Origin of the sequence: Rhabdaerophilum sp. SD176 (assembly GCF_030143245.1) — a bacterium.
Lineage (GTDB): Bacteria > Pseudomonadota > Alphaproteobacteria > Rhizobiales > Beijerinckiaceae > Rhabdaerophilum.
Genome location: NZ_JARJNS010000003.1, coordinates 396,320 through 451,104, shown reverse-complemented (window position 1 = coordinate 451,104; position 54,785 = coordinate 396,320). Strand labels below are relative to the sequence as shown.

Here is a 54,785-nt window from a genome sequence, read left to right as displayed (position 1 = left end):
ATCGATGTTGTGCATCCGGATACAGCCCAGCGAGACCGGCATGCCGATCATTTCCGGCTCGTTCGTGCCATGGATGCGGTATTCCGTGTCGCGGCCGCGCTCGTCATGCAGGTAGATGCCGCGGGCGCCGAGCGGATTGTTCGGGCCACCCGACACCGTGGCCGGCAGCGAGGGCACCATCTGGCGGGCGGTATTGCCCGGTGTCCAGGACGGCCATTCGACCTTGCGGCCGACATAGGCCACGCCCGACCATTGATGGGCTTCCATCCCCGGCGAGATCTCGTAGCGGAGGGCCGTGCCACCTTCCTCGATATAATAGAGGAAGCGCGCATCCGAATCGACAACGACCGTACCGGGAACCTTCTCGTTCGTCGGGTTCGGCATGCGGAAGCGGGCCCGCCTGGGATCAAGATCCCGATTGAGGGATTGCGGCGCCAGCGCGAGCAATTGCACATCCCGTGCCGACAGGGTCGGGTCCGGGAAGGACGAATACTGCGTGCAGGCCGCAGCCATCAGGCAAAGGCCGAGGGCGACGATGGGGCGGAGGAATCGATAAAAATCCGTGTGCATGGCCGAACTAAAGCAAGGGAAGGTTGCGGTTTGCTTAATGGCATGTGAATCAGCGGCATAGTGCTGCAAAGACACACTGCTTCCAAGCCTTGATTTTTCTTGACCCGGACGTGCGCTATCGCACAGCCTGAACCCTCCTTCGCCAGAACCGAGCTGCTCCTTGTCCACGCTGCTGATCTCAGACCCCGTCTTTCTCGGTCATGCCATGCCGGCTGGCCATCCCGAGCGCCCTGACCGGCTGCGCGCCGTCGAGGAGGCGCTGGCGGAGCCGCGATTCGCGGATCTGGTGCGCGAAGGCGCGGCGACCGGCCGGATCGGACTTGCAGAGCTGGTTCACCCTGCTGGCTATGTCGAGGATATTGCAGGCTTTTCTCCGCAGGCAGGCTTCGCCTATCTCGACGGCGACACCTCGATGTCACCGGGATCGTTGCCGGCGGTGCTCGCCGCGATGGGTTCCGCCGAGCGCGCGGTCACGGCGGTGATGGGCGGCGAGGTGAACAACGCCTTCGTCGCGGCGCGGCCGCCCGGCCACCATGCCGAACGCGAGACGGCGATGGGGTTCTGCCTGTTCAACACAATCGCCGTGGCGGCGCGGATCGCCCAGAAACAGGGCGCGGAACGGGTGGTCATCGTCGACTGGGATGTGCATCACGGCAATGGCACGCAGGATATCTTCTGGGCCGACCGCGACGTGATGTTCATCTCGAGCCACGAGATGCCGCTCTACCCGGGCACGGGCGCGGCAAGCGAACGCGGCGAGAATGACATGATCGTCAATGTGCCGTTGCGGGCCGGCGATGACGGCGCGGTCTTTCGCGAGGCCTACCGCAATGCCGTCTTCCCACGGATCCGGGCGCATCGGCCGGACCTGATCCTGATCTCGGCCGGGTTCGACGCGCATCGGCGCGACCCACTCGCCAATCTCCGGCTGGAGGCAACCGATTTCGCCTGGGCCACGGCCGAGCTGATGGCTCTCGCCGGGAGCCTCTGCGGTGGCCGCATCGTCAGCCTGCTGGAAGGCGGCTATGATCTCGAAGGGCTTTCCACCTCTGTCGCTGCCCATGTCGAGACCCTGATGGGCGCCTGAAAGCGCCCGGTCAGAGCGGCTCGGTCTTCTCGATCTCGATGCCGAAGGCCGCAAGGCCGACAAAGGCGCGGCTGCCGCTGGTCGAGAGGTTGCGGATCGACGACACGCCGAGATCCCGCAGGATCTGCGCGCCGAGCCCGACCTCACGCCACGCCTTCTGGCGCAGCGCATCGGAACTGGCGGGCGCCTCGAATCCGGCCGATGGCACCCCGGCGGTGCCGTCCCGCAGATAGACCAGCACGCCGCGCCCCTCGGCCTTGAAGGTCTGGAGGGCCTTCTCGATCGTCTTTCCGCCGCCGAACACATCCGTCAGCGCATTGGCGCGGTGCAGGCGCGTCAGCACATTGCGGCCATCGCCGATCTGGCCATGGACCAGCGCGAGATGCTGCACCTCGTCGAAGGGCGTCGAGAACGCATAGCCGGTGAGACGCCCGATCGAGGTTTCCACCGGGAAGGTGGCGACCCGGTCGATCAGTTTCTCGCGGGCCTGCCGGTAGGCGATCAGATCGGCGATGGTGAGAATCCGCAGGCCATGCTTTTCGGCGAAATCGGTCACCTGCTTTCCTTTGGTGACCGTGCCGTCATCGTTGACAAGTTCGGAAATCACACCGACCGGCGGCAGGCCGGCCAGCCGGCAGAGATCGACCGCGGCCTCGGTATGGCCGGAGCGCATCAGCACGCCACCATCCCGGGCGATCAGCGGGAAGATATGGCCGGGACGGACGAAATCATTCGCCTGGACATTGCCATTGGTCAGTGCGCGCACGGTGGCGGTGCGCTCGTCGGCGGAAATGCCAGTGGTCAGCCCCTCCCGGTAATCGATCGAGACGGTGAAGGCTGTCGTATGCGCGCTGTCATTCACCGCGACCATCGGGTCCAGCCGGAGGCGGCGTGCCTCGGCCACGGTAATCGGCGCGCAGACGATGCCGGAGGTGTGGCGGACGATGAAGGCCATCTTCTCCGCCGTGCAGAGCGAGGCGGCGACGATGAGATCGCCCTCGCCTTCGCGGTCATCATCATCCGTGACGACGACGATTTCGCCGCGGGCATAGGCCGCGATGGCCTCCTCGATCCGCTGGGTCGTGTCCTGCATGGGAAATCCTCTCGAATTGGGCGCGAGGCCGAGAAAATCATTGGGCGTTACCGTACCGCCGGTCTCGCGGGCGATGGCCTCGGCCGTCTCGCGGGAAATCCAGGGCGCATTCTCGCGGCAGAGCTGGGTAATGGTTGCCGGCGACACGCCGATGCGCGCGGCGAAGTCGATGCGCTTTGTCCCGGTCCGTTTCAGCCATTCCGCAAGTTTCATGGCCGTGATGTGGCCCTTCAAAGCGAAGGCGTCAATGAAATTGATCACGAAATCGCAGGAATTTTATTTCAGATAAAATTCCTGCGCCTCAAGATCCCGGCAACAAGGGAGGCAGGATCGCTTCGCCCAGCAAAGCCGGTCGCCAGCCAGGAGCGCTCAGCCCACCTGGCCGCGATGGCGGAGATAATGATCGGCCAGCACGATGGCCATCATCGCCTCACCGACCGGTACCGCGCGGATGCCCACACAGGGATCATGCCGCCCCTTGGTCAGGATCTCCGTCTCGTTGCCGAAGCGATCCACCGTCTCGCGCGGGGTGAGAATGGAGGAGGTCGGCTTCACCGCGAAGCGGACAACGATGGGCTGGCCGGTGGAGATGCCGCCGAGAATGCCGCCGGCATGATTGGCCATGAAAACCGGCCTGCCATCATTGCCGATCCGCATCGTGTCGGCATTCTCCTCGCCGGTCAGTTCTGCCGCGCCGAAGCCAGCGCCGATCTCGACGCCCTTGACGGCGTTGATCGAAATCATGGCCGAGGCGAGATCGGCGTCGAGCTTGCCGTAGATCGGCGCGCCGAGACCCGCCGGCACGCCCTCGGCCACGATTTCCAGCACTGCACCGACGGAGGAGCCACTCTTCCGGATACCATCGAGATAGCTGGCGTAGAAGGCAGCCATTTCGGCATCCGGGCAGAAGAACGGGTTGTTTCCGACCTCATCCCAGTTCCAGCGGCCGCGGTCGATGGCGTGCGGCCCCATCTGGACAAGGGCACCGCGCACGCGCATGCCCGGCACGATCTTGCGGGCAATGGCTCCCGCCGCCACGCGCATCGCCGTCTCGCGCGCGGAGGAACGCCCGCCGCCGCGCGGATCGCGGATGCCATATTTCGCGTCATAGGTGAAATCGGCATGGCCCGGGCGATAGGCCGAGGCAATGGCTGAATAATCCTTCGATCGCTGGTCGACATTCTGGATGAGCAGGCCGATCGAGGTGCCGGTCGTGCGCTGGATGCCGTCCGACTCGGTATAGACGCCGGAAAGGATCTTCACCTCGTCCGGCTCCTGCCGCTGGGTCGTGTAGCGGCTCTGGCCCGGGCGGCGGCGATCGAGATCGGCCTGGATATCGGCCTCAACGAGCGGGATCATGGGCGGGCAGCCATCGACCACACAGCCGATGGCCGGGCCGTGGCTCTCGCCGAAGGTTGTGAAGCGGAAGAGATGACCGAAGGAATTATGCGACATGCGCGCGATCTAGCGCGAATGGCCATAGTTGCGCAATCGCCTCACGATCGCCGGCCTCCACCTTGCTGCAAGGATCAATGCGTGCTGGCCACCGGAACTGCAGGCGCGCCGCCCCATACCGTGCTGGCGGGGATCTGCTCGCCCTTCATCACCAGCGTCAGCGGGTTGAGGCGGGCATAATCGCCGACACGGGTATCGTAGAGCACCGTGGCGAAGGAGCCGATTGTCACGCCGTCGCCAATCTCGACCCGGCCGACCTTCATCACGCGGTCCTCGTAGAGATGCGTCTGGAGGCAGGAGAGATCGTTCATGGCTACATGGTTGCCGACCTTGACGCAGTCGAATTCGGTGATGTCGGTCGTGTCCATATACACGCCCTCGCCGATCTTCGCGCCGAAGAGACGGAGGAACATCGGCAGGAAGGGCGTTCCACGGAGGTGCTCGAGCAGGACCTTGCCGCCAAGGCCCCAATAGAGCACGGCGACAGCCTCGGTCTTCATGGCCCACCAGGACCACATCGGCTTGGCCACCGGCTTGTAGACGCCCATCAGCAGCCATTTGATGGCGCAGACACAGAGGACCATGATGATCGGCATGACAAGGCTGGCCACCACGAACCAGCCGAGCGCCGCCGCATAGGCCACGCGCTCATAGGCGGGGTCGATGAAGAAATAGACCGCAATCGAGCCGAGCGTCAGGAACAGCATCGTCGGGAAGGTGGTGTGCATGGCCTCGAAAACCGCCCGCCAGAGCTTCATGCGCAAGGGCGGCTCGTAGGTCCAGTTGGCGGCGATATCGCCGAATTTCTGGCGGACCGGAAACTTGATCGGCGGGGAGCCGAACCAGGTCTCTTCCTTTTCCGCCAGGCCGGATTCCGGCGCCCGGGATTTCACGCCGATCAGCGCGCCTTCCTTCAGATGCGAACCATGGGCAATCACGGCATTGTTGCCGACAAAGACACGGTCCTCAATCACCGTCTTGCGGAAGGTGACCCAGCCGCGATGGTTGTCCTCGTCGCCAAGCACGCATTCATCGGCCATGAAAGACCCCTCACCGATCGAGATCAGATCGTAGCGGGCACCGATATTGGTCGAGATTTCCGCGCCCTTGCCGATCCGCGCACCCATCAGGCGATACCAGTTGCGCATATAGATCGTCGCGTAGAGCGAAGAGAGCGTGTCGAGCGAGACCTCGGTGGCGAGGTTCACCATCCATTGCCGGAGATAGAAGAAGGAATGGATCGAATGCGTGCCCTCCTGCAGCCGGCGCGGCAGCAGGATCCAGCGGATGGCGATGACGAAGGCCAGTGTGAAGAGGACGAGCGCCGCGCCCATCAGCCAGGCAACGAAGGGCAGCACATGATACCATTCGACACCGGGGAGCGAGTCCACCAGCAGGGTTTCAACCGTATCGAAGACGAAAAAGGCCGGGAAGAGCGGGATCAGGCCGATTGCCGAGAAGGCCAGGATCAGCGTGCCATAGACCCAGTACTGGACATGCGCCCAGAGCCGGCCCGGCAAGGATTTCGGCGGCAATGCCGCCAGATCCACCATGCCGATTTTCCGCGCGGGTGATCCGTCCCAGATCTCGGCATTGCCGATCCGGGCGTTTTCCGCAAGCGCCGTCATGTCCTCGATCCGGGCATCCGCGCCGATGACGCAGCCGGCGGGAATGATCGACTGGTTGCCGATATAGGCATCACGGCCGATCTCGACCCGGCCGATGATCAGTTCGCCCGCAACGATCTCGGCATTGGCGACATTGGCCTTGTGCCCGATCGAGGCGCCGGCGCCGATCGTCACGAGGTCGGCGGCACCGAATTCGGCATGCGCGATCAGCACGCCGGAACCGATCTTCGCACCCATCAGCCGCAGATAGAGCCGCATGATCGGCGAATTGGCGAGATAGCTCGGATGGACCAGCGCATTGAGGCGCTGCACGAACCACCAGCGGTAGAAATATGCGCCCCAGAGCGGGTAGCGGCCGGGGCGCGTCCGGCCGAGGACCAGCCATTTCAGCGCAACAACCAGCGCCAGCGTACCGAACTTGATGCACATATAGGCCGAGCAGAGCACGGCCACCGTCATCCCGAAGGAAAGGTCGCGCTCGCTGATGAACATGAAGGTGATGAACACCCCGAGCCATTGCAGCGTCGAGACCGAGAGGATGACCGGCATGGCCAGGGCCTGGGCGACACCGCAGGCGAAGCGCTTCATCCGGCTCGGCGGCACGAAGGACAGGTCGGGCGGCGGCGCAGAGAGCATGGCGCCGAAGCGCTCGTCCAGCATCGCGGCGATCTTGCGCAGGGTGCGCAGCTGGTAGATGTCCTGCAGCGTGATGCCGGCAAAGGCCGGCGTCTCGCGCACAATCGAGATAAACTGCGCGGCGATCAACGAGTGGCCGCCGAGATCAAGGAAGAAATCCGCCTCGAAGGTGATGGCGCGGCCCGGCAGCACCTTGCGGGCTGCCGTCAGCAGCAGGGCCTCGGTCTCGGTGCGCGGCGGCTCCTCGTCATTCGCGGCCACGATCTGCTCCGAAAGCGTCATCGCCTTCAGCGCCTTGCGGTCAGTCTTGCCGGAAATCAGGCGCGGCAGGCTTTCCACCGGCTCGAACCGTTCCGGGATCATGTAGGCCGGCAGGCGGCGGCGGAGTTCCTCGCGCAATGTGGTCGGGACGACGATGCTCTCGGCCTCGGGCACGACAAAGGCGACGAGGCGGTCCATGCCGCTATCGCTGCGCACCACGACGGCAGCCTGGGCGATATCATCGCAATCGACCAGCGCGTTCTCGATCTCGCCAAGTTCGACGCGGAAGCCGCGGATCTTCACCTGGTCGTCGATGCGGCCATGGAAGACGATGTTCCCCTCGGCGTTGAGGCTGACGGCATCACCGGAGCGGTAGAGGATCGGGTCCGGCCCGTCGGCATCGAACGGGTTGGCGATGAATTTCTCGGCTGTCAGTTCCGGCCGGGCGAGATAGCCCTGCGCCACGCCCGGCCCGCCGATCAGCAGCTCGCCCTCGCGGCCCGGCGGACAGAGGGCCAGCGTCTCGTCGACGATGTAGCAGGTGTAATTGGGGATCGGCTTCCCGATCGTGACCGGGCGGCCGGGCATCACCTCGTCCACCGTGGCGACAACGGTGGCCTCGGTCGGACCGTAGGTATTGAGGATCCGGCGGCCCGGGCGGGACCAGCGTTCGACCAGGGCCGGCGGCAGCGCCTCGCCGCCGAGCAGGATAAGGCGGAGGCCGGGAATGTCCTTCGGAATGACGGAGAGCAGGGTCGGCACCGTATCGATGACGGTCACGCCTTCCTGGTCGAGCAGCTGCGGCAGCCTCTCGATATCGGCCATGGTCTCCGGCGTGGCGACGACAAGGGTCGCGCCGGCAAGATATGGCACCCAGATCTCTTCCATGGAGAGATCGAAAGCGACGGAGGCGCTCTGGAAGACGATGTCATCGCGCGTGATGCCGTAGACGGCATTCGCCGAGCGCAGGAAATGGCAGATATTCTGCTGGCTGATCACGATGCCCTTGGGCACGCCTGTCGAGCCGGAGGTGTAGATCAGATAGGCCGGGTCGGCCGGCGAGGCGGCAGCAACCGGCGCGTCCGGCAGGTCGCCTTCCGAAAGCAGCGCCGCAGCCGAAAGCAGCGGCTGCGTAATCTCACGGGCTTTCGTCAGTCCGACTTCGTCGGTAATCAAGGCAATGCCGGATGCATCGGCAAGGCAGGTGGCGATCCGGTCAACCGGAGCATCCGCATCAAAAGGCAGGAAGGCGGCGCCGCTCTTGGCAATCGCGACCTGCGCGAGAAGCAAGTCGATGCCGCGCGGCATCCAGAGGCCGATTACCGCGCCGGGAACGGCACCGGATGCGGCAAGGCGCGAGGCGGCACGGTCGGTCAGGGCTTCTGCCTCAGCCCAGGAGACCGTGCGGTCGCCGGAACGGTAGAGAATGCGCGCGCCCTCTCGGGCTGCGCTGGCCCGGAACAGATCCGCCAGTGTTTCGGGACGGAGAAGGCTGGCATCGCGCATGCCGTGCAGCACCGCATGGTGCTCGGCTTCCGCAAGCCGCGAAGCTTCCGCGATCATCGTCCATCCCCCGCTGGCCCTTCCGGGCATTTTCTTCAGGCGGCAGAAACACAGCCGGATCGACAGCATTAGTCAATCCGGATGCACTCCGGCGCGACTGCCCTGCCTCTGCCGGGCACCGACATGTCCTACCAATCGGCCCTGCGTATCTTCCCCTGCAACTGAATTGGGGCTGAACGAGGATTCAGGCGTGGCCCGTATGCGGAAGCCAGGCCATCCGCCCTGCGGCGAAACGAAGCACGCGCCCCTGCCAGATATCGGCATGGAGCACCTGCTCGGCCGGCAGATCGGCGAGGAGATACATCATGACCCGGGCGATCCCGCCATGCGAGACAATGCAGCAGGGCCGCTCCGATTCCGCGAGAAACCCGCCGACGCGCTCCGCGACGCCGGCATAGCTCTCACCGCCCGGCGGGGCGAAACGCCAGCGATCCTTGTTGCGGTCGCGGTGATTGATCGGATCTCTCACGCGGATTTCTGGCCAGGTCTTGCCTTCCCAATGGCCAAAGCCGATCTCAGCCAGACGGGGATCAAGCCCGTAGGCGAGATCCGGCCTGGCGAGCGCTTCCAGCAGGAGATCGGCAGTCTGCCGCGTCCGCTTCAGCGGACTGGCGTAAACCGGCAGATCCTTCAGGGCGCCGGCGCCGAAATCTGCCTCGACCGCGAGGCGAAGGGTTTCCGCCACAGCCCTCGCCTGCGAACGCCCGCGGGAATTGAGATCGGTATCGGTCCTGCCCTGCAGCCGCCCCTCGCGATTCCAGTCGGTCTCGCCATGGCGCACGAAATAGATCGTTGTCATCGCCCTACTCGACGATCACCTTCGCGGAAATCTCGCGAATATCACCATCGGGATAGACGATTCTGAACTGGAAGGTCTCCTCGCCCTTGAACCGCCGTTCCGGGCGATAGAACACGCCCAGTCCGTAAGGCGAGGTGCCGATGCAGTTGGTGCGCGGCGCACCGGGCACGGCCCGCAGGTTGATCGCGTTCGGCCGGGTGTAGAGCTTGCCGTTCTTCGGCGCTTCCGTCGTGTCGAGGCGCGGGTTCGGGCCGACCTTGCATTCACGCGATAACGTCAGGTAGGTGCTGATGAAGACCTCGCGGCCGATGCGGCCTTTCCGCTCGACTTCCGTCTTCACGATTTTTGGCTCGGGCTTCGGCTGGTTGGCCGGGGCGGTCTGCGAGAGCGGCTGGAGGCCGGGCACCTGGGGGCTGACGGCCTGGGCCGAGGCCGTTGCCGGCGCGAACAGGAGGCCGGCTGCGACAACCCCGGCAAGGTACCGTGCGGAAACAAGGCGCTTGTCGATGGTGGCCGGCATGATGGCTTCCCTCAATCCTTGTCGAGCGAGAGATCCGGAGCATCCGGGTTTTTCATGCCAACAATGTGATAGCCTGCATCCACGTGGCTGACCTCGCCGGTCACCCCGCGCGACATGTCCGACAGGAAATAGACCGCGCTCTGGCCGACTTCCTCGGCCGTCACGGTCCGGCGCAGCGGCGCGTTGTATTCATTCCATTTCAGGATGTAGCGGAAATCGCCGATCCCGGAAGCCGCGAGCGTCTTGATCGGGCCGGCGGAGATGGCGTTGACGCGGATCGCCTTGGGGCCGAGATCGGCCGCGAGATAGCGCACCGAGGCTTCGAGTGCGGCCTTGGCCACGCCCATCACGTTGTAATGCGGCATCCATTTTTCGGCGCCGTAATAGGTCAGCGTGAGGATGGAGCCGCCATCCGTCATCAGCTTTTCCGCCCGCTGGGCCACTGCCGTCAGCGAGTAGCAGGAGATCAGCATCGTGCGAGAGAAATTGGCTTCAGACGTCTCGACATAGCGGCCGGTCAACTCGTCCTTGTCGGAGAAAGCGATGGCGTGGACCACGAAATCCAGCTTGCCCCAGGCCTTCTCGACCTCGGCGAAGACCGTATCGATGGTGGCGCTGTCGGTGACATCACAATGGCCGACGACGAGGGCACCAAGTTCGGCGGCCAGCGGCTCGACGCGCTTCTTCAGCGCATCGCCCTGATAGGTGAAGGCCAGTTCCGCGCCGGCGGCATGTGCCGCCTTGGCAATGCCCCAGGCGATCGACATCTTGTTGGCAACGCCCATGATGAGGCCGCGCTTGCCGCGCATCACACCGCTGATCGGGTTTGCATCCTGCGTCGTGGTCATCCGTCCTCGATCCTCGGTCTCATACGAAAGATGCCGCGCAACGCGAAGCAGCCCGGCTTTCTGCCTTCCATACCCGGTTCCGGCGAAGGTTCAAGCCTTGGCAGCCGGCCCTGCACCGGCTTTCAGGCCCGCCGGCGGCGGAAAAACCCTTCCATCTCGGGATCGGGCGGGCCGAGATCGATATCGAGCGAGACCAAGAGATCCCCGGCACTGTCCTTGCCAGGCAGGCCCTTGCCGCGCAGGCGCAGGGTCTTTCCGCCGCTCGTCCAGGCCGGGACGGTAACCTCGACCTCGCCCTGCAATGTGGGCACGCGGATGGTCCCGCCGAGCACGGCCTCCCGGATCGGGACCGCCACCGAGAGGCGGAGATCCTGCCCGTCCACCATGAAGCGGGGATGGCGCTGATAGCGCAAGGTGACGCGCACATCGCCATTCGGCCCGCCGAACGGCGAGGGATAGCCCTGCCCGCGCAGCCGCAACGTGGCGCCGTTGGCCGCGCCCCGGGGAATGTTCACCTCGACCGCGCGGCCATCCGGAAGGGTGATCCTGCGCGAACCGCCGGCGACCACATCCTCCAGCGCGATGGCAGCCTCGAGTTCGATATCCTCGCCCGCCGGGATGGGCGATGCGCGGCTCGCGCGCGGTTCATCGCGGCCCGGCGTCTCGAACTGGCGGAAGAGATCGGAAAACATGTCGCGCGGGTCGGCACGGCCACCCCCCGAACCGAAATCGAACCGGAAGCCACCCGGCCCCCCTGCACCGCCGGCGGGGTCGAAGCCCATGCCGGCACCGGCCCTCGGGCGACCCTCGGCATCGATCTCGCCGCGGTCAAAGGCACGTTTCTTGACGGCATCGCCCAGGATCTCGTAGGCGGCATTGACCTCGGCGAAACGCTCCTTGGCTTTCGGATCGTCCTTGTTGTGATCGGGATGATGGGTCTTGGCGAGACGGCGGAAGGCGCGCTTGATGTCCTCGGCGCCAGCGTCCCGCTTCACTCCCAGAACGGTATACGGATCGCGCATCATGTCCTCAGCTCTGCCAGGGCCCGGCGGGTCGGTCATCGGGCCGGGGGAACAGCCCATACGCCATGGAGATGGGCATGGCGCAGCATTTTTGCAACAGTCACGTTTTTCGCCTCAGGGCCGCCGGACGGTGCCGCCCGCCTCCTCCAGCATGGAGGTGGAAGGGGCCGGGAAGGGCTGGTTGCGCTCGGCCGCAGCCGCAGCGGCGGCGGGGGCGCCGATTCGGGACGAGGCGGTGGTCTCGGCGCCGGCCGGCTGGACCTGCCGCAACGCCCATTCGCCCGGCCCGATCCGGCAGGCCTGGCCCTGGTGGCGGATCTCGCGGGACGTGATGCCCGCCTGCTGGATCGTGGCCGTGAAGGGCCGGCAGATCGTGTTGTCGACCAGCACGAGGTTGCCGGATGCCACGAATGTGCCCTTGCGCTTGCTGGCAGGGTTGTCCCAGTTGACCGGCTGGCCGGAACCCTGTGGATCGACCGCGAGCGACAGGGCGGCCTGGGCCCGGCGCCAATCCTCCTCGTCGAGCGAGGGGTCAAGCGGCGAGACAGGACGGGTGATGGAGGCGGTACTCTCGGGGTCCTCCTGCAGGGAGGCGAGATGCATCGTCAGGCTGCATCCACCCAGCGCGAATGGCAACCCGGAGGCGAGAACAAGCGCAAGGACGGCGGCACGTGCGTTGCAGAAAGCCGTGACCACCCTATATCCAAAGGCGGCAGGCCGGTTGCTTCCGGCGCGCAAGAGGCTAGGGATGATGCTCCTGCCTGTTTGGAATTTTGTGCAACGCAGCACGACGCGACCCCAGAGATACACAAACGCTATTAAAGAACGGAAGCGTTAATGACCGGTGAGTCCCCAGAAATGCCGGACCCGTTTCGGCTGTTCGAATCGTGGTTTGGCGAGGCCCGCGCCAGCGAGCCGAATGATCCGAACGCCATGGCTCTGGCCACGGCGGATGCGGATGGCCTGCCGAATGTCCGGATGGTCCTGATGAAGGGGATCGATCCGGCGGGCGTGGTCTTCTACACCAACACGCAGAGCCAGAAGGGCCAGGAAATCACCGCCAATGCCCAGGCAGCCGTGGTGTTCCACTGGAAGAGCCTGCGCCGGCAGGTGCGGTTCCGCGGTGCGCTCGAGCGCGTCAGCGAGGCCGAGGCCGATGCCTATTTCGCCTCGCGCCCCCGGGACAGCCGGATCGGCGCCTGGGCCTCGCAGCAATCGCGGCCGCTGGAAAGCCGCTTCGCCCTCGAGAAGGCCGTGGCGCGGGAAGCCGCGCGATTCGGCCTTGGCGATGTGCCGCGTCCGCCGCACTGGACAGGGTTCCGCCTGGTTCCCGCCTATATCGAGTTCTGGCAGGACAAGCCGTTCCGCCTGCATGACCGGCTGGTCTTCCGACGGGACGGGCCGGATGCGCCGTTCCGGACCGAGCATCTCTACCCGTGAATTCCGGACGGCGAAGACTTCTGCAATCCTCGTTCTCCGCCGTCTTTTCGTCTATCACCCTGTTTCTGACCGATTGGAAAATGCGCTAGGACTCGTGCCGGAATTCGGGGATCACTCCCCGCCGACTTGCCCCGTCCGCATTGCCCCTTCCGGCGTCAGTCCCACATCCCTGGAGTCGCGATCATGGAAAGCCAGCGCAGCAATTCTTCCGGCGAACGCCGGATACTCGTGCTTACCGGCGCCTCGCGCGGGATCGGTCATGCCACCGTGAAGCGATTCGGCTCGGCCGGCTGGCGCGTTATCGCCTGTTCCCGGCAGCCCTTTCCCGAGAATTGCCCGTGGGAAGGCGGCCAGGATGATCATGTCCAGGTCGATCTTGCCGATCCGCAGGATACCCTGCGCGCCATCGAGGAGATCAAGAGCCGCCTGCCGGAGGGCAAGCTGCATGCCCTTGTCAACAATGCCGGCATTTCACCCAAGGGCGATGGAGGCGCGCGCCTGTCTTCGATCGATACTGCCCTGACCGACTGGCAGAAGGTCTTTCAGGTGAATTTCTTCGCGCCGATCATGCTGGCGCGCGGCCTGAAGGAACAGCTGCATGCAACCAAGGGCGCGGTGGTCAATGTCACCTCGATCGCCGGGAGCCGGGTCCACCCGTTTGCCGGGGCAGCCTATGCCACGTCCAAGGCGGCGCTTGCCTCGCTGACGCGCGAGATGGCGGCGGATTTCGGCCCGATGGATGTGCGCGTCAACGCCATCTCGCCGGGCGAGATCGACACCTCGATCCTTTCCCCCGGCACGGACAAGATTGTCGAGACGCTGCCCATGCGCCGGCTCGGCACGCCGGAAGAGGTGGCCAAGGCCATCTATTTCCTGTGCACGGAAGCCTCGTCCTATGTGACGGGCGCCGAGTTGCATATCAATGGCGGCCAGCATGTGTGACGGCGCCGGATGAGTGCCGTCCAGCGTCCGGTCCTTGCTGCCTCGATCGCCGTTTTCCGCGCCGGCAAGGTGCTGCTGATCCAGCGCGCCAAGGCTCCGGCCCTCGGGCTCTATTCACTGCCCGGCGGGCGGATCGAGGCCGGCGAGACTTTGCGGGACGGCGTCTTGCGGGAATTGCAGGAAGAATTGGCGCTGGAGGCTGAACTGGTCGGTTTTGTCGACCATGTCGAGCATATCGAGGCGGATGAGACGGGCGGAATCCGCGCCCATGCCGTGATCGCTGCGTTCTGCGGGCATTGGCGCTCCGGCGAGCCGGTTCCCTCGGACGAAGTCAGCGACTGGCTCTGGGTTGACCCGCATGCGCCGGGTGACCTGCCGATGACGCGGCGCCTGCCGGAAATTCTCGCCCGGGCCGCCGCCATGGTGGCGCGATGATTGGCCGGAACCTGTCTGCCATCCTCGGTGCGATGCTGCTCCTTGCCCTGACGGGAAGCATCCGGTCCGTGGCGCAGGAAACGCCGCCCTCGCGCATCATCCTGACGCCTTCCGCTCCGGCTCAGACGGGGCCGGTTGCGCCGTTGCGGGCCCGCCCCTCGATCCGGCGGCCGGCAGGCGAGAACCCGGTCGCCAGCCGGCCGGCGCCGCCTGTCTCGACCGCGCAGGAAAAGCCGCTGGTCGACCTTTCGGAGGTTGTCGGTGCCCTCGCCTTTCTCAGCCAGCTTTGCCAGCCCGGCGCCCAGCCCAATCCGTGGCGGGCCCGGATGGAGGTGCTGCTTGAGGCCGAGGGCGAGCCCTCCGGCGCGCGGGAGAAGATGGCCGGCGCGTTCAATACCGGCTTTTCGGATTACGCCACCACTTACCGGCAATGCACGCCGGCGGCCGAAGCGGCCCGACTGGCGCTGACGCGTGAGGCCGCGCGGCTGGCCCGCGAGCTCGAGCGCCGCTTCGGCAGTTGATGCAAAGCAGCCACTTTCCACAAACTCGATTCGCCGCGTTAACGAAATCTCAACAGAAGGCTCGCGTTCCCGTGCCGGGCGGTCTAGGGTCCTTCTGCCCGCTCCGGTGGGACTGACGGCGGTGGGGACCGCTTCCGGAACCGGCATCAAGCCGGGACGAAAGACAGGCCACCTGGCAAAGCCGGGGGCGAGAAGACAGGAAGGCGACCGTGCAAACGAGTGACGAGCTTGGCCAATCCCGGGATTCGCTTTACGCCGACCAGCGTCGCGCGGCCTATACCTATGTGAGCGAAGCCTTCGCGGAAGGGCGGTATGACGGGATCGACGGCGATTGCCTCGCCCATGCCGCGCTTTTTGCCGCCTTTGTCGAGCTCGTGGCGAGCTATGGCGAGGATGCCGTGGCGAAATTCGCCGAAAAGCTGCCGGACCGGATCAAGGCCGGCGAATATTCGCTGACGACGAAGAACTGACGGGTCGGGCCTTGTTTGACGAATGCTCGAAGGGCCGGTTCTCCGGCCCTTTTCCATGTCGGCGCCTCATCACGCCAGCATCATCCGGGTCAGCGCGGCCGGGTTCTTCACTTCGATCTCGACAAAGGCGATCGGGTGGTCGGAGCCGTTCATCACATCATGGGTGATGCCGGCAGCGCGCATATAGGACTGGCCCTGTTTCAGCGGCACATCGGTGATCTCGCTGCCATTGTGGATGCGCAGGATGCCATCCGTCAGCATGATCACGAAATACGGCCAGCCATGCTGGTGCCAGCCGGTAACCGCGCCGGGCTCGAAATCATACCGCGTGATGCGGATTGCCTCGTCATCCTGCTGGAGCGTCGGCACGGCGGGAATATCGCACTGGAACATCGCTTCTTCCTCAGGCCGGGAGCGCATCGCCGAAGACAACCGGCTCGCCTTGCGACGGCCCGGTGAGCTCGCCCTGCCACATCACGCGGTGACCGCGCACGAACGTGCCGACCGGCCAGCCGGTGACAGTCTTGCCGTCATAGGGCGTCCAGCCGCATTTCGAGGCGATCCAGGCATGGGTGATCGTCTCGCGGCGCTTGAGATCGACGATCGTGAAATCGGCGTCGTAACCAACGACCAGCCGGCCCTTGCGGGCGATATTGAACAGCCGCGCCGGACCATGCGCCGAGAGATCGACGAAACGCTCGAGGCTGAGCCGGCCGGCATTCACATGGTCGAGCATGGTCGGCACCAGCGTCTGCACACCGGTCATGCCCGAATGCGAGGCCGGATAGGCATGGTGCTTCTCTTCATGCGTGTGCGGCGCATGGTCGGAGCCGAGGATATCGACCACGCCATTGGCAATGCCCCACCAGAGGACGTCCTGATGCGCCTTGTCGCGCACGGGCGGGTTCATCTGGGCGTAGGTGCCGAGGCGCTCGTAGCATTCCGGCGCGGCCAAGGTGAGGTGATGCGGCGTGACCTCGATCGAGGCGACATCCTTGTGGTCGACCAGCCAGCGGATCTCGTCGCCGGTCGAGACATGCAGCACATGGACGCGCTTTCCCAGGCGGCGGGCCAGCGTCACCAGCCGCTTCGTGGCAAGCAAAGCCGCCTCCACATCGCGCCAGACCGGGTGCGAGGCGGGGTTGCCGGGTTCACGCAGGCCCATCCGTGCGCGCAGCCGGGGCTCGTCCTCGCAATGGAACGAGGCGCGCCGGGTGATCTGCTTCAGAATGCGGGCGAGGTTTTCGTCATCCTCGACCAGCAGGTTGCCGGTGGAGGAACCGATGAAGACCTTGATCCCCGCCGCGCCGGGCAGCTTTTCCAGCGCCGGGATCTCTTCGATATTCTCCGCCGTGCCGCCAACGAAGAAGGCGTGGTCGCAATGCATGCGGTGATGCGCGGCCGAGAGCTTGGCGGCCAGCGTTTCGGCGCTCGTCGTGTTCGGGTTGGTGTTCGGCATCTCGAACACTGCCGTCACCCCGCCGAGCACGGCCGCGCGCGAACCGGTTTCCAGATCTTCCTTGTGGGTCAGGCCGGGCTCGCGGAAATGCACCTGCGTGTCGATCACGCCCGGCAGGATGGTGAGGCCGCGGCAATCGACATCCGTCGCCGCCTGGCCGGTGCCGATGGCGCCGATCGCGGTGATCACACCGCCGACGATGCCGATATCGGCATGCCCCCGCCCTGCCGGCGTGACCAGTTCGCCCCCGTGCAGCACCGTATCGAACCTTGCGGCCATGGCTTTTCCCTCCGGCGTGACGACAGGGCTTGCTCGCCCTGCCAACCGGACTTATCTGGCTCGCATGAGTGAAACAAGCCCCGTGCCGGAACCGGCCAGCCGCTTCGCCTGCCTGCTCTCCGACCGGGCCGTGCTGGCCGTGTCCGGTGCCGAGGCCGCGCATTTCCTGCACAACCTTCTGACCGCCGAGATCGAGGGACTCGCTATCGGCAAGGGCGTGCCCGCGGCCTTGCTGACGCCACAGGGCAAGATCATCGCCGACATGCTGGTCTTCAATGCGAGCGATGACGAGCCAATGTACCTGATCGATGTCGCGGCCGGGCTGGCAGATGATCTCGTCCGGCGGCTGACCCTCTACCGGCTGCGCAGCGCCGTGGCGATCGACCAGCTGGGCCCGGAAATCGGCGTTGCCGTCATCGTCGGCGTGCCTGCCCCGGAAGGCGAGCTGCATTACGGGTTCGATGACCCGCGCGATGGAAAGCTGGGCGCCCGCCTGATCGGCCCGCGCGAGGTGCTGGCAGCGCTGCTGCCGGCCGGGCTTGCCACCGGCGAGGAGGCCTATCACGCGGCGCGAATCAGCCTTGGACTGCCCGAATGCGGCAAGGATTACCTCGCGCTAGCGGCCTTCCCGCACGAGGTCAATCTCGACCAGCTGGGTGGCGTGGCCTTCCGCAAGGGTTGCTATATCGGCCAGGAGGTGGTGAGCCGGATGGAGCATCGCGGCACGGCGCGCACCCGCACGATGATCATCGAGATGCTCAACGGCTTCAACGTGATGGGCGGCGCGGAATGCCGGGCCGGCGATCGGGTGCTGGGAACCGGCGGCGAGTGTTTCGGTGCCCGTGGCCTTGTTCCGATGCGGATCGACCGGCTGGAGGAGGCGCTGAAGGCCGGCGAGGCGATCACACTGGGCGGCGTTCCCGTGCGCGTTATCCGGCCCGGCTATGCCCGTTTTTCGGTCGAAATGGGATAAATTTCCTCGACCCTTGAAGCCTTCTGAATTCGTGATATAACGCGCCTGTTTCAGGAGTTGTATTATGAATGTTTCATCATTGCTTGATTTCTTGACCCATCATGGCGAAGACGCCGAAGGGCTGCTGGCGATCCTCGCCAACCGCCGCCGCCTCGTGATCCTCTACAACCTTGTTCTCGAAGGCGAACTCGCCGTCGGCGAGCTTGTGCGCAGGCTGAACATCGCCCAATCGGCGCTGTCGCAGCATCTCGCGCTCATGCGGGCCGCCGGCATCGTCAGCACCCGTCGCGAGGGGACGACGATCTTCTACTCCCTCACCGACGAGCGGACGCGGGCCATGCTGTCGGCCATCCGTGATGTGCTGGGCCCCCGGGAAACCGGCCGGCCCTGCGACGACGTCCGGCTCGCCAGCTGAGCACGATCCCCTTGCCAGTTCGGAGGGAGCGCGGCACATCAGGAGCATGACAACTCCTTCTGCGCCGCGTCGTTCCCCCCGCGCTCCCGTCACCCCCCGGGCCTGGCAACGCATGTTGTCCGGCCGCCGGCTCGATCTGCTCGATCCCTCGCCGCTCGATATCGAGATCGAGGATATCGCGCATGGTCTGGCACGGGTGGCGCGCTGGAACGGGCAGACGCTCGGCCCGGAAATCTTCTCCGTGGCCCAGCATTCGCTGCTCGTCGACCATCTCGCAGGCCGGCTGGCCCCGCAGGCCGGGCGCCGCACGCGGCTCGCCGTGCTTCTGCATGACGCAGCCGAATATGTGATCGGCGACATGATCTCGCCCTTCAAAGCGGTGATCGGCGATGCCTATCGCGAGACGGAGCGCCTCGTGCTGGATGCGGTGATGCGGCGCTTCGGGTTGCCGGCGCCGATGACCAAGCTTGCGCAGGATCTTGCCAAGCGGGCTGACCGCGCCGCCGCCTATCACGAGGCGACGGGGCTGGCCGGTTTCGAGCCGGGCGAGGCCCAGCAGTTTTTCGGCGCGCCGATGCCGCTGGATGCGCAGGCCCGCGCCCTGCTCGAGCCCTGGCCGGTCGGGCGGGCCGAGGCGGCGTTTCTTGCACGATTCCGCATGCTGGACCTGCCCGGCCCCCTGCAGGATGAGGGGGCTGCCTGATGCCGGTGATCCATGTCTGCGCCTGGCGCCTGCTGAACCGGAAAGTGGCCGAGACCGATGCCACCGGCGTGGTGACGCTGATCAAGAATATCGGCCAGGTGGAACGGCCGCCCGGCATTGCGCCGGAGCGGCATCTCAGGCTCGATTTCGCCGACATTACCGAGCCGCGCGAGGGCGAGGTTATGCCCGGCACGGAGCATGTCGCGCAGTTGCTCGGCTATTTCCAGGCGTGGGACCGTAGGGCGCCGCTGGTCGTGCATTGCTATGCCGGGGTGAGCCGCTCGACCGCCGGCGCCTTCATCGCGGCCTGCCAGTTGCGGCCGGACCGGGACGAGGCGGAATGGGCCGGCGAGATCCGCCGCCTGTCACCCACGGCGACGCCGAATGCCCGGCTTGTGGCCCTCGCCGATGCCGCACTGGGCCGGAACGGGCGGATGATCCGCGCACTGGAGACGATCGGGCGCGGTGAGGATTGCTTCGACGGCGTGCCCTTCGCCCTCGACCTGTCACATCGCCAGCCATGATCGCGACAGGGGGCTCCGGCATCGAGATCAACCTGACGGCGGTTATCCTCGCCATGCGCGGGGACGACCCGGTTGTCTATGCCTCGAGCCTTGGGGCGACGATGCCGCCCGGCCTGCCCTCGGGCCCGTTCGATCCCGGCCGGCACCGCACCCTGGAACTCGGGCTGCGCAGTTTCGCGCAGGAACAGGCCGGGCTCACGCTCGGCTATGTCGAGCAGCTCTACACATTCGGCGATCGTGGCCGCCTGCTGCCCGAGGGCTCAGGCGAGGCGGCGGCGCCGCATCTCGTCTCGATCGGCTATCTCGCGCTGACCCGCATGGCGGCCGGTGCCGCCCAGCGCGAGAATTTCCTGCCGCTCTACACGTTCTTTCCGTGGGAGGACTGGCGCGGCGGGCGGCCGGACATCCTTGACCGGGTGCTGCTGCCAGCCCTTGAACGCTGGGCCGGCGAAGGTGAGGCCAGCAGCGATGCGGAGGGGCGCGGCCTCACGCGCCGGGAGCGGCTGGCCTTGTCCTTCGGCGTCGACGGCACGCCTTTCGACGAGGAGAAGGTGCTGGAGCGCTACGAACTTCTCTATTCGGCCGGCCTTGTCGACGAGGCCCGGCGGGACCGGCGGCAGGCCGCAATGCCGGATCGCCTGCGGCTCGGCCAGGTCATGCCCTTCGACCACCGCCGCATCGTCGCAACCGCGCTCGGCCGGCTGCGGGGCAAGCTGAAATACCGGCCTCTCGTGTTCGAACTGATGGCCGACCAGTTCACACTGACCGACCTCCAGCGGAAGGTGGAGGCGATTTCCGGTCATCATCTGCACAAGCAGAATTTCCGTCGCCTCGTCGAAACCGGCGGGCTGGTCGAGCCGACCGGCGAACAGACGACGACGAAAGGCCGGCCGGCAGCCCTGTTCCGGTTCCGGCGCGAGGTCCTGCGCGAGCGGCCTGCGCCCGGGCTCCGGCTCAGCGCGCGCGGCAGCGGCTGAGTTTCGTGGAAAAGCGGCGTCGAGAGTTGCCTCGGCCGGGGGATGGACTAGGGTGGCGATCATGAATCAGGATCTGCCCGCCGATATTGCCGCCCTGCCTTTCGAAAAGGCGATGACCGAACTCGAGGCCATTGTCGGCGAGCTTGAACGCGGCGATGTCAGCCTCGAAGCTTCGATCGCCAAATACGAACGCGGCGAGTTGCTGAAAAAACGCTGCGAGGCGCTGCTGCGCGAGGCCGAGATGCGGATTTCAAAGATCCAGCTCGGGCCGGATGGCAAGCCCGCGGGCGCCGCGCCGCTCGATCCCGAGCGCTGAAGCTGGCAGCGCCGTTGCGTCACAAGCCTGTCATCGGCCCTTTCCAGACAGGCGGCCGGCCGCCATCTTTCCGGGGGTCCGGACCCTGACGAGGAGGCTCTCATGTCCCATCTGCCGAGTGATGATCCCGAACCCGGTGATGCCCGGGCCTGCGCGGCCATCGAACAGGTGATCGTGCCGCGCGTGAGCGATCTCGGCGGCTTCCAGGTGCGGCGCGCGCTGCCCTCGATCGGCAAGAAGATGATCGGCCCCTTCGTGTTCTTCGACCAGATGGGCCCGTCGGAATTCCTGCTTGGGCAAGGGCTGGATGTGCGCCCGCACCCGCATATCGGCCTATCGACCGTCACTTACCTTTTCGATGGTTCGATCCGGCATCGCGACAGTCTCGGCGTGGTGAAGGATATCACGCCCGGCGCGCTGAACCTGATGACGGCGGGGCGCGGCGTCGTGCATTCCGAGCGGAGCAGCCCGGAGGCACGGCAGGCCGAGACGCGGCGGCTCTTCGGCATCCAGCTCTGGGCGGCGCTGCCGGCGGCTCTGGAGGAAACCGACCCGGCTTTTATCCACCATACCGAAGGCGAATTGCCGCGCATCACCGGCGAGGGCAAGCGTGTGCGGCTGATCATGGGCGCAGCCTACGGCGAGGAATCGCCGGTGCAGTACCCGCATCCCGCGCTCTATGCCGAGGCCATGCTGGCGCCTGGTGCGATCCTGCCGCTCGATGACGATTACCCCGAGCGGGCAATCTATATCGTCTCGGGCGAAATCGACATTGCGGGCGATGTTTTCCGCCCCGGCCAGCTCCTGGTCTTCAAGCCGGGCGACCGCATCTCGATCCTGGCGCTCAGCCATGCGCGCGTCATGATTATCGGCGGCGATGCGATGGATGGCCGCCGGCATATCTGGTGGAATTTCGTGTCGTCGCGCAAGGAGCGGATCGACCAGGCCAAGGCGGACTGGGCTGCCGGCCGGTTCGACAGTGTGCCCGGCGAGAGCGAATTCATCCCGCTGCCAAAGGCTTGACGCCTCTGCTCATTGACGTTCAGCCGCAACCCGATAGATGAGGCGGCTGATAACCGGAGGCTTTCCCTTGGCGGCTGACACCCCCCTGCTGGACATGATCGTGACGCCCGAGGACCTGCGACGGCTGGACCAGAGCCAGTTGCGGCAGGTCGCCGATGAATTGCGCGCCGAAACGATCGATGCCGTGTCGGTGACGGGCGGGCATCTCGGCGCCGGGCTGGGTGTGGTCGAACTGACCGTGGCGCTCCATCATGTTTTCGATACGCCTCACGACCGGCTGATCTGGGATGTCGGACATCAGGCCTATCCGCACAAGATCCTGACGGGCCGTCGTGACCGGATCCGCACCCTGCGGCAGGGAGGCGGGCTTTCCGGCTTCACCAAGCGCAGCGAGAGCGAATACGATCCGTTCGGTGCGGCGCATTCCTCGACGTCGATTTCCGCCGGCCTCGGCATGGCCGTTGCGCGGGATCTCGCCGGCGGGAACAACCATGTCATCGCGGTGATCGGCGATGGCGCGATGTCCGCCGGCATGGCCTATGAGGCGATGAACAATGCCGGGGCGATGCATTCGCGGCTGATCGTCATCCTCAACGACAATGACATGTCGATCGCGCCGCCGGTGGGGGCGATGTCGGCGTACCTGGCGAGGCTGGTTTCCGGCCGGACCTACCGTTCGCTCCGGGAGGTTGCGAAGCAGCTTGCGCAGAGGTTGCCGAAGTTCTTCTACGACAAGGCCCGCAAGACCGAGGAATTCGGCCGCGGCTTCTGGACCGGCGGTACCCTGTTCGAGGAGCTCGGCTTTTATTATGTCGGGCCGATCGACGGGCATAATCTGGATCACCTGCTCCCCGTCCTGCGGAATGTCCGCGACAGTGATACCGGGCCGGTGCTGATCCATGTCGTGACGCAGAAGGGCAAGGGCTATGCCCCGGCCGAGGCCAGCGCCGACAAATATCACGGCGTGGTGAAGTTCGATGTCATCACCGGGAAGCAGGCCAAGCCGCCCTCGAATGCGCCCAGCTATACCAAGGTCTTCGCGCAGAGCCTGATCCGCGAGGCCGAGCGGGACGACAAGGTGGTGGCGATCACCGCCGCCATGCCCTCAGGCACCGGGCTGGACCTGTTCGGCGAGGCTTTCCCACAGCGCACCTTCGATGTCGGCATCGCCGAGCAGCATGCCGTGACTTTCGCCGCGGGGCTGGCAACCGAGGGCTACAGGCCGTTCTGCGCCATCTATTCCACTTTCCTCCAGCGAGGCTATGACCAGCTGGTCCATGACGTGGCGATCCAGAACCTGCCGGTCCGCTTCGCGATGGACCGGGCCGGGCTCGTCGGCGCTGACGGGCCGACCCATGCGGGCGCGTTCGATCTCGCCTATCTCTGCTGCCTGCCGAACATGGTGGTGATGGCGGCGGCGGACGAGGCCGAACTCTGCCATATGGTGGCGACGGCGGTGGCGCATGATTCGGGCCCGATCGCCTTCCGGTATCCGCGCGGCGAGGGTGTCGGTGTGGAAATGCCGGAGCGCGGCGAGATCCTCCCGATCGGCAAGGGCCGGATAATCCGAAAGGGCAGCCAGATCGCGCTGCTCTCGCTCGGCACGCGCCTGCAGGAAGCGTTGCTGGCGGCGGACGAACTGGAAAAGCTCGGGCTTTCGACCACGGTCGCGGATGCGCGCTTTGCCAAGCCGATCGACACGGCGTTGGTGCGCGATCTCGCCCAGGGCCATGCGGTGCTGGTGACGATCGAGGAGGGCTCGGTCGGCGGGTTCGGGGCGCAGGTGGTGCAGTTCCTTTCCGATGAAGGCCTGCTCGATGGTGCATTGCGGTTCCGCTCGATGGTGCTGCCGGATTGCTACCAGGATCACGACAAGCCGGAAAAGATGTATGCCGAGGCGGGGCTCGATGCGAAGGGCATCGTGGCGAAGGTGCGCGAGGCACTCGGCCAGGCCGGCGCGAGCACGGCCGTGCGGGCCTGAGATCGGCCGGCTTTCTCGAATCAGCGCAACGGGTTAGGCCATGAGTCATGGCCGAAACCGATCTCTACCGACCGATCAAGCTGTTTCTCGAGCGGCAGGGCTATGCCGTGAAAGGCGAGGTCCGCGATTGCGATATTGTCGCGGTGCGCGGTGACGAGGCGCCCGTCATTGTCGAGATGAAGACAGGCTTCTCGCTGCCGCTTTTGCTGCAGGGCGTCGACCGGCAGGCCATGAGTGATGCCGTCTATCTCGCCTTCGGCCCACCGAAGCGGCGCCAGAAGGGCGATATCGTGAAGCTGTGCAAGCGGCTTGGCCTCGGTGTGCTGGTGGTCACGGGCGATTTCGTCGAGCCCTTGGCCGACCCCCTGCCCTACCAGCCGCGGCGCAACGCTCGGCGCACGACGCTGCTGCTGAAGGAATTCGCCCATCGCGTCGGCGATCCGAATATCGGCGGAAGCACCCGCCGGCCGCGCATGACGGCCTACCGGCAGGATGCGCTGCGGATCGCCGCGCTGTTGGCCGGGGCAGGCGCAACCAAGGTGGCCAGCCTGCGCAAGCAAACCGGCGTTACGCGGGCAGCGGCGATCCTGCAGGATGATGTCTATGGCTGGTTCCAGCGCGAGAGCCGGGGCGTCTATGGCCTGACGCCGAAGGGGCTCGGGGCGCTTGACCAGTTTGCCGAGGCGGTCGCGGCCTTGGGGAGCCCCGGCCCGGCACGTCAGGAATAGGGCCTGCCCGGCGGGCAGGCCCTGAAGGCGCCTCAGATCGCCAGCTTGCCGGCCTTGGCGGCGGCATAACGCTCGCCGATCTTGGTCCAGTTGGCGACATTCCACCACGTGTTGAGATAGTCGGCACGGCGGTTCTGGTACTTCAGGTAATAGGCATGTTCCCAGACATCATTGCCGAAGAGCGGCATCAGCCCGTCCATCATCGGGTTGTCCTGGCCCGGCTTCGAGGCGAGGGCGAGCTTGCCGTCCTTGTTGACGGTCACGAAGACCCAGCCCGAGCCGAAGAGGCGGCCACCCGCGCCGTTGAAATCGGCCTTGAGCTTGTCGAAGCCGCCGAGATCACGGTCGATCGCAGCCTTCAGGTCACCCATCGGTTCCTTGGCGCCGCCCGGCGTCATGATTTCCCAGAACATCGTGTGGTTGGCATGGCCGCCGAGGCTGTTCTTGGCGCCCATGCGGATGGCTTCCGGCAGTTCCTGCCACTTCGCCAGAAGCTGGCTGACCGGGGTCTTGCCGATCATCGCGTGATCCTTGGCGAAGTTGTTGAGGTTGGTGATGAAGGCGCCGTGATGGCGCTGCGAATGGATCTCCATCGTCATCGCATCGATATGCGGCTCAAGCGCGTTGTAGGCATAGCCGAGCTTCGGCGTGGCGAAAGGCCCGGCCGGTGGCGTGGCGGCCTGGGCATAGACGCGATGCGTGGCCGGCAGCGTGAGCGCGACAGCGGAGCCAGCAAGGAAAAGGCGGCGAGAAAGGGTCGAATTCATTGTGTCTCTCCAGAAAATTGACCGGAGAATTCGAGGGCAGCGGAGGGCCGTTCCCGAATTCCCTTGTCCTGTTACCCATGGCGCCGCATACCGGATGCCGAACGAGGCGACGTTTTTTCATGGCCCGGCAGCGGATCGATCATTTGCTTGTTGAAAAGGGATTTTTTGCCACCCGCAGCCTGGCCCGCGCGGCAATCGAGGCCGGGCTGGTGGTCGCGGATGGAAAGCGCGTCGACAAACCCTCCCGGCTTTTCGAGAGCTCGGTCAGCCTTTCCGCCGAGCGCCCCTTTGCTACCGTATCCCGCGCCGGAGAGAAACTCCGCGCCGCGCTTGATGCCGCCCCCTTCGATCCGGCAGGGCATGTCGCGCTTGACCTCGGCGCCTCGACCGGCGGCTTCACCGACCTGCTGCTCCAACGGGGCGCGCGCCGCGTCTATGCCGTTGATGTCGGCCATGGGCAGTTGCATCCGCAGCTGGCTGCCGATCCCCGCGTCGTCAATCTCGAAGGGCTGGATGCACGGCAGGTGAGCGAGGCCGAGATTCCCGAACCGGTCGACCTGCTGGTGGCCGACCTGTCCTTCATCGGGCTGGCCAAGGCGATTCCCGCCGGGCTGGGGCGACTCCGGCCGGGTGGCGGCCTGATCGTGCTGGTCAAGCCGCAATTCGAGGCGGGCCCCGGCGCGGGCAAGCATGGCGTGATTCGCGATCCCGCGGTGCATCGGCGCGTGCTGGACGAGGTTGAAGCCGCCCTGACCGGGCTCGGCATCGAGGTGCTCGCCATGCTGCCCTCGCCGATCACCGGCGGCGACGGGAATCAGGAATTCCTGCTGATCGGACGGAAATCGCCATGAAGGAAGCCCGCCTTGTCGTGGAACGGATCGGCAATCGCGGCGATGGCATCGCCGTGCATGAGGGCGTGAGCTATCCGCTGCCCTATGCCCTGCCGGGCGAGTCGGTCCGTGCGATGGTGGGGGAAGGCCGCGCCGACATATTGTCGCTCGATCCGTCCAGCCCGGAACGGGTGGCTCCGCATTGCCGGCATTTCGGCCAGTGCGGCGGCTGTGCCCTCCAGCATTGGTCGCCGGAGCCGGTTGCGCTCTGGAAGCGCGAGCGCATCCGCCATGCGCTGGAGCGCGTGCGGATCGAGACAGCGATCGCCCCGACGCGGGATGCGCATGGCGCCGGCCGGCGCCGCGTGACACTGCATATCCGCCGCAACGAAGGGCCGGATGGCATCGCCATTCTTGCCGGCTTCATGAAGGCGCGGAGCCACCAGCTGGTCGATCTCGATGCCTGCCCGTTGCTGGTGCCAGCGCTTGCGCCGGTGCCCGACCTTGCCCGGCGGATCGGCCATGTCCTGCGCGGCTTCAACAAGCCGCTGGATCTGCAGGCCACAGCCAGCCTTGACGGGCTGGACCTCGACCTGCGCGGCTCCGGTCCGCTGCCAGAGGCCTTGCGCCAGAAGCTGGTCGGCCTTGCCATGGAAACCGGGCTTGCGCGGTTGACCCTGCATGGCGAGAGGCTGATCGAGCCGCGCCCGCCCCGCGTGGCGATGGTCGACCAGCCCGGCATGACATTGTTCGTGCCGCCAGGATCGTTCCTGCAGGCAACGGCCGAGGCCGAGGCCAAGCTGGCGGGTCTTGCCGGCGGCATTCTCGTGGGTACGAAGCATCTGGCGGAGCTGTTCTGCGGGCTGGGCCCGTTCGGCCTGCGACTGGCCCGGAAGATGAAAGTGACCGCCTTCGATTCCGACCGACCCGCCATCGAGGCCTTCCAGCGCTCGATCCGGGCCAATCCCGGTGGCAAGCCCGCCGTGGCGGAAGCGCGGGACCTGTTCCGCCGGCCGCTCTTCGCGCCGGAGCTGAAGCCCTTCGATGCGGTGCTGCTCGATCCGCCCCGGCAGGGTGCCGAGGCCCAGATCCGCGAGATCGCCAAGTCCCGGATCGGTCGGGTGGCCTATGTCTCCTGCGATCCGGAGAGCTTCGCCCGCGATGCGCAGGTGCTGGTCGCGGCAGGATTCCGGCTGACCGGCGTCACCCCCGTCGACCAGTTCCGGCATTCGCCGCATGTGGAGCTGGTGGCAGGCTTCACGCGGTAACGGGCGGGTCAATCCCCGCCACCGTCGCCGCCGCCATCGCCGGAATCAGTGCCCAGCCCGGTATGCCCTCCGGCTTCTCCGCCGCTGCTGCTGCCGCTGTCGCGGCGGTCGCGGCGATCCTTTTCGCGCCGCGGCCTGCTTAGCGCCCAGATCAGGATGATGCCGAGGCCTGAACAAGCGAGAATGATCAGGACTTGATCGGTCATGGCGTCCCTCCAGGTGTCCGGTCCACTCGGCAGGTTCTGCCCTTCGATCTACAGCAAGCCCGGCTCGTCCGCGCCGACCTTCGTGATCGGTACCAGTTCCAGCGCGTCATCGGCCAGCGGCCGCATCATGGCTTCCACAGCCTCGCGCGGCGTTTCGGCCGAGAGCCAGGATTCGAACGCGGCGGGTTCAAGAATGACCGGCATCCGTTCGTGAATCGCCGCGATGGTGGCATTGGCCGAGATGGTGAGGATGGCGGCCGTCTCCAGTTCGGAACCGTTGGGGCTCTGCCAGCTTTCCCAGATGCCGCCAAGGGCGAGCGGGCCCTGCATAGGCCGGCGGATGAGATAGGGCTGCTTCTTCCGCCCCTTCTCGTCCAGCTTGTGCCATTCGTAGAAGGCATCCGCGAGGAAGACGCAGCGCCGGCGGCGGATGGCGTTGCGGAAAGAGGGCTTCTCGAAGGCCGTCTCGCCGCGTGCGTTGATCAAAAGCGGGAAATCCTTCTCGTCCTTGACGAAGCCGGGAATAAAGCCCCAGCGCACGAGGGCGAAGCGCCGCTCCCCCTGTTCGAGCCGGAGGATCGCCACCGGCTGGGTGGGGCGGATATCGGTGCGGGGCGGGAAATTCGGCTGGTCCCGATAGCCGAAATAGGCCCGGACGGCTTCCGGCGGCAGCGTCAGGGCGAAGCGGCCACACATGGCACCGCGCTCACAGCCAGCGTTTGATCTTGAAGAAGAAATAGGTGCAGACAGCCGAGAGGACCATCAGGCCGAGGGCCATCGGATAGCCGAACTGCCATTCAAGCTCAGGCATATTCTTGAAGTTCATGCCATAGGACGACGCGATCAGCGTCGGCGGCAGGAAGACCACGGCCGCCACCGAAAAGATCTTGATGATCTTGTTCTGCTCGAGGCTGACAAGGCCCAGCACGGCATCGAGCAGGAACTGGATTTTCTGGGAGAGGAACGTGGCGTGGTCCTCAAGCGATTGCAGGTCGCGCAGAGTCGTCCTTACATCGGCCCGCAAATCATCCGGCAAGGTCGCGCCGGCGGTATTTGCGCTGAGGAAAAGAAGCATGCGCTCGATCGAGACAAGGCTTTCCCGGACTTTCGAGATCCGGTTTCCTTCCATCCCCATCGTGTTGAGCGTCTTGCGGAAGGTCTCGACGTCGGCACGCCTGGCGGTATTGGCGTCAAACACGGCGGAGGAGGCCTCGTCGATCCGCTCGCCGGTCAGGCGGAGGATCTCTGCCGCGCGGTCGATCACGGTCTCGAACAGCGCGATGAGCATGTGATCGCCGGATGGGGTGCCGGCGCCGGGCCGAGCCATCCGGTTGATGAACATCTGGAACGAGCGCGGCTCGTCATAGCGGACCGTAACGAGCGTATGATCCTTCAGGATGAAGGAGATCGGCGCGAGGGTCGGGCTTTCCGTGCCGGACTGGCAGAGGATGCGCGCCGACATGTACCGCACCCCGTTTTCCACATAGAGCACCTCGGAGGGCTCGATGTTGCGGGTTTCCTCCCGCGTCGGGATCTCGATGCCGAGCGCCAGTTCAACCCGGCGATCCTCCTCGCGCGTCGGCTCGACCATGTCGATCCAGATGGCTTCCGACGGCACGGGATCACCCGTCCCAAGCGCGCGACGCTCGAAGCTGCAACGCTCCTCGCGACGACGCACCGGGTCGGTTTCAGCTCCCTGCGGGAGATGGATGATGATCATGCCGGCCCCCGCCTCACGCTGCCGTTTCTGCCGCTATCCAGCCGATCCGGGCGCTGGAGGCAAGGGGGAATCGTGCCGCTTTCCCGCTTATTTCAGCGGGCCATAGGTGGCACCGGCCGGCGGCGGGATATCGTCGGGAACAAAGAAATCCGGCGCCAGAGGCTGGGTCGGATCAACGCGGTAACGATCGAAATCCGTAACGCCTTCGCCCGCCAGGAACGTATCGTCGATGATGAAATTCCCGGTGAAACTGCTGGCATCCTTGGTGAGGATGACATGGGCCGCATCGGCGAGGATATCCGGCGAGCGGCTGGAGCGCATCAGCGCATCGCCGCCGAGAATGTTCTTCACGGCCGCCGTCGCGATGGTGGTGCGCGGCCAGAGCGCGTTGACGCCGATCTTGCCGCGCGTTTCCCCGGCAAGGCCGAGCACAACGAGGCTCATGCCGAACTTCGCCATGGAATAGCCGGTATGGCCAGCGAACCATTTCGTCTTCATGTCGAGCGGCGGCGAGAGCATGAGAATATGCGGGTTCGCCGCCTTGACGAGATAGGGCAAGGCCGAGCGGGACACGAGATAGGTGCCGCGCGCATTGATCTGGTGCATCAGGTCGAAGCGCTTCATCTCGAGGGCCGCGACCGGCGCGAGATTGATGGCGCTGGCATTGTTGATGACGATATCGATGCCGCCGAAATGCTGCGCGGCCTTGGCCATCGCGGCTTCGACCGCAGCATCCTCGCGGATATCGAGCTGGAGCGGCAGCGCCTTGCCGCCGGCCTTCTCGATCTCCTCCGCTGCCGTGAAAATCGTGCCTTCGAGCTTCGGATGGGCTTCCGCCGTCTTGGCGGCAACGACGATGTTGGCGCCGTCGGCCGCCGCGCGCAGGGCAATGGCGAGGCCGATGCCGCGCGAGGCGCCGGTGATGAAGAGGGTCTTGCCCTGCAGGCTGGTGGTGGTGGTCATGGCGTCGGTTTTCACGGCGATCCCCGCTTTCAGGATTTCGGTTTGGACAGGAAGGCCTCGAAGGCGGCGCGCGCCTCGGCCGAACCCAGACGCTGGGCGAAGGCTGCGGCCTCCTCGTCAATCCGGGCCAGCAAAGCCTCAGGATCACCCCGCATCAGCCGCCGCGAAATGGCGACAGCCTCGCGCGGCTTGGCGGCAATGCGCGCGGCGACGGCGAGAGCCTCCGTCTCGATATCACCGCTGGCAACAACCCGGTTGACGAGCCCGGTCTCGCGGGCGCGGGCGGCATCGAAGCGCTCGCCCATGACCAGCATCTCGAAGGCGAGGCGCTGGCCCATCAATTGCGGCACGATCAGGCTGGATCCGGCTTCCGGCACGAGCGCGAGATCGACGAAGGGCGTGGCGAAAATCGCGCGCTCGGAGGCGAGGGCGTAGTCGCAATGGAGGATCATCGTGGTGCCGATGCCGATGGCACCGCCATCGACCGCGGCGACCAGCGGCTTCTGGTTGGCGACCAGCGCGCGCAGGAAGCCGAGGATCGGGCCGCCGAGGCTGCCGCTCATGGCGAAACCGATGAAATCCTTGATGTCGTTGCCCGCACAGAAGATGCCAGGCTGGCCAAGGATGAGGATCGCACCAAGCCCGGGATCCGCATTGGCGGATTCGATGGCTTCGGTCAGCGCCGTATACATGGCGCCGGTCAGGGCATTCTTTTTCTCGGCCCGGTTGAGGGTGAGCACGAGGACGGCGCCCTCATGGCGCGCGAGCACAGGTTCGGACATGGCGGGCTCCTATTCGGCGGCGCTGGCAAAGGCCGAGGTGATCGATTCGGCTCCCTCGACCACCGTGGTTTCGAGGCCCTCGGCACCGACGGCGAGATTTTCAGCGAAGAAGCGGGCATCACGGATACGTGCTTCATGGCGCGGATCCGTCTCGCCGGACTGTCGGGCGGCGGCAGCCGCCATGGCCTCGTCGGCGAGATACGCACCGCCGGCGGCAAGCGCGAACAGGCGGAGATAGGGGGTCGCGCCGGCCAAAGCCGCATTCGGGTTGCCCTTCAGAGCCGCGAGCATGAAGCCGGTGGCGCGTTCCAGCGCATCGACGGCACGGCCGATCCGCGTGCCGATGGCGTTGAGCGCGGGATCGTTGAAGGCGCGGGCCCGCTCTGCTGAGGCGCGGTAGCCGGCGATCATCGCGGCGACACGCTGGCCCTCGGAAAGCGGTAGCTTGCGGGTCACAAGATCGATGGCCTGAATGCCATTCGTGCCCTCGTAGATCGCGAGGATGCGCGCATCGCGGTAGTGCTGGGCGGCGCCGGTTTCCTCGACGAAGCCCATGCCGCCATGGATTTGGACGCCGAGCGAGGCAACCTCGGTCCCGATATCGGTCGCGAAGGCCTTGGCCACCGGGGTGAGCATCGAGGCTTCCTCATGTGCGATGCGGCGGGCCTCCTCGTCTTCCAGCCGGTGATGCCGGTCGAGCCCGGACGCCGTGGCAAAGCACAAGGCGCGGGCGGCAGCGATCTTGGCGCGCATCTCCATCAGCATGCGCTTGATATCGGGATGTTCGATGATCGGCGAGGCGGCCGGCGCCCCGACGGCGCGGCCCTGCTTGCGGTCACGCGCATAGGAGAGGGCCTGCTGATAGGCGCGGTCGGCAACGGCGACACCCTGTACTCCGACGCCGAGGCGGGCATTGTTCATCATCGTGAACATGCAGGCGAGGCCCTTGTTCTCCTCGCCGATCAGATAGCCGATGGCCCCGCCGGCATCGCCGAAAATCATCGTGGCCGTTGGCGAGGCATGGATGCCGAGCTTGTGCTCGAGCGCGTGGCAGCGCAGGTCGTTCCGGGCACCGAGGCTGCCATCCGGGTTGACGAGGAATTTCGGCACGAGGAACAGCGAGATGCCGCGCGTACCGGCCGGGGCATCCGGCAGGCGGGCGAGGACGAGATGGATGATATTCTCCGTCATCTCGTGGTCGCCATAGGTGATGAAGATCTTCTGGCCGAAGATCCGGTAGGAGCCATCGTCCGCACGCTCGGCGCGACTGGTCAGCAGGTTGAGGTCCGAGCCGGCCTGCGGCTCGGTCAGGTTCATCGTACCGGTCCATTCACCGGCAATGAGTTTGGGCAGGTAGGTCTGCCGGAGCTGTTCGGTTCCATGCGCGGTCAGGGCCTCGACCGCGCCGACCGTCAGGAGCGGGTTGAGCGCGAAGGCCATGTTGGCCGCGTTCCAGATCTCGCTGCAGGCGACGCTGAGCAGGGTCGGCAGGCCCTGCCCGCCATATTCGGGATCGGCCGCAAGGCTGGCCCAGCCGCCGGCGGCCCAATCCGCATAGGCCTCGGCAAAGCCGGCGGGCATACGGACGGTGCCATCGACCAGGCGGGCCATTTCCTTGTCCCCGACGCGGTTGAGCGGCGCGAGCCGGCCCTCGGCGAATTTGGCGGCCTCGTCGAGGATCGCCTCCGCGACACCATCGGCCAGATCGGCATAGAGACCCGAGGCGATGCCCTGCTCCAGCCCGGCGACATGGCGCATGGCAAACAGGATATCCTCGACTGGCGCGCGGTAGGTCATGGCCTCTCTCCCCGATGCAGGCCGTTACCCGGCCTCGTTCCGTGCTGACGAAGGTCTAGCAAGCCTCCCCGACAGGCGGAAGCGCGCAGCCCTGATTTAGTTCATATATAAACTATCTGGTTTCGTGCCGGATGGCAAGGCCTTCCTTCTAGACTTCCGGCGCGGTCAACGCAGTCAGCTGGCCGACAAAGATGTGTTGCAGACATGAGGTAACTTGCCTCAAAGATGTCCCATGCATTCGCCAACCGCGACGACACTTGTCCTGACCGACCGGCCGGAAGATCTGGCCCGTGCGGGGGCCATGTTGGCCGGAGGTGAACTCGTCGCATTTCCGACCGAGACCGTCTACGGGCTCGGCGCGGATGCCACGGACCCGCAGGCCATCGCGCAGCTTTATGCTGCCAAAGGCCGCCCGCGCTTCAACCCGCTGATCGCCCATGTCGCCAGCCTCGATCAGGCCCTCGCGCTTGGCGAGTTCCCGACGGAAGCGCGGGTTCTGGCGGAAGCGTTCTGGCCGGGCCCGCTGACTCTTGTTGTTCCCGCCCGTGCCGGTGGGCCGGTTTGCGAACTGGCCCGGGCCGGGCTCGATTCGGTGGCGATCCGTGTCCCGGATCATCCGGTGGCGCAGGCGATTCTTCAGGCCGCGGGCCGCCCGGTCGCCGCGCCGAGCGCCAACCGTTCGGGGCATGTCTCGGCCAGCGATGCGCGCCATGTCGAGGAGGACCTTGCCGGCCGGATTGCGGCGATTGTCGATGGCGGGGCCACGCCCATCGGCGTCGAATCAACGATTGTCGGCTGCCTCGGCGGCGTGGTCACGCTTCTTCGCCCTGGCGGCGTCCCGCGCGAGGCAATCGAGGCGAAGCTGGGCCGGCCGCTCGAAACCGCTTCGGCCGATCCCGGCCGGCCGCTCGCCCCCGGGCGGCTGAGCTCCCATTACGCGCCGCAGCATGGCGTGCGACTTAACGCCACAGCCCTTCGCCCGGGCGAGGCCTATCTCGGATTCGGCTCGGCCGAACCGGGTGGTGCAGAGCCCGTGGCCAGGCTGAATCTGTCGCGATCGGGCGATCTCGCGGAGGCGGCGTCACGGCTTTATGGCTGCCTGCGTGTGCTGGATTCGGTGCCCAGCACCGGAATCGCCGTGGCACCGCTGCCGGGCACCGGGCTTGGCGAGGCGATCCAGGACAGGCTGTCGCGCGCTGCGGCACCGCGGGAGACGGCAAGTTCCGACGCCTCGGACACCCTTGCCAAAAGTTGATAAATCATGCGGAGATAGTTCTTGATACTGTATAACGAATACAATCTGTGATCCGCCATGCAGCCACTCGCCTGGGATGATTTCCGCCTCGTCCGCGCCATTGCCGACCACCGGTCCCTCGGTGGCGCGGCGGAAGCCCTCGGTGTCAACAATTCGACGGTTTTCCGGCGGTTGAACACGCTTGAGGAGCATCTCGGCGTGCGGATCTTCGAGCGTGCCCGTTCCGGCTACCTGCTGACTTCGGCGGGTGAGGAGATGGTGGCGCTGGCCAGCCGGATGGCCGAATCCATCCTTGAATTCGAGCGCCGGATTGCCGGGCAGGATGTCCGCCCCTCGGGCGAGCTGCGGGTGACGACGACAGACACGATTTTCTCGCATCTCGTCTCGCCGATCTTCTGCGCTTTCCGCCAGCGCTATCCGGAAATCACGCTCGATTTTGTGATCGATAACCGCGCCCTGAACCTGTCGCGGCGTGATGCCGATGTGGCCATCCGCGCCTCGGTCGATCCGCCGCCTTCGCTGGTCGGGCGGCGCGTCGCCACGATCGGCTGGGGCTGCTATGCCGGCCGCACCTTCGTTGCCGAGCAGAAGCCGGACCTGGCGCACCCCGAGAGCCTGCTGCGCAAGCCGGCCCGCTGGGTCGGCCTCGGCGATCCGATCGGGATGACCGCCGGCGGGCGCTGGATTTCCGGGCAAGTGCCGCCCGAATGCGTGGTGGTGAAGGTCAACATGGTCTCCACCCTCGCCAGCGCGGCGCAGGCCGGCCTCGGCATGACAACCCTGCCCTGCTTCATCGGCGACCAGTTGCCCGACCTTGTGCGGATCCACTCGCTCCGCATTTCCTCGGATACCGGCCTGTGGGTTCTGACCCATCCGGATCTGAAGAAGGCCGCGCGGGTGCGGGCCTTTCTCGAGTTCTTCGGTGCGGAGCTGACGAAGCGCCGCCGCCTGATCGAAGGCGACGACATTTCCAACCCGCCGGCCTAGGCCGGTTGGGGCTGCCAGCGGCCCGGCGCGGCGCGCTCGATGATCGGCAGGTTGATGATGGCCGAAGCCACGCCGAGCCCGACGGAAAGCCACCAGACCACGTCATAGCTGCCGGTGCGCTCGAAGAGCAGGCCGCCCAGCCAAACGCCGAGGAAGGCGCCGACCTGGTGCGAGAAGAAAGCAAAGCCGTAGAGCATCGCCATGTAGCGCGGCCCGAACATGATCGAGACGAGGGCGGCCGTTGGCGGCACGGTGGAGAGCCAGAGCAGCCCCGTGAAGGCGCCGAAAGTCAGCGCCGAGAGCACCCCGACCGTTGTCACGATGCCGAAAACGCTGACCGGCTGCGCGACGAAGGGGATCGAGAGCAGCAGCCCGATCGTCACCACCGAACGGGCGAAATAGATCGCGGCGAGGATCCATCGCTTGGGCATGCGGTTGCCGAGCCAGCCAGCCGAAAGCGAGCCGACAATGTTGAAGATGCCGACCAGCGCCAGCGTCCAGCCGCCCACTTCCGGCGGCAGGCCGATATCCTTGAAATAGGACGGAAGATGCACCGTGATGAAGGCAAGCTGGAAGCCGCAGGTGAAGAAACCGAGCACCAGCAGCACATAGGAGCGGTGCCGGAAGGCCTGGTTGAGCGCCTGCTTGACCGACTGGTTGTCGGCGCTTGGCGCGGCATTGGCAGCCGCCTGCTTCTGGGGCGGTGTGGCGATGGCGAGCGCCAGCGGCAGGACCAGCATGGTCAGGCCGGCGAAGATCAGCAGCGCATTCTGCCAGCCGTAATCGCGGATCAGCGCCACGCCAAGCGGCGAGAACAGGAACTGGCCGAAGGAGCCGGCGGCCGTGCCGGCGCCGAAGGCCATCGAGCGCTTTTCCGGCGGCAGCAGCTTGCCGAAGGCGGCGAGGACGAGGTTGAAGGACGAGCCGGCGAGGCCGAATCCGATGAGCACACCGGCGGTGAGGTTCAGCGTCAGCGGGTCGCCCGCCACGGTCATCAGCGCGAGGCCGGCGGCATAGAGGCTGGCGCCGACCCAGAGTACGCGCAGGGTGCCGAAGCGATCGGCGATGGCGCCCATGAAGGGCTGGCCGACGCCCCAGAGCAGGTTCTGGATGGCGAGGGCCATCGCGAAGACATCGCGGCCCCAGCCATGGGTGGAGATGATCGGCTGCTGGAAGAAGCCCATCGTGGCACGCGGCCCGAAGGTGAGCATCGAACAGGCGCAGCCGGCAAGGATGATCAGGCCCGGCGCAAGCGCGCGGGAAGCGGTGGCATTCATGGGAAAGCTCCAAGGTTGCCCCGAGCCTAGGCCAGATTCCCGGCCTTGGCGAGACTGTCGCTTTGCCTTCTTGCGTCAAGATCACGCCAAAAGGGCAGCAGGCCTGACCGAATGTCGGAATCGCGGGTGACGGGGCGGCCCGGCCCTACCCCGCGATGCGGCTGAAATCCGCGACCTGCCGCGTCACGCGGCGGAGCGTGGCGAGCAAGGCAAGGCGGTTGCGGCGGATGGCCGGATCCTCGGCATTGACGAGGACCGCCTCGAAAAAGGCATCGACCGGGCCGCGCAGCGCCGCCATGGCGCGCATCGCCGCCTCGAAATCGGCCTTGCCGAGCGCGATGCCCGCCGCCTCGCCGGCTTTCGAGAGCGCCTCGAGCAGGGCCTTCTCGCTCGGTTCGCGGCAGAGTGCGGGGTCGGCGGCCGCCTCGAAGGCGCCCTCGCCATCCTTCTTCTCCTCGGCGCGGAGGATATTCGCCGCGCGCTTGAAGCCGGCGAGCAGCGACGTGCCATCCTCGGTTTCGAGGAAGTGGCCGAGGGCGTTCACGCGGCGGGTGACGAGGAGGAGGTCGTCATTGGCCTCGCCATTGCCAAGCACGGCATCGACGAGGTCATGCCGTGCGCCCTGGTCGCGGAGCATGACTTTCAGGCGGTCATGGAAGAAGGAGAGGAGGTCGGAAGCGACTTTCTCTAAAGACAAGAACCTTTGGCAACTAGCCGCAATTTCTGCCCTACGATCCATTCCATTTCCGTTGGGGTCTTTCAGGATCTGCAGGCGGAAAGAAAACAGATCGTCATCGCCAATCAGATGGTCCTTATATATATAGACATCTTCATTCGATGCGTATTTCACATCATCAAAATAATAGTATTCATTGCCTTCTTCATCGTACCTTGGGCCAATATCCATGTGCCAAGAAGGGACATCAAATAAGTCATCTTGATCTTTTTTTACATATCGGAGAACAAAGTCTGCGCGACGATAGATTCTGGGATGCGTCCAAGAAACCAAGTTGGTGACGCCCACCTTCACCCCATTCTCCACCAGCAGCCGAATAACCCCCAGCGCCGCTCGCCTGAGCGCATAGGGGTCCTTGCTGCCCGTTGGCTTTTCGTCGATCGCCCAGAACCCGACCAGCGTATCGAGCTTGTCCGCCAGCGCGACGGTAGTGGAAACCGGGTCTTTCGGCACGGAATCGCCGGGGCCGACCGGCTTGTAATGCTCCTCGCAGGCGGCGGCGACCGAGGGGTCGAGCCCGATCTGCCCGGCATAGATCCGGCCCATCAGGCCCTGCACTTCCGGGAATTCGCCCACAACCTCGGTCTGCAGGTCGAGCTTGCAGATGCGGGCGGCGAGATCGACCTTCTCGAGGTCAGCGCCGGTGACGGCGCAGAGTTCCTTTGCCAGCGCGCGGATGCGCTCGATGCGATCCCACTGGCTGCCGAGCTTCTCGTGGAAGGTGACGTTCTTGAAGCGCTCCAGCCGGGTGAAGCCCGTATCCTCGCGCCAGACCTTCTTGTCGGTCTCCCAGAAAAACTTGGCATCGGAGAGGCGGGCGCGGATGACGCGCTCATTGCCGGCGATGATGGTGGCGCCGCCATCCTTCGCCTCGATATTCGAGACCAGCAGGAAACGGCTGGCGAGCCGGCCATCGGGGCCGCGCAGGACGAAGCATTTCTGGTTGGCGCGGATCGTGGCGCGGATGACCTCGCCCGGCACGTCGAGGAAGGCGTCCTCGAAGCGGCCCATCAGCACGACGGGCCATTCGACCAGCCCCGCCACCTCATCGAGCAGGCCCTCATCCTCGACAACCTCAAGCCCCTGCGCGAAAGCGAGGTTGCGGGCATCCTGCCGGATGATCTCCTTGCGGCGGGCGGGATCGAGCACGACCTTCGCCGCCTCGAGCTTCGCCGCGTAATCCTCGAAGCGCTTCACGCGGATTTCCGCCGGCGCCAGAAAACGGTGGCCATAGGTGATGTTGCCGGCGGCGAGCCCGTCCACCGCGAAGGGGACGATCTCGGGCTCCTCGGTCTCGGCGCCGAAGGTGGCGAGAATCGCGCGGAGCGGTCGCACCCAGCGCAGCGACGCGGAGGAGGTGCTGGCCGCGCCCCAGCGCATGCTCTTCGGCCAGGGGAAGGCGCGGATCGTCGCCGGCAGGATCTCGGCCAGCAGGTCCAAAGTGGGGCGGCCCGGCTTCTCGATCACGGCGACGTAGAATTCGCCCTTCTTCGGATCGCTCTCGATCTTCGCCTGATCAAGCGAGGCGAGGCCCGCCGCTTTCAGGAAGCCCTGCACCGCGCCTTCGGGCGAGCCGACGCGCGGGCCCTTGCGCTCCTCGCGCGTATCCGGCTGGCGGGCCGGCAGGCCGACGACATGCAAAGCCAGCCGGCGCGGCGTCGCATAGGCCTGCGCGCCCTCATAGGTCACGCCCGCCTCGACCAGCGCGTTGGTCACGAGGCGCTTCAGATCCTCCGAGGCCTGCTTCTGCATGCGGGCCGGAATTTCCTCGGAGAAGAGTTCGAACAGAAGATCAGGCATGGGCGTTCCGGGTTCCGGGCTGGCCGCGCCCGGATCAGGCGCGGCATCGGCTGGTTTGGGTTCAGAGCTTGTTATGCGCGCCGTCGCAGAGGGGCGATTTGCCCGTCTGCTTGCAGGTGCAGAAGAAGACGCGGCGATCGGATTCGGCCGTCCACTGCATCGGGCTGAATTTGCCCTCCGCATTGTGGGAGCCGTCGCAGAACGGCTGGTTCTTCGACAGGCCACAGGTACACCACCAGTAATCCTTGCCCTTTTCCACCTCGACGGGGATGGGCGCCGTGCCACCAACATGCGGTTTCGTCATGGGTTGTCCCTCGGTTGAGGCCGGAAAATGCCGGCGATCCATTCAATTGCCTTTTGCGCCGGCCTCGAGCATTTTCGACCAGCGCCAGCCATCGGTTTGCGCGGGGTTGACGATGTCGTCGATTCGCCAGGCGTTTTTCTCCTGCACCAGTTCGAAGACCAGCGTCTGCTCGGGCTGCTCCTTGAAGATGCGCATCGTCACCGAGACGACAGCCTTGCCGCCCGACGCATTTGTGGTCGAGAATTTGAGCGTCTCGCGGAGGTTGTCGTCCGAATCCTGCGAATTGGTCGTCGGATCGAAATCGAGGCCGGAGACGACTTCGTTCAGCCGCCGCGAGGTCCGGATTGCCGCGGCATAGAGTTTCCGCAGCCGGGCGGAATAGGGCCGCTGGGCATTCTTGATCTTCGGGTCATAGACCTGCCGCACCACGGCAACCGGATCCGCCGGGCTGGCTTGCGCAAAAGCCGGTCCGCTCGCGAGGCCGGCCAGCAGCGCGAGGACGACATGCCGCCGGTTCATGCCGCACCGCCCGCTTCGGTCTTCACCCAGGCGGCGCCGCAGGCCTTGGCGAGTTCGCGCACGCGGAGGATGTAGCTCTGCCGTTCGGTGACCGAGATCACGCCGCGCGCATCGAGCAGGTTGAAGGCGTGGGAAGCCTTGATGCATTGGTCATAGGCCGGGAGGACCTGCCGGTGGCGCTGGCCCTCGCCGCCCTCGCCCGCGGCCAGCAGGGCCCGGCACTCGGCCTCGGCCTCGGCGAAATTGCGGAAAAGCTTCTCGGTATTCGCATATTCGAAATTGTGCCGGGAATATTCCTGCTCAGCCTGCCGGAAGACATCGCCGTAGGTGACCTTGGCGTCACCTTCGAGCCCGTTGAAATTCAGCTCGAAGCCATTGTCGACGCCCTGGAGATACATGGCGAGGCGCTCGAGCCCATAGGTGAGTTCGCCCGCGACCGGGGCGCATTCCTGGCCGGCCACCTGCTGGAAATAGGTGAACTGGCTGACTTCCATGCCGTCACACCAGCATTCCCAGCCGAGGCCCCAGGCGCCGAGGGTGGGGCTTTCCCAGTCATCCTCGACAAAACGCAGGTCATGCAGGGCCGGGTCGATGCCGATGGCATAGAGGCTTTCGAGATAGAGTTCCTGCAGGTTCGGCGGCGAGGGCTTCAGGATGACCTGGAACTGGTAATAGTGCTGGAACCGGTTCGGGTTCTCGCCATAGCGGCCATCCTTGGGCCGGCGCGAGGGCTGGACATAGGCCGCATTCCACGGCCGGGGGCCGAGGGCGCGCAGCGTCGTGGCCGGGTGGAAGGTGCCCGCGCCGACCTCCATGTCATAGGGCTGCAGGATGACGCAGCCCTTTTCCGCCCAGAAGCGCTGGAGCGTCAGGATCAGGCCCTGGAAGGAACGGTCAGGTCGAAGGGCATCTGGCCCATGCGTCAAAGCAGTCACGGCGGATCATCCCGGAAAAGGCGTTGGTTTCCCCTAGCCGAGCGTGCGGGAGGCTCGCAAGCCCCTTCACCCGTAGCGGTGCGGTTAACGGGGCGTGAAAGCCCTGTGCGCGAACGCACCGCCGGCCGGCGCGGGAAGCGGCATTGTCCCGGTCATGGCGCTCCCCCCCGGCGCCCCAACATCGAGACCCCGGAGAAAACCCATGACCAAGCTTTCGAACACCCACACCGCCAAGTTCCGCAAGGCCAGCCGTTTCAGCATGCTCGCCCTCGCCCTCTCGCTCTCCACCGGCACGGTCGCCGGCATGTTCGGCATCGCAGCCATGACCTCTGGCCCCGTCCAGGCCCAATCCGCCAACAATGGTGGCGGCGGTGGTCCGGCTGGCAATGGCAGCGCTGGTGGCGGTGCCGGCCCAATGATGGCCAACCCGATCGCCGCCTTCAACCCGATCCCGAACGAGCCGAACAGGGACCCCAACAATGGCCGCGGCCGCATCCGCGGCGCCAATTGCGAAGGCAGCCAGAGCGGCATCGACAGCGAGCGCTGCAAGAACAACCCGCGCTCGACGCCGCGCATCGTCCGGATCAACGGCTTCAGCAATTGCGCGATCATCCAGCAGGTGCCGAGCCCGCAGGGCGGCCCCGCCGAGTTCTACTGCGTGAAGCCGATGTAAGGCCGAAGCCAGGCCGGCAGTCCCGCCGGCCTGGCAATCTCGACCAGCCTGTTTCACGACTGTTCATGTTCAATCGGTACGCTCTTTCCGGGCGACCCAAGGAGAGCACCATGACCCGTTCTTCCCCCATGATCCTCGCCGCCCTGTTCGCGGCGCTTCTCGGCCTTGTCGGCCTGACCCCGGCCCGTGCGGCCGGCATTCCCTCCGGACCGGCACTGATCCTGGATGCCCAGTCCAAAACGCAGACCAGCCCCGTCTACTATCACCGCCGCCATTACCGGCCGTATCGCCATGTCTACCGGCGGCATCATTACCGGCCGTATTACTATCGCCCGGCGCCGGTCCATTACCGCCGCTGCGTCACCCGGCCGCGCGTCGTCTGGACGCCCTATGGCTATGTCCGCCGCTGGGTCCGCGTCTGCCGGTACTGAGAACCGACCCGATCGGGAACAATCCCGGGCGGCGCAAGCCGCCCGGTTTCCGTTTCCAGCCCCTCACCCTTGCTGCGCTTGATGTTGCCCGGGCCGCATCGGCAGCAAGGCCAGGCCATCGTGAAGCGCAGCAGACAGCGCGGTCGGCCTGTCGCCCTCGAACAACACAAGCGGCGGCAGGATCGTCAGCCCCTGCCGTGACCCCTTGATCCCCGATACGAGCAGCCGATGGGCCGGTTCCGCAGCCCGGGGATGGATGAACCGGAGGGTCAGGCCACCGAACCGGCGCGCCATGGCCGCCAGCACGTCCCCCAGCGAATCTGCCCGGTGGATCATCACGATCCCCCCGCCCGGCGCGAGCACGGTAGCCGCATTGCGCAGCCAGCCATCGAGGTCGCCGTCGAGTTCATGGGCGGCCCGCCGGCCTGCATCCGGCGAGGCGCGCCCGCGCCCCCGGGTGAAATAGGGCGGGTTGGTCAGGACAAGGTCAAAGGCTTCCCGGAGGTCCTTTTCGCGCCCGAGGGCGAAGGCGTCCGCCTCCCGGCAGGAAACCCGGTCCGCGAGGCCATTGGCCGCGATATTGTGGCGCGCCAGGGCTGCCATGGCCGGGTCGCGCTCCAGCAGCATCGCCCGTGATTCCGGCCGGCCTTTCGCGACCTGCAGCCCCACCATTCCGGTCGAGGCGCCGAGATCGAGGATATGCCGCGCCTCTCCCGGAGCCGCCGCCGCGAGGAGAACCGCATCCGTGCCTGCACGATGGCCCCGCGCCGGCTGGCGCAGAAGAAGTGTGCCCCGGAACAGCTGGTCTTCGGTCGTATCGCCTTCGCCCCGACGGTTCGCACCCAATGCCGCATCTCCCTTGCCGGCTGGCGGCAGCGCCTCAAGTTGCATTTGGTTTTCTTCGCGTGGCGGCGTATGGAAAGCAATCCGGCGCAAGGGCCGCATGCGGAATTCAGAGGTTGGGATCGTGGGAGTCGTCGTTTCCTTCGGAGAAAAGCCTAAAGGCGAGACCATCGACCGGCTGGTCGGCTTGCTGAAAGACGACATGGCGCGCGTCAACGAGACGATCCTCGCGCGGACCGGCTCTGACGTGATGATGATCCCCGAAGTGGCGCAGCATCTGATCTCGTCCGGCGGCAAGCGGCTCCGGCCGATGCTGACCCTCGCCACGGCCCAGCTCGCCCGCTATTCCGGGCAGGGCCATATCAAGCTGGCCGCTTCGGTCGAGTTCATGCACACGGCAACGCTGCTCCACGATGATGTGGTGGACGAGAGCGACCTGCGCCGTGGCAAGCCCTCCGCCCGCAAGGTCTGGGGCAACGAGGCCAGCGTGCTTGTCGGCGATTTCCTGCTTGGCCAGGCTTTCAAGATGATGGTCGAGGTCGGCTCGCTCCAGTGCCTCGACGTGCTCTCCACGGCCGCTGCTGTGATCGCCGAGGGCGAGGTCATGCAGCTCGCTGCCGCCAAGAACACCGCCACGACCGAGGATGAGTATCTCTCGGTCATCCGTGCCAAGACTGCGGCCCTTTTCGCCGCTGCTGCCGAAGTGGGCCCCATCCTCGCTGGCGCGGACCAGACCGCACAGAAAGCTTGCCGCTCCTACGGGCTCAATCTCGGCATTGCCTTCCAGCTCATCGATGACGCGCTGGATTATGGCGGTACGGCCAGCAAGCTCGGCAAGAATGTCGGCGACGATTTCCGCGAGGGCAAGATCACATTGCCCGTGGTGCTGGCCTTCCGGCGCGGCTCGGATGACGAGCGCGCTTTCTGGCGCGAGGCACTGGAAGAGGGCGCACATGACGATGTCGCGCTCGGCCGAGCGATCGAGCTGCTCAAGAAGCACCGGGCACTGGAAGATACGGTCGAGCGCGCTCGCCACTATGCCGCCATGGCCAAGGACGGGCTGGCGCTATTCCCCGGCTCGCCGATGCGTGATGCGCTGGACGAGGTTGTCGATTTCTGCGTGAACCGGGCGCACTGACGTTCGTTCCCGTCAACAAGGCGCCGCTCAGGGCGGCCCCTCGCCGGCCGGATCCACGAAGAACAGATCCGTATCTTCCGGGTGGGCCCCCGCGGCCGTCAGCATGGCATGGACCTGCCCGCGATGATGCGTCTGGTGATTGAAGAAATGCGCCGCCAGTGCCCAGTTCGGGCGTGAGACCTCGCGGCCGGCTGCCCCGGACATCCAGCTCTGCGAGGCTGCGAGCCAATCCGCCTGCACCCGGCCGGCCCAATCGAGAATCTCTTCATCGAGGGCCATTCTCGCCGACCGATAGCTCGCCCAGTCCGGAAACAGGGTCGCCGAAAGCCGGTTGGGCAAGGGCGGTTTGGGCCGCCCCGTGAACCGGTGCATCCAGACCGTGTCGCCCCAGGCGATATGGTTCAGCGTGCCGAAAACGCTGCCGAAAAACGCGCCGCGATCCAGCCTGCGGGCGGCATCGTCAAGCCCGTCCGCCGCCGTTACCAGCGACCGGTTCTGCCAGGCATTATAGCGCGCCATCAGGCGCACATGATCGGGGCCGATCATGGTTCAGCCTCCCATCGGTGCGCGGGTCACGATGTCCCAGCCGGGCAGTCGGAGTGCGGTCGCGGATACCCACCAGCCGGGGTTCCGGGCGGCGATATCGCGCGCGGCGGCATTGCGGGCATGGGCGTTCGAGAAAATTGCGTAGCAGGTCGCGCCCGAACCAGACATGCGCGCCAGCCAGCAGCCGGCCTGCCGCCGCAAGGCATAGACAACCTCGGTGATCGCCGGCACGAGGGATTCGGCGATGGGCTGGAGGTCGTTCCGGGTCTGCGAGGCGAGAAAATGCAGCGGCTGGAGCGAGAGCTTCTCGTAAGTCACCGGCGGCTTTTCATGGCGCTGGCCTGGCTGAAGGCCCATCTGCCGGAAGATCTCGGCGGTTTCGACCCCGATCCCGGGATTGACGAGCAGGACCGGCGCCGGCTCGCTGGCCAGAGGCGGGCCCAGTTCGTGGCCGATACCGGAGATCAGCCGGGTCTTCCGGTCGAGGCAGGCCGGCACATCGGCGCCGAGCATGGCGGCGCAATCCACGAGACGGGGATCGGAAAGCGGAATGTCGTTCGCCCGGGCCAGCAGACGGAGGGCGGCAGCGGCATCGGCCGAACCACCGCCGATTCCGGAGGCGACAGGCAGAGCCTTGACCAGGACAAAGCGGCCCAGATGGCCAGGGCCGATATGCGCCACGAAGGCGCGCGCTGCCCGCAGGACGAGATTGTCTTCCGCCACAGCCAGCGAACCGGCGAAGGGTCCCTCGATCGAGAGACCCAAGGGTTGGCCGGGCAGGAGATGCAGCTCATCGCCATGATCGGCGAAGGCGACGAGGCTTTCGAGCAGGTGGTAGCCATCCGGCCGACGGCCAAGGACATGCAGGAACAGGTTGACCTTCGCCAGCGCGAATTCGGTCAGCATCCGGGTGCCCTGCCCAGCTCAGCCGCCATTCGGCTTCGGCGTGGCCGCATTGGCCGCCGGGCCTTCCTCCAGACCGGTCTGGAGCTTCCGGCGGATCTTCTCGGCGTCCTCGGGCTCCGGGTTCAGCCCCAGGGCCTGTTCCCACTTGAACTGGGCCTCGCGTTTGCGGCCGACCTTCCAGTAGGCATCGCCGAGATGATCGTTGATCGTCGGATCCCCCGCCTTGAGCAGGACCGCGCGTTCGAGCTCGCGCACGGCATCCTCGTAGCGGCCGAGGCGATAGAAGGCCCAGCCAAGGGAATCGACGATGGCACCGTCGCCGGGCGAGAAGGCCACGGCCTCGCGGAGCATGTCGAATGACTTCTCGATGTTGATGCGCATGTCGACCCAGGAATAGGCGAGATAGTTCAGTACCTGCGCCCGCTCGACCCGCTCGCGCGGTGTCCGCGGCCGGGCCGGGAGCAGATCAAGCGCGGCGAGGAAATCCAGCTCCGCCTTTTCCCATTGCTTCGACCGCTCGTAGCCGATGGCCCGACCAAAGAAGAGCGGCCAGTGACGCTGCTCGACCTTGGGCAATGCGGCGATGGTGGTGCTGTAGACCTCGACCGATTCGGTCCAGCGCTTCTTCACGCGGAGAATGGTGCCCAGCGTGTCGGCTGCTTCCATGTCACCGGGGTTGCGGGCGAGCAGTTCGCGCAGGACCGTGATGGCCTCATCGGTCCGCTCCATGCGTTCGAGCGCGCCGGCCCGGCCGATCGCCGCGCGATTGGCGAGGACGGAACTTGCGGGGATGGTCTCGTAGAGCTGCGCAGCGCGGGCATATTGACGCATCTGCTCGAAGAACTCGGCCAGCGTCGTCGCAATCACTTCGTCCTTCGGCGAGAGGTAACGCGCCATCTGAAGGTAGATTATCGCCGACATCGGGTCCCGCGCAGCGGAGCCGACCGCGCCGAGCCCATAGAAAACCTCCGCCGTTCCCTCGGCGATCGAGCCGGCCAGCGGAGGCAGTTGCTCGCCCTTCGCGAGCAAGGCGGCCTGGCGATCGAGATAGGGCTGGTTCGGATTGCGCTGCTGCCAGGTCTCGATCACCTTGACCGCCTCGGCGATCTTGCCCCGGCGCGAGAGGATCCGGGCATAGGCATCGACCACGCGGAGGATGTTGGGATCGGCCTTGTAGGCGCTTTCGAGGCGGCTCTCTGCTTCGCCGAAACGCCTTGCGGATTCCGCAATCATCCCGGCGAAGAAATCGCGATAGCCGCGCAGCTCGTTGTCTTTGAACCGATCGACGGATTGCAGCGCGCCGTTAATCTCGCCGAGGCCAGCCATGGCCCAGGAACGCAACAGCGAAATGGTGAGATCCGCCTCGCGCACCGTGCCGCCGGCGCGCTCGAAACTCGATTTGGCGCGCTCGTATTGCCGGCTGCGCAGCGCGCGCACACCCAACGCGACATGGGCCAAAGCGTTGGATTTATCGCGCTGGATGGCCCGTTCAGCCAGCCGGAAGGCTTCATCCATGTTGCCATCGACGAGTTCGGCAAGGAAGGCCTGGTCAATCAGCCCGGCATTCCGCGGATCCGCGCGGAGCGCTTCCCGGAAGAATGCGGCCGCCGCTGCCGTGTCCCGCTCGGTATTGGCGACAACGCCGGCAAGGAAGGCGCCCGATGCCCCGAGCCCGGGCGTGACGCGCTCCTTGCTGGCAGGCGCAGCCTGTGCCGCCGGGAGCCCCAGCATGAATGCGAGCGCAACACCGAGGAACCGCAGCCTGACCTGCCGTTCCGTGCAGGATGCCTTGCTGGCGCTGAAAGACAAACGGGCGCTGTTCCTGCAATCCATCCGGTCGTGCCAATCCTGTTTCCTGCCGAGTCGCGGCCCTGAACATCCTTTCGGTTAGCACCGAAACAAGGCTTCAGAAAGGCCCAAATACCAGTGGTTACATGGGAGCTCGCCTCCGCGCAGGCAGGGGCCGGGCACGGGAATGTGATCGGCCCGTGCCTGCTCGTGATGTGACTTCCCCTGCAGCACCGTGCACAGCATCAATCCGTCACAAGCGTGCAGCGCCCTGCACTGCCTCTTACCAAGGAGAACCCCGATGTTCCGTTCGTCCCTGCTCTCGCGGCGCCACATGCTTGTTGCCGGTCTGGCGGTTGCTGCTATCGCCGCCGCGCCGGCGCTCGCCGTCACGCTGGCAACAGGCTTCTTGGCCTACAAGAAGGAAGCCTTCGACGCCGCCCTGAAGGGCTCGAAGCCGGTTCTCGTTCATGTGCATGCCGATTGGTGCCCGACCTGCAAGCGCCAGCAGGTCGTGTTCAACGAGCTTGCGAAGACCCCGGAATTCGGCAAGCTCGTTGCCTTTACTGTGGATTTCGACATGGATGGCGAATTCAAGTCCGCCTATAACGTGCGCAACCAGTCCGTCATCCTTGTGTTCAAGGGCGGCAAGGAAGTGGCCCGCTCGGGCGGTGTCACCGACAAGGCGCAGATTGCGGCGCTCGTTGCCGAAGCCGCGAAGTAACAGGAAGCCGGCAGGAGAGACTGCCGTTTCCCGTCGCGGAAGCCGGAGCTCCGCGACAGACCGGCAAGCCTCAGAAGACCGGCTCACATGTTCGGATAGGTGGGGCCGCCCCCGCCCTCCGGCGCGATCCAGTTGATGTTCTGCGACGGATCCTTGATATCGCAGGTCTTGCAGTGCACGCAGTTCTGCGCGTTGATCACGAAGCGCGGATCCATCTTCAGGGCTTCGTCGCCATAGACAACTTCGTAGACGCCGGCGGGGCAATAGAGCCGGGCCGGCTCGCCATAGACAGGCAGGTTCCGCGCAATCGGCACGGATGCATCCTTCAACGTCAGATGGATCGGCTGGTCTTCCTCGTGGTTCGTGCCCGACAGGAAGACCGAGGACAGCTTGTCGAACGAGATCACGCCATCGGGCTTCGGATAGGTGATCGGCTTGACCTCGGTAAGCGGCTTCAGCGAAGCGGCGTCGGTCTTGCCATGCTTCAGCGTGCCGAAGGGCGAGAAACCGAACAGCTCGTTGCACCACATATCCACCGCACCGAGCGGCACGCCGATCCATGTCCCGAATTTCGACCAGAGCGGCTTCACATTGCGGACCTTCTTCAGGTCCTTGCCGATCTCGCTCGACCGCCAGGCCTGCTCATAGGCGAGAAGCTCGTCACCCGCGCGGCCTTCCGCCAGCGCCTCGACGATCTTGTCCGCCGCAAGCATGCCCGAGAGCATGGCATTATGGCTGCCCTTGATGCGCGGCACGTTGACGAAGCCGGCCGAGCAGCCCAGCAGCGCGCCACCGGGGAAGCAGAGTTTCGGCACGCTCTGCCAGCCGCCCTCGGTGATGGCGCGGGCGCCATAGGAGAGGCGCTTGCCGCCTTCGAGCACTTCCCGGATCATCGGGTGCTGCTTGAAAAGCTGGAACTCGTCGAAGGGCGAGAGCGTCGGGTTCTGGTAGTTCAGATGGACGACAAAACCGATCGAAACGAGATTGTCGTCGAAATGATAGAGAAACGAACCGCCACCGGTCTTTGAATCGAGCGGCCAGCCGAACGTATGCTGCACCAGGCCCGGCTGATGCTTCGCCGGGTCGATCTGCCAGAGTTCCTTGAGGCCGATGCCGAATTTCGGCACGTCACGGCCGTTATCGAGGCCAAACCGGGCGATGAGCTGTTTCGAGAGATGGCCGCGCACCCCCTCCGCGAAGAGCGTGTATTTGCCCATCAGCGCCATGCCGCGGGTGAATCCGTCCTTCATCTCGCCGGACCGGGCAATGCCCATATCGCCCGTGGCGATGCCGGTCACGGCACCGGCCTCGTTGTAGAGGACTTCCTGCGCTGCGAAGCCGGGATAGATCTCGACGCCGAGCGCCTCGGCCTTCGTGGCCAGCCAGCGGCAGAGATTGCCCAGCGAGATGACGAAGTTGCCATGGTTGTCGAGCAGCTTCGGCATCGCGAAGTTCGGCAGCCGGATGCCGCCGGCCGGGCCGAGGAAATAGAAGCGGTCATCGACAACCGGCGTCTTCACCGGGCAATCGGGATCGTCGCGCCATTCGGGGATCAGCTTGTCCAGCCCGACCGGGTCAATCACCGCACCGGAGAGGATATGCGCGCCGATTTCGGAGCCCTTCTCGACGAGGACGACCGAAATCTCCTCGCCCCGTTCGGCAGCGGCCTGTTTCAGCCGGATCGCCGCGGAAAGCCCTGCCGGGCCGCCACCGACGATGACGACATCATATTCCATCGCGTCGCGTTCCGGCAGTTCCATGACGTCCCTCGTTCGTTCGATCCCGGTTTGGTCGATCTGGCCCATCCTGATTAGTTCATATGTAAACTAATTTCAAGGACCGGCTTGTCGCCCTGCCCTCCGGTGGCTAGTTTCAGGTTCGGGAACGACCTCCCGAACCCGGCAAGGTGCCGGAGGGCGCCTCTTTCTGGCGTCGGGATGGCCGAATTGCAAGCTGGAAGCATCCGGGAAAGGACCGCGCCTTGGCGATGACCGAACCGCAATCGCCGCGCCGGATCCTCGAATTCCTGGCTGCGGCCGGGGTGGACATGATTGTCGGCGACGAGCCGGTGAACCGGATGCAGCCGCCGCCCCCCCTTCCGGAGCGCCAGGCCGAAGCCCAGCCGGGCCGTGCGGCACCAGATGTTCCGGCACCCGTGCAGGCGCCTGTTTCGCTGCGGGTGGCCCCGACCGCGCCGGATGATGCGATCATGCAGGCGCGGCTGCAGGCCCGCTCGGCTGCCTCGCTGGAGGAACTGGCCACGATCATGGCGGCCTTCGACGGCTGCGCGCTCAAGGCGACGGCCTCGCGCCTCGTCTTCGCCGACGGCATCCCGCAGGCGCGCGTCATGATCATCGGCGAGGCGCCGGGCCGCGAGGAGGACGAGACCGGGCGGCCCTTCGTGGGGCGCGCCGGGCAGTTGCTCGACAAGATGCTGAAGGCGATCGGCCTTGACCGGAGCAGCGTCTACATCGCCAATGTCGTGCCGTGGCGGCCGCCCGGCAACCGTACGCCGACGCCGCAGGAAGTGGCGATCTGCCTGCCCTTCATCCACCGCCAGATCGAGCTGGCCGCGCCGGATCTCCTGCTGACCATGGGAGCGCCGGCCACGCAGAACCTTACGGGACGCAAGGACGGCATCCTGCGGCTGCGCGGCCAATGGTTCGAGGTGGATGTCGCCGCGCGGACGATTCCGACGCTGGCGACCCTGCATCCGGCCTATCTGCTGCGTCAGCCGGGCCAGAAGGCCCTGGCCTGGCGCGACCTCCGGGCGCTCAAGGCGCGGCTTGCGGCGGAGTGACGCCGCTGACCGACCCGACAAAAAGGCGATTTTGTTCCCGGCCCGGGCTTGGTATCAGTGAGTAGACCCTGCGGGAGGAATGAACCATGCGTCTCGATGACATCCAGGAATCCGCCAATGTCGAGGATCGCCGTGGTGACAGCGGTTCCGGCGGAATGTTGGGCGGCGGCTTTCCCGGCGGACGCGGAAGCCTCGGCTTTGGCACGATCGCCATTCTCACCCTGATCGGCTGGGCTCTCGGCATCAACCCGGCAATCCTGATCGGCGGAGCGGAAATCATTTCCGGCGGAAGCGGCGGGCAGGTCGTGCAGCGCCAGCAGAATACGCCGCCGCGTTCTTCCTCGCCGCAGGAGGAGCAGCTCCGCGTCTTTGTCGCGCGGGTGCTCAAGACGAACGAGGATGTGTGGCAGCAGGTGTTGCCACAGCAGCGCGGCGTGCCGTTCAAGCCGGCGCCGCTGGTGATCTTCCGCGGCGCGACGCGCTCGGCCTGCGGCGGCGCGCAATCGGCGATGGGTCCGTTCTATTGCCCGGCCGATACCCGAATCTATCTCGACATGAGCTTCTTCGAGGAAATGCGCACCAAGATGCGGGCCGGCGGCGATTTCGCCTATGCCTATGTGATCGCGCATGAAATGGGCCACCATATCGAGAACTTGCTCGGCATCCTGCCGCGCGTGCAGCAGGCGCAGCAGCGGCTCTCGCGCCGGGAAGCAAACCAGCTCTCGGTGCGGGTCGAACTGATGGCGGATTGTCTGGCCGGGGTCTGGGCGCATCATGCCAACCAGCGCTGGCGGATCCTCGAACAGGGCGATCTCGAGGAGGCGATGAACGCGGCTGCGGCCATCGGCGACGACAAGCTCCAGAAGCAGTCGCAGGGCTATGTCGTGCCGGACAGCTTCACGCATGGCTCGTCGGAGCAGCGGGTGCGCTGGCTCCAGCAGGGGCTGCGGACCGGGCAGGTCGCGGCTTGCGACACGTTCAACACCCGGGCGCTCTGACCATGTCGATGGCGCGCCTCGACGAGAGCAAGGCTTTCATCCCGCTCAACATTGCGGTGCTGACGGTGTCGGATACGCGCACGCTGGCGGATGACAAATCCGGCGACACGCTGGTCGGGCGGCTCGAGACGGCCGGACATCGGCTGGCTGACCGGGCCATCGTGCCGGATGATGTCGAGGCGATCCGCGCCCGTTTGCGTGGCTGGATTGCCGACAAGGGCGTCGATGTGATCATCACCACCGGCGGCACCGGCTTTACCGGCCGGGATGTCACGCCGGAGGCGGTGGAGCCGCTTTTCGAGAAGCGGATGGACGGATTCTCGGTGCTGTTCCACCACATTTCCATCCCGAAGATCGGCACCTCGACCATCCAGTCCCGCGCGACGGCGGGCGTCGCCGGCGCGACTTATATTTTCTGCCTGCCCGGCTCCCCCGGTGCCTGCAAGGATGCCTGGGACGGCATTCTCGCCGCGCAGCTGGATTACCGGCACCGGCCCTGCAATTTCGTGGAAATCATGCCTCGCCTCGACGAGCATTTGCGCCGCGTCAAGGCGCAGGGTGCGACAGTCTGAAAGACTACGCGAATGAAAACCCGATTGATCCTTCTGGCCGTGCTGGCCAGTTCCGGCGCCACGGCGCAGCAGCCCAACCGTCAACTCATTCTCGAATGCATGGCCTGCCATGGCGATGACGGGATCGCCAAGGACAAGGATGTGCCGCATCTGGCGGGGCAGAATTACGAGTATCTGCTGAAGCAGATGCGCGATTTCCGCGCCGGCCGGCGGCCGCACAAGGAAATGCGTGTCATGAGCCGCCTGATGGACGATCAGGAAATGCAGGAAATCGCGGATTTCTATGCCCGCCTGCCGCGATAGGCGACGCGTTCAACGCAATTCGACGCGCGTAACCGAGGCCTTGAGTCGAACCAGTTCGGCGCCGAACCGCACCGAATAGGGATCGAGCTTGGCGAGCGCGATATCCCGTGCGCGGCTCGGCGGCAGGAGCAAGGCTGCGTTCCGGCTCGGCCTGCCACCCATGGTGCGGACGCCCTCGATCAGGCCATCGAACAGGCCACCCATGCCGCCACCCAGAGCCGGCTGCGACATGGCTGGCCTTGCCCCGAGGGCCGGCAGGATATCCGCGAGGACCGGCCAGAAATCCGGTCCGAGTTGAAGGCCCGTATCCAGGACGAGCAGGCCTGAACCGGGAGCCAGGGTCGCGGCGCGGGCAAAGCCCTCGGGCCAACTCTCCGCGGTGACGATCCGGCACCCTGCCGCATCGGAGATCGATTCGAGGTCTTCGGTGGATTGGCGGCAGATCAACATCGCATTGCCGACCAGCCCCTCGACGACGCCCCTGACCAGCGGGCCCAACGTTGCCGTCAGCGCAAGCGGTTCTGGACGCACATCGATAACAGCCGTGAGCATGGAGCCTTTCCGGACGGGCGCACAGGAAAAGTTGCCGCCTCGATTATTGTGCAGCGCAACAAGTTTTTTGGCAAGGGGGCGCAAACTTCCCCCGCCCGGCCGTGCAGGCTTGACTTCCACAGGCAGATTGTTCACTTTTCGTTCCAATATCAGGAGCGAATGATGAACGGTTTCGACCCTCGCGATCCCGCCGAGGCCGAGCGGGTCAAGCGGGTGGAGACCCCGCTGGCCCGCGCGCATGAGCGGGGTCGCGGCACGGTCACCAATGCCGGCGGCCGCTTCGAGAAGCAGCAGCGCGAGGCTTTCGACGATGGCTGGCAAGAGGACGAGGTTTTGCCACCCTTCCGCACCGAAACGACGATGGAGCGGGCGGTCTCGGTCATTACCCGGAACGATTCGCTCGATCTGTCCTTCGACCGCTCGATCAACCCCTATCGTGGCTGCGAGCATGGCTGTTCCTATTGCTATGCGCGGCCGAGCCATGCCTATCTCGGCCTGTCGCCGGGGCTGGATTTCGAATCGCGTCTCTTCGCCAAGCCCAATGCGGCCGAATTGCTGGAACGTGAACTGGCGCATCCCCGCTACCAGCCGCGCGAGATCGCGCTCGGCACCAATACCGATCCCTACCAGCCGATCGAGCGGCATTACCGGATCACACGACAGATCCTCGAAGTCCTGGCCCGGACGCAGCATCCGGTGACGATCGTGACCAAGAACGCGATGGTCCTGCGCGATCTCGACCTGCTCGTCCCGATGGCAGCGAAGGGGCTGGCGCGCGTTGCGCTGTCGGTGACCACTTTGGACGGAACTCTCGCGCGGAAGCTGGAACCCCGCGCCTCGATTCCAGCCCGGCGGATCGATGCACTGCGCCAGCTTTCCGCTGCCGGCATTCCCACGGCGATCCTCGCCTCGCCGATGATTCCGGCGATCAATGATCACGAGATCGAGGCCATTCTCGAAGCCGGTGCGGAAGCCGGTGTCGAGGAAGCCAATTACATCCTGATCCGGCTGCCGCTGGAACTTCGTGAGCTGTTCCGAGAATGGCTGCTGGTGCATTACCCGGGAAAACTGCGGCATGTGCTGAGCCTCGTCCAGTCGATGCGGTCCGGGGCGGATTATGATTCGCGCTTCGGGACACGCCAGACGGGTACGGGGCCCTATGCCGAGCTGCTCGCCAAGAGGTTCCGGATCGCCTGCCAGCGGCTCGGCATCAAGCGGCGGCATGCCTCGCGGCTCAGGACGGATCTCTTCACGCCACCGGTTCTGCCCGGTACGCAGATGTCGCTGTTCTGAGGGCGTCAAAGCGGGCGGACGAACAGGACCCGCAGGAGCAGCGACGTGGCGATGACGGCCAGAAGCAGCATGCCCAGCCGGTAGAGCAGGCCGCGCCAGTTCACCTTGTCCGGCTGGTCCGGCATCAGCATGGGCGGACCGCCGAACACAGCCATCCAGCGCGTCCGGCGGCGCGGCGCGGGGTCAGACGGCTTCGTTGGCGCGGGGCCCAGCAGACGGCTGGCCTCCGCGCGATAGGCAGAGAGCCGGGCCGGCGAGGTTTCCGAGATCAGGAAGGCCTGCTCGGCCTCACCCGAGGGGGCGGCGCCGGTCCGGCGGGTAAATTCCGTGCGGAAAGCCAGCAGCGCCCGGCGATGCAGCGCATAGGCGACGAGCCCGGCCGCATCGGCCTCATCGGGCGCGAA

The 54,785-nt window shown here is 65.8% G+C and carries 58 protein-coding genes (2 of these 58 running past the window's edge); 28 read left to right on the top strand and 30 right to left on the bottom strand.

Features of this window, described 5'->3' with window-relative positions; translation table 11 throughout:
* Positions 1-570, bottom strand: partial view of a L,D-transpeptidase gene (locus tag P0652_RS08875; protein WP_284178422.1) — the 5' portion only. Its footprint begins 54 nt before the window's first position; only the first 570 of its 624 coding nucleotides appear in the window; the start codon lies at positions 568-570; the stop codon falls past the left edge of the window.
* Between the two features lie 160 nt (positions 571-730).
* Here P0652_RS08875 and P0652_RS08870 point away from each other — a divergent pair, with 160 nt between their 5' ends.
* Positions 731-1,657, top strand: a complete 927-nt coding sequence (locus P0652_RS08870; protein WP_284178421.1) for a histone deacetylase family protein — start codon at positions 731-733, stop codon at positions 1,655-1,657.
* Between the two features lie 10 nt (positions 1,658-1,667).
* On the opposite strand, the gene ribB is transcribed toward P0652_RS08870, so the two are convergent.
* The 8 genes from ribB to P0652_RS08830 all read right to left on the bottom strand — a co-directional run bounded on the left by ribB (position 1,668) and on the right by P0652_RS08830 (position 12,178).
* On the bottom strand, positions 1,668-2,963 hold the full coding sequence (gene ribB, locus P0652_RS08865; RefSeq protein WP_284178584.1) for a 3,4-dihydroxy-2-butanone-4-phosphate synthase: 1,296 nt from the start codon (positions 2,961-2,963) through the stop codon (positions 1,668-1,670).
* Between the two features lie 156 nt (positions 2,964-3,119).
* A complete protein-coding gene (gene aroC, locus P0652_RS08860) occupies positions 3,120-4,205 on the bottom strand; it encodes a chorismate synthase (RefSeq protein WP_284178420.1) in 1,086 nt (361 codons plus the stop codon).
* Between the two features lie 74 nt (positions 4,206-4,279).
* A complete protein-coding gene (locus P0652_RS08855) occupies positions 4,280-8,293 on the bottom strand; it encodes a Pls/PosA family non-ribosomal peptide synthetase (RefSeq protein WP_284178419.1) in 4,014 nt (1,337 codons plus the stop codon).
* Between the two features lie 184 nt (positions 8,294-8,477).
* Positions 8,478-9,092 carry a histidine phosphatase family protein gene (locus P0652_RS08850; protein WP_284178418.1) on the bottom strand — a complete coding sequence of 205 codons (615 nt, stop codon included), beginning with the start codon at positions 9,090-9,092 and terminating at the stop codon, positions 8,478-8,480.
* Positions 9,093-9,096: 4 nt separating this feature from the next.
* On the bottom strand, positions 9,097-9,612 hold the full coding sequence (locus tag P0652_RS08845; RefSeq protein ID WP_284178417.1) for a hypothetical protein: 516 nt from the start codon (positions 9,610-9,612) through the stop codon (positions 9,097-9,099).
* Positions 9,613-9,623: 11 nt separating this feature from the next.
* On the bottom strand, positions 9,624-10,460 hold the full coding sequence (fabI, locus tag P0652_RS08840) for an enoyl-ACP reductase FabI (RefSeq protein ID WP_284178416.1): 837 nt from the start codon (positions 10,458-10,460) through the stop codon (positions 9,624-9,626).
* Positions 10,461-10,582: 122 nt separating this feature from the next.
* Positions 10,583-11,485 carry a DnaJ C-terminal domain-containing protein gene (locus P0652_RS08835; RefSeq protein ID WP_284178415.1) on the bottom strand — a complete coding sequence of 301 codons (903 nt, stop codon included), beginning with the start codon at positions 11,483-11,485 and terminating at the stop codon, positions 10,583-10,585.
* A gap of 111 nt (positions 11,486-11,596) precedes the next feature.
* Entirely contained in the window at positions 11,597-12,178 is a 582-nt protein-coding gene (locus P0652_RS08830; protein WP_284178414.1) for an RT0821/Lpp0805 family surface protein, read from the bottom strand.
* 141 nt (positions 12,179-12,319) lie between these two features.
* On the opposite strand from P0652_RS08830, the gene pdxH reads away from it, so the two are divergent.
* The 5 genes from pdxH to P0652_RS08805 all read left to right on the top strand — a co-directional run bounded on the left by pdxH (position 12,320) and on the right by P0652_RS08805 (position 15,290).
* A complete protein-coding gene (pdxH, locus tag P0652_RS08825; RefSeq protein ID WP_284178413.1) occupies positions 12,320-12,922 on the top strand; it encodes a pyridoxamine 5'-phosphate oxidase in 603 nt (200 codons plus the stop codon).
* A gap of 183 nt (positions 12,923-13,105) precedes the next feature.
* Positions 13,106-13,864 (top strand): SDR family NAD(P)-dependent oxidoreductase, encoded by a 759-nt coding sequence (locus P0652_RS08820; RefSeq protein ID WP_284178412.1) that lies wholly within the window; start codon positions 13,106-13,108, stop codon positions 13,862-13,864.
* Positions 13,865-13,873: 9 nt separating this feature from the next.
* Positions 13,874-14,299, top strand: a complete 426-nt coding sequence (locus tag P0652_RS08815; RefSeq protein ID WP_284178411.1) for an NUDIX hydrolase — start codon at positions 13,874-13,876, stop codon at positions 14,297-14,299.
* A complete protein-coding gene (locus P0652_RS08810; protein ID WP_284178410.1) occupies positions 14,296-14,820 on the top strand; it encodes a TIGR02301 family protein in 525 nt (174 codons plus the stop codon). Before P0652_RS08815 ends, P0652_RS08810 begins: the two co-directional genes overlap by 4 nt.
* Positions 14,821-15,029: 209 nt before the next feature.
* Positions 15,030-15,290 carry a hypothetical protein gene (locus P0652_RS08805; RefSeq protein ID WP_284178409.1) on the top strand — a complete coding sequence of 87 codons (261 nt, stop codon included), beginning with the start codon at positions 15,030-15,032 and terminating at the stop codon, positions 15,288-15,290.
* 69 nt (positions 15,291-15,359) lie between these two features.
* On the opposite strand, the gene P0652_RS08800 is transcribed toward P0652_RS08805, so the two are convergent.
* Both P0652_RS08800 and P0652_RS08795 read right to left on the bottom strand, forming a co-directional pair.
* Positions 15,360-15,683 carry a cupin domain-containing protein gene (locus P0652_RS08800; protein ID WP_284178408.1) on the bottom strand — a complete coding sequence of 108 codons (324 nt, stop codon included), beginning with the start codon at positions 15,681-15,683 and terminating at the stop codon, positions 15,360-15,362.
* Positions 15,684-15,693: 10 nt separating this feature from the next.
* The gene (locus P0652_RS08795; RefSeq protein WP_284178407.1) at positions 15,694-17,028 is read right to left on the bottom strand and encodes a dihydroorotase; all 1,335 of its coding nucleotides are present in this window, start codon (positions 17,026-17,028) and stop codon (positions 15,694-15,696) included.
* Between the two features lie 64 nt (positions 17,029-17,092).
* Between P0652_RS08795 and ygfZ the strand changes: the two genes are divergently transcribed.
* The 9 genes from ygfZ to P0652_RS08750 all read left to right on the top strand — a co-directional run bounded on the left by ygfZ (position 17,093) and on the right by P0652_RS08750 (position 24,668).
* Complete coding sequence (gene ygfZ / locus P0652_RS08790; protein ID WP_284178406.1) at positions 17,093-18,001, top strand: CAF17-like 4Fe-4S cluster assembly/insertion protein YgfZ; 909 nt, start codon at positions 17,093-17,095, stop codon at positions 17,999-18,001.
* A gap of 64 nt (positions 18,002-18,065) precedes the next feature.
* Complete coding sequence (locus P0652_RS08785) at positions 18,066-18,416, top strand: ArsR/SmtB family transcription factor (RefSeq protein WP_284178405.1); 351 nt, start codon at positions 18,066-18,068, stop codon at positions 18,414-18,416.
* A 46-nt stretch (positions 18,417-18,462) separates the two neighbouring features.
* Positions 18,463-19,119, top strand: a complete 657-nt coding sequence (locus tag P0652_RS08780) for an HD domain-containing protein (protein ID WP_284178404.1) — start codon at positions 18,463-18,465, stop codon at positions 19,117-19,119.
* Complete coding sequence (locus tag P0652_RS08775; RefSeq protein ID WP_284178403.1) at positions 19,119-19,643, top strand: tyrosine phosphatase family protein; 525 nt, start codon at positions 19,119-19,121, stop codon at positions 19,641-19,643. The genes P0652_RS08780 and P0652_RS08775 overlap by 1 nt, the downstream gene beginning before the upstream one ends.
* Complete coding sequence (locus tag P0652_RS08770) at positions 19,640-20,620, top strand: NUDIX hydrolase (protein ID WP_284178402.1); 981 nt, start codon at positions 19,640-19,642, stop codon at positions 20,618-20,620. Before P0652_RS08775 ends, P0652_RS08770 begins: the two co-directional genes overlap by 4 nt.
* Positions 20,621-20,681: 61 nt before the next feature.
* The gene (locus P0652_RS08765; protein WP_284178401.1) at positions 20,682-20,936 is read left to right on the top strand and encodes an exodeoxyribonuclease VII small subunit; all 255 of its coding nucleotides are present in this window, start codon (positions 20,682-20,684) and stop codon (positions 20,934-20,936) included.
* A 102-nt stretch (positions 20,937-21,038) separates the two neighbouring features.
* Positions 21,039-21,959 carry a pirin family protein gene (locus P0652_RS08760; protein ID WP_284178400.1) on the top strand — a complete coding sequence of 307 codons (921 nt, stop codon included), beginning with the start codon at positions 21,039-21,041 and terminating at the stop codon, positions 21,957-21,959.
* A 67-nt stretch (positions 21,960-22,026) separates the two neighbouring features.
* A complete protein-coding gene (gene dxs, locus P0652_RS08755) occupies positions 22,027-23,940 on the top strand; it encodes a 1-deoxy-D-xylulose-5-phosphate synthase (RefSeq protein WP_284178399.1) in 1,914 nt (637 codons plus the stop codon).
* A 47-nt stretch (positions 23,941-23,987) separates the two neighbouring features.
* Positions 23,988-24,668: a DUF2161 domain-containing phosphodiesterase gene (locus P0652_RS08750; protein WP_284178398.1), complete on the top strand. Its 681-nt coding sequence runs from the start codon at positions 23,988-23,990 to the stop codon at positions 24,666-24,668.
* Between the two features lie 32 nt (positions 24,669-24,700).
* On the opposite strand, the gene P0652_RS08745 is transcribed toward P0652_RS08750, so the two are convergent.
* Entirely contained in the window at positions 24,701-25,435 is a 735-nt protein-coding gene (locus P0652_RS08745; protein ID WP_284178397.1) for a superoxide dismutase, read from the bottom strand.
* Positions 25,436-25,554: 119 nt separating this feature from the next.
* Between P0652_RS08745 and P0652_RS08740 the strand changes: the two genes are divergently transcribed.
* Positions 25,555-26,286: a TlyA family RNA methyltransferase gene (locus tag P0652_RS08740; RefSeq protein ID WP_284178396.1), complete on the top strand. Its 732-nt coding sequence runs from the start codon at positions 25,555-25,557 to the stop codon at positions 26,284-26,286.
* Positions 26,283-27,533, top strand: coding sequence for a class I SAM-dependent RNA methyltransferase (locus tag P0652_RS08735; RefSeq protein WP_284178395.1), 1,251 nt, complete (start codon positions 26,283-26,285; stop codon positions 27,531-27,533). Before P0652_RS08740 ends, P0652_RS08735 begins: the two co-directional genes overlap by 4 nt.
* Before the next feature lie 8 nt (positions 27,534-27,541).
* On the opposite strand, the gene P0652_RS08730 is transcribed toward P0652_RS08735, so the two are convergent.
* The 6 genes from P0652_RS08730 to P0652_RS08705 all read right to left on the bottom strand — a co-directional run bounded on the left by P0652_RS08730 (position 27,542) and on the right by P0652_RS08705 (position 33,001).
* The gene (locus tag P0652_RS08730) at positions 27,542-27,739 is read right to left on the bottom strand and encodes a hypothetical protein (protein ID WP_284178394.1); all 198 of its coding nucleotides are present in this window, start codon (positions 27,737-27,739) and stop codon (positions 27,542-27,544) included.
* Positions 27,740-27,787: 48 nt separating this feature from the next.
* Complete coding sequence (locus tag P0652_RS08725) at positions 27,788-28,435, bottom strand: SOS response-associated peptidase (protein WP_284178393.1); 648 nt, start codon at positions 28,433-28,435, stop codon at positions 27,788-27,790.
* A gap of 10 nt (positions 28,436-28,445) precedes the next feature.
* Positions 28,446-29,459 (bottom strand): magnesium transporter CorA family protein, encoded by a 1,014-nt coding sequence (locus tag P0652_RS08720; RefSeq protein ID WP_284178392.1) that lies wholly within the window; start codon positions 29,457-29,459, stop codon positions 28,446-28,448.
* A gap of 87 nt (positions 29,460-29,546) precedes the next feature.
* Positions 29,547-30,422 carry an SDR family oxidoreductase gene (locus P0652_RS08715; RefSeq protein WP_284178583.1) on the bottom strand — a complete coding sequence of 292 codons (876 nt, stop codon included), beginning with the start codon at positions 30,420-30,422 and terminating at the stop codon, positions 29,547-29,549.
* Positions 30,423-30,451: 29 nt separating this feature from the next.
* Positions 30,452-31,204 carry a crotonase/enoyl-CoA hydratase family protein gene (locus P0652_RS08710; RefSeq protein WP_284178391.1) on the bottom strand — a complete coding sequence of 251 codons (753 nt, stop codon included), beginning with the start codon at positions 31,202-31,204 and terminating at the stop codon, positions 30,452-30,454.
* 9 nt (positions 31,205-31,213) lie between these two features.
* On the bottom strand, positions 31,214-33,001 hold the full coding sequence (locus P0652_RS08705; protein WP_284178390.1) for an acyl-CoA dehydrogenase: 1,788 nt from the start codon (positions 32,999-33,001) through the stop codon (positions 31,214-31,216).
* Between the two features lie 232 nt (positions 33,002-33,233).
* On the opposite strand from P0652_RS08705, the gene P0652_RS08700 reads away from it, so the two are divergent.
* Positions 33,234-34,256, top strand: a complete 1,023-nt coding sequence (locus P0652_RS08700; protein ID WP_284178389.1) for an L-threonylcarbamoyladenylate synthase — start codon at positions 33,234-33,236, stop codon at positions 34,254-34,256.
* Positions 34,257-34,313: 57 nt separating this feature from the next.
* A complete protein-coding gene (locus tag P0652_RS08695; RefSeq protein ID WP_284178388.1) occupies positions 34,314-35,243 on the top strand; it encodes a LysR family transcriptional regulator in 930 nt (309 codons plus the stop codon).
* On the opposite strand, the gene P0652_RS08690 is transcribed toward P0652_RS08695, so the two are convergent.
* The 5 genes from P0652_RS08690 to P0652_RS08670 form a co-directional block, all read right to left on the bottom strand.
* Positions 35,240-36,520 carry an MFS transporter gene (locus tag P0652_RS08690; protein ID WP_284178387.1) on the bottom strand — a complete coding sequence of 427 codons (1,281 nt, stop codon included), beginning with the start codon at positions 36,518-36,520 and terminating at the stop codon, positions 35,240-35,242. The two genes, P0652_RS08695 and P0652_RS08690, sit on opposite strands and share 4 nt — an antisense overlap.
* Positions 36,521-36,665: 145 nt before the next feature.
* Positions 36,666-39,056: a glycine--tRNA ligase subunit beta gene (glyS, locus tag P0652_RS08685; RefSeq protein ID WP_284178386.1), complete on the bottom strand. Its 2,391-nt coding sequence runs from the start codon at positions 39,054-39,056 to the stop codon at positions 36,666-36,668.
* 61 nt (positions 39,057-39,117) lie between these two features.
* Positions 39,118-39,360 (bottom strand): CDGSH iron-sulfur domain-containing protein, encoded by a 243-nt coding sequence (locus P0652_RS08680; RefSeq protein WP_284178385.1) that lies wholly within the window; start codon positions 39,358-39,360, stop codon positions 39,118-39,120.
* Positions 39,361-39,402: 42 nt separating this feature from the next.
* Positions 39,403-39,879, bottom strand: a complete 477-nt coding sequence (locus P0652_RS08675) for a DUF3828 domain-containing protein (RefSeq protein ID WP_284178384.1) — start codon at positions 39,877-39,879, stop codon at positions 39,403-39,405.
* A complete protein-coding gene (locus P0652_RS08670; protein WP_284178582.1) occupies positions 39,876-40,805 on the bottom strand; it encodes a glycine--tRNA ligase subunit alpha in 930 nt (309 codons plus the stop codon). The genes P0652_RS08675 and P0652_RS08670 overlap by 4 nt, the downstream gene beginning before the upstream one ends.
* A gap of 211 nt (positions 40,806-41,016) precedes the next feature.
* On the opposite strand from P0652_RS08670, the gene P0652_RS08665 reads away from it, so the two are divergent.
* Both P0652_RS08665 and P0652_RS08660 read left to right on the top strand, forming a co-directional pair.
* Positions 41,017-41,487 (top strand): hypothetical protein, encoded by a 471-nt coding sequence (locus P0652_RS08665; RefSeq protein WP_284178383.1) that lies wholly within the window; start codon positions 41,017-41,019, stop codon positions 41,485-41,487.
* Between the two features lie 110 nt (positions 41,488-41,597).
* Entirely contained in the window at positions 41,598-41,918 is a 321-nt protein-coding gene (locus tag P0652_RS08660) for a hypothetical protein (RefSeq protein ID WP_284178382.1), read from the top strand.
* Positions 41,919-41,981: 63 nt separating this feature from the next.
* Here the strand turns inward: P0652_RS08660 and P0652_RS08655 are convergent, their stop codons facing one another.
* The gene (locus P0652_RS08655; protein ID WP_284178381.1) at positions 41,982-42,809 is read right to left on the bottom strand and encodes a tRNA1(Val) (adenine(37)-N6)-methyltransferase; all 828 of its coding nucleotides are present in this window, start codon (positions 42,807-42,809) and stop codon (positions 41,982-41,984) included.
* Between the two features lie 76 nt (positions 42,810-42,885).
* Between P0652_RS08655 and P0652_RS08650 the strand changes: the two genes are divergently transcribed.
* Positions 42,886-43,899, top strand: a complete 1,014-nt coding sequence (locus P0652_RS08650; protein ID WP_284178380.1) for a polyprenyl synthetase family protein — start codon at positions 42,886-42,888, stop codon at positions 43,897-43,899.
* A gap of 27 nt (positions 43,900-43,926) precedes the next feature.
* On the opposite strand, the gene P0652_RS08645 is transcribed toward P0652_RS08650, so the two are convergent.
* From P0652_RS08645 to P0652_RS08635, 3 genes are read right to left on the bottom strand one after another with little or no spacing between them, the layout of a single operon-like run.
* Complete coding sequence (locus P0652_RS08645; RefSeq protein WP_284178379.1) at positions 43,927-44,445, bottom strand: DinB family protein; 519 nt, start codon at positions 44,443-44,445, stop codon at positions 43,927-43,929.
* 3 nt (positions 44,446-44,448) lie between these two features.
* On the bottom strand, positions 44,449-45,351 hold the full coding sequence (locus P0652_RS08640; RefSeq protein WP_284178378.1) for a 4-(cytidine 5'-diphospho)-2-C-methyl-D-erythritol kinase: 903 nt from the start codon (positions 45,349-45,351) through the stop codon (positions 44,449-44,451).
* Positions 45,352-45,369: 18 nt separating this feature from the next.
* Complete coding sequence (locus P0652_RS08635) at positions 45,370-47,160, bottom strand: tetratricopeptide repeat protein (protein WP_284178377.1); 1,791 nt, start codon at positions 47,158-47,160, stop codon at positions 45,370-45,372.
* A gap of 280 nt (positions 47,161-47,440) precedes the next feature.
* Between P0652_RS08635 and P0652_RS08630 the strand changes: the two genes are divergently transcribed.
* Entirely contained in the window at positions 47,441-47,863 is a 423-nt protein-coding gene (locus P0652_RS08630; protein ID WP_284178376.1) for a thioredoxin family protein, read from the top strand.
* An 83-nt stretch (positions 47,864-47,946) separates the two neighbouring features.
* On the opposite strand, the gene P0652_RS08625 is transcribed toward P0652_RS08630, so the two are convergent.
* Positions 47,947-49,623 (bottom strand): electron transfer flavoprotein-ubiquinone oxidoreductase, encoded by a 1,677-nt coding sequence (locus P0652_RS08625; protein ID WP_284178375.1) that lies wholly within the window; start codon positions 49,621-49,623, stop codon positions 47,947-47,949.
* A gap of 227 nt (positions 49,624-49,850) precedes the next feature.
* Between P0652_RS08625 and P0652_RS08620 the strand changes: the two genes are divergently transcribed.
* The 4 genes from P0652_RS08620 to P0652_RS08605 all read left to right on the top strand — a co-directional run bounded on the left by P0652_RS08620 (position 49,851) and on the right by P0652_RS08605 (position 52,536).
* Complete coding sequence (locus P0652_RS08620; RefSeq protein ID WP_284178581.1) at positions 49,851-50,663, top strand: uracil-DNA glycosylase; 813 nt, start codon at positions 49,851-49,853, stop codon at positions 50,661-50,663.
* Between the two features lie 86 nt (positions 50,664-50,749).
* Positions 50,750-51,661 carry a KPN_02809 family neutral zinc metallopeptidase gene (gene ypfJ / locus P0652_RS08615; RefSeq protein ID WP_284178374.1) on the top strand — a complete coding sequence of 304 codons (912 nt, stop codon included), beginning with the start codon at positions 50,750-50,752 and terminating at the stop codon, positions 51,659-51,661.
* A gap of 8 nt (positions 51,662-51,669) precedes the next feature.
* On the top strand, positions 51,670-52,233 hold the full coding sequence (gene moaB, locus P0652_RS08610) for a molybdenum cofactor biosynthesis protein B (protein WP_284178580.1): 564 nt from the start codon (positions 51,670-51,672) through the stop codon (positions 52,231-52,233).
* A 12-nt stretch (positions 52,234-52,245) separates the two neighbouring features.
* A complete protein-coding gene (locus tag P0652_RS08605; protein ID WP_284178373.1) occupies positions 52,246-52,536 on the top strand; it encodes a c-type cytochrome in 291 nt (96 codons plus the stop codon).
* A gap of 9 nt (positions 52,537-52,545) precedes the next feature.
* On the opposite strand, the gene P0652_RS08600 is transcribed toward P0652_RS08605, so the two are convergent.
* Positions 52,546-53,088 carry a hypothetical protein gene (locus P0652_RS08600; RefSeq protein WP_284178372.1) on the bottom strand — a complete coding sequence of 181 codons (543 nt, stop codon included), beginning with the start codon at positions 53,086-53,088 and terminating at the stop codon, positions 52,546-52,548.
* 162 nt (positions 53,089-53,250) lie between these two features.
* On the opposite strand from P0652_RS08600, the gene P0652_RS08595 reads away from it, so the two are divergent.
* A complete protein-coding gene (locus P0652_RS08595; RefSeq protein ID WP_284178371.1) occupies positions 53,251-54,381 on the top strand; it encodes a PA0069 family radical SAM protein in 1,131 nt (376 codons plus the stop codon).
* Between the two features lie 5 nt (positions 54,382-54,386).
* Here P0652_RS08595 and P0652_RS08590 read toward each other — a convergent pair whose 3' ends face one another.
* Positions 54,387-54,785: the 3' portion of a hypothetical protein gene (locus P0652_RS08590; protein WP_284178370.1), read on the bottom strand. The gene runs 60 nt beyond the window's last position; the window shows 399 of its 459 coding nt (coding positions 61-459); the start codon falls outside the window, past its right edge — the gene reads right to left on this strand; its stop codon occupies positions 54,387-54,389.

Excerpts from the sequence above, each read along its gene's own strand:
- ribB (WP_284178584.1), bottom strand. The coding sequence starts at position 2,963 with ATGAAACTTGCGGAATGGCTGAAACGGACCGGGACAAAGCGCATCGAC.
- aroC (WP_284178420.1), bottom strand. The coding sequence starts at position 4,205 with ATGTCGCATAATTCCTTCGGTCATCTCTTCCGCTTCACAACCTTCGGC.
- P0652_RS08855 (WP_284178419.1), bottom strand. The coding sequence starts at position 8,293 with ATGATCGCGGAAGCTTCGCGGCTTGCGGAAGCCGAGCACCATGCGGTG.
- P0652_RS08850 (WP_284178418.1), bottom strand. The coding sequence starts at position 9,092 with ATGACAACGATCTATTTCGTGCGCCATGGCGAGACCGACTGGAATCGC.
- P0652_RS08845 (WP_284178417.1), bottom strand. The coding sequence starts at position 9,612 with ATGCCGGCCACCATCGACAAGCGCCTTGTTTCCGCACGGTACCTTGCC.
- fabI (WP_284178416.1), bottom strand. The coding sequence starts at position 10,460 with ATGACCACGACGCAGGATGCAAACCCGATCAGCGGTGTGATGCGCGGC.
- P0652_RS08835 (WP_284178415.1), bottom strand. The coding sequence starts at position 11,485 with ATGATGCGCGATCCGTATACCGTTCTGGGAGTGAAGCGGGACGCTGGC.
- pdxH (WP_284178413.1), top strand. The coding sequence starts at position 12,320 with ATGACCGGTGAGTCCCCAGAAATGCCGGACCCGTTTCGGCTGTTCGAA.
- P0652_RS08820 (WP_284178412.1), top strand. The coding sequence starts at position 13,106 with ATGGAAAGCCAGCGCAGCAATTCTTCCGGCGAACGCCGGATACTCGTG.
- P0652_RS08815 (WP_284178411.1), top strand. The coding sequence starts at position 13,874 with ATGAGTGCCGTCCAGCGTCCGGTCCTTGCTGCCTCGATCGCCGTTTTC.
- P0652_RS08810 (WP_284178410.1), top strand. The coding sequence starts at position 14,296 with ATGATTGGCCGGAACCTGTCTGCCATCCTCGGTGCGATGCTGCTCCTT.
- P0652_RS08800 (WP_284178408.1), bottom strand. The coding sequence starts at position 15,683 with ATGTTCCAGTGCGATATTCCCGCCGTGCCGACGCTCCAGCAGGATGAC.
- P0652_RS08795 (WP_284178407.1), bottom strand. The coding sequence starts at position 17,028 with ATGGCCGCAAGGTTCGATACGGTGCTGCACGGGGGCGAACTGGTCACG.
- ygfZ (WP_284178406.1), top strand. The coding sequence starts at position 17,093 with ATGAGTGAAACAAGCCCCGTGCCGGAACCGGCCAGCCGCTTCGCCTGC.
- P0652_RS08785 (WP_284178405.1), top strand. The coding sequence starts at position 18,066 with ATGAATGTTTCATCATTGCTTGATTTCTTGACCCATCATGGCGAAGAC.
- P0652_RS08780 (WP_284178404.1), top strand. The coding sequence starts at position 18,463 with ATGACAACTCCTTCTGCGCCGCGTCGTTCCCCCCGCGCTCCCGTCACC.
- P0652_RS08775 (WP_284178403.1), top strand. The coding sequence starts at position 19,119 with ATGCCGGTGATCCATGTCTGCGCCTGGCGCCTGCTGAACCGGAAAGTG.
- P0652_RS08770 (WP_284178402.1), top strand. The coding sequence starts at position 19,640 with ATGATCGCGACAGGGGGCTCCGGCATCGAGATCAACCTGACGGCGGTT.
- P0652_RS08765 (WP_284178401.1), top strand. The coding sequence starts at position 20,682 with ATGAATCAGGATCTGCCCGCCGATATTGCCGCCCTGCCTTTCGAAAAG.
- P0652_RS08760 (WP_284178400.1), top strand. The coding sequence starts at position 21,039 with ATGTCCCATCTGCCGAGTGATGATCCCGAACCCGGTGATGCCCGGGCC.
- P0652_RS08750 (WP_284178398.1), top strand. The coding sequence starts at position 23,988 with ATGGCCGAAACCGATCTCTACCGACCGATCAAGCTGTTTCTCGAGCGG.
- P0652_RS08745 (WP_284178397.1), bottom strand. The coding sequence starts at position 25,435 with ATGAATTCGACCCTTTCTCGCCGCCTTTTCCTTGCTGGCTCCGCTGTC.
- P0652_RS08740 (WP_284178396.1), top strand. The coding sequence starts at position 25,555 with ATGGCCCGGCAGCGGATCGATCATTTGCTTGTTGAAAAGGGATTTTTT.
- P0652_RS08735 (WP_284178395.1), top strand. The coding sequence starts at position 26,283 with ATGAAGGAAGCCCGCCTTGTCGTGGAACGGATCGGCAATCGCGGCGAT.
- P0652_RS08730 (WP_284178394.1), bottom strand. The coding sequence starts at position 27,739 with ATGACCGATCAAGTCCTGATCATTCTCGCTTGTTCAGGCCTCGGCATC.
- P0652_RS08725 (WP_284178393.1), bottom strand. The coding sequence starts at position 28,435 with ATGTGTGGCCGCTTCGCCCTGACGCTGCCGCCGGAAGCCGTCCGGGCC.
- P0652_RS08720 (WP_284178392.1), bottom strand. The coding sequence starts at position 29,459 with ATGATCATCATCCATCTCCCGCAGGGAGCTGAAACCGACCCGGTGCGT.
- P0652_RS08715 (WP_284178583.1), bottom strand. The coding sequence starts at position 30,422 with ATGACCACCACCACCAGCCTGCAGGGCAAGACCCTCTTCATCACCGGC.
- P0652_RS08710 (WP_284178391.1), bottom strand. The coding sequence starts at position 31,204 with ATGTCCGAACCTGTGCTCGCGCGCCATGAGGGCGCCGTCCTCGTGCTC.
- P0652_RS08705 (WP_284178390.1), bottom strand. The coding sequence starts at position 33,001 with ATGACCTACCGCGCGCCAGTCGAGGATATCCTGTTTGCCATGCGCCAT.
- P0652_RS08700 (WP_284178389.1), top strand. The coding sequence starts at position 33,234 with ATGCATTCGCCAACCGCGACGACACTTGTCCTGACCGACCGGCCGGAA.
- P0652_RS08695 (WP_284178388.1), top strand. The coding sequence starts at position 34,314 with ATGCAGCCACTCGCCTGGGATGATTTCCGCCTCGTCCGCGCCATTGCC.
- P0652_RS08690 (WP_284178387.1), bottom strand. The coding sequence starts at position 36,520 with ATGAATGCCACCGCTTCCCGCGCGCTTGCGCCGGGCCTGATCATCCTT.
- glyS (WP_284178386.1), bottom strand. The coding sequence starts at position 39,056 with ATGCCTGATCTTCTGTTCGAACTCTTCTCCGAGGAAATTCCGGCCCGC.
- P0652_RS08680 (WP_284178385.1), bottom strand. The coding sequence starts at position 39,360 with ATGACGAAACCGCATGTTGGTGGCACGGCGCCCATCCCCGTCGAGGTG.
- P0652_RS08675 (WP_284178384.1), bottom strand. The coding sequence starts at position 39,879 with ATGAACCGGCGGCATGTCGTCCTCGCGCTGCTGGCCGGCCTCGCGAGC.
- P0652_RS08665 (WP_284178383.1), top strand. The coding sequence starts at position 41,017 with ATGACCAAGCTTTCGAACACCCACACCGCCAAGTTCCGCAAGGCCAGC.
- P0652_RS08660 (WP_284178382.1), top strand. The coding sequence starts at position 41,598 with ATGACCCGTTCTTCCCCCATGATCCTCGCCGCCCTGTTCGCGGCGCTT.
- P0652_RS08655 (WP_284178381.1), bottom strand. The coding sequence starts at position 42,809 with ATGCAACTTGAGGCGCTGCCGCCAGCCGGCAAGGGAGATGCGGCATTG.
- P0652_RS08645 (WP_284178379.1), bottom strand. The coding sequence starts at position 44,445 with ATGATCGGCCCCGATCATGTGCGCCTGATGGCGCGCTATAATGCCTGG.
- P0652_RS08640 (WP_284178378.1), bottom strand. The coding sequence starts at position 45,351 with ATGCTGACCGAATTCGCGCTGGCGAAGGTCAACCTGTTCCTGCATGTC.
- P0652_RS08630 (WP_284178376.1), top strand. The coding sequence starts at position 47,441 with ATGTTCCGTTCGTCCCTGCTCTCGCGGCGCCACATGCTTGTTGCCGGT.
- P0652_RS08625 (WP_284178375.1), bottom strand. The coding sequence starts at position 49,623 with ATGGAACTGCCGGAACGCGACGCGATGGAATATGATGTCGTCATCGTC.
- P0652_RS08620 (WP_284178581.1), top strand. The coding sequence starts at position 49,851 with ATGACCGAACCGCAATCGCCGCGCCGGATCCTCGAATTCCTGGCTGCG.
- ypfJ (WP_284178374.1), top strand. The coding sequence starts at position 50,750 with ATGCGTCTCGATGACATCCAGGAATCCGCCAATGTCGAGGATCGCCGT.
- moaB (WP_284178580.1), top strand. The coding sequence starts at position 51,670 with ATGGCGCGCCTCGACGAGAGCAAGGCTTTCATCCCGCTCAACATTGCG.
- P0652_RS08605 (WP_284178373.1), top strand. The coding sequence starts at position 52,246 with ATGAAAACCCGATTGATCCTTCTGGCCGTGCTGGCCAGTTCCGGCGCC.
- P0652_RS08600 (WP_284178372.1), bottom strand. The coding sequence starts at position 53,088 with ATGCTCACGGCTGTTATCGATGTGCGTCCAGAACCGCTTGCGCTGACG.
- P0652_RS08595 (WP_284178371.1), top strand. The coding sequence starts at position 53,251 with ATGAACGGTTTCGACCCTCGCGATCCCGCCGAGGCCGAGCGGGTCAAG.